This is a genomic window from Caballeronia ptereochthonis, from assembly GCF_001545075.1.
In the GTDB taxonomy this organism is placed as follows: Bacteria; Pseudomonadota; Gammaproteobacteria; order Burkholderiales; family Burkholderiaceae; genus Caballeronia; species Caballeronia ptereochthonis.
In genome coordinates this window covers 1-55,261 of the sequence record NZ_FCOB02000027.1, presented here as the reverse complement: position 1 = coordinate 55,261, position 55,261 = coordinate 1, and the positions used below count along the sequence as shown (strand labels likewise).

Sequence of the window (55,261 nt, the reverse complement as noted above, 5' to 3'; positions counted from 1 at the left end):
GCAGTTCTCGCAGGATTGGACCGATGGCGGTGGTGCCGTCGTCGCGCAAACCGGCGGTGGCGGCGGGCGGCAGCGTGCGCCAGGCCGGGTCGACGACCGCCCGGCACACGGCGAACGGCAAGCCGCGCGCGGTCGCGATCGCTCCGGCGATATGCGATTCCATGTCGACGGCGAGCGCGCCCGTCGAACCATGCAGCGAGCGCTTTTCCGCTTCGCTCTTCACCGGCGCGGTGACGCCGGCCATCTTGCCGCGCCGCGTGACACGCGCGACGGGCGTGCCCGCGAACGCATCGACGATGCGCGCCGACCACGCCGCGTCGGTCCGAAGCTCGCCGAACGGGCCGCACACGCTTTCCGCGACGATCAGCGCGCCCGGCGCGAGATCCGGCGCGAGTCCGCCCGCCGTGCCGAAGCTGATGATGCCCGAGCAGCCGCGCGCGATCGCATCGGACAGTGCGCGCTCGAGCCAGTCGGCGCGCGCCGCGAAGACGACATCGACGCCGCGACCGCGAACGATCTTCGCCTCGAACGCCATGCCGGTCACGGCGATGACCGGCGAGCGAGGCGCCGCGTTGCGCAGCGCGCGGGCAGAACGGGCGTCGGGGGCGTTCACATCGCCGCCGTCACGCGCGTGAGGCCTTCGCGCGTCAGATTGCGGTAGCGCGCCAGCGCCCACAGCGGGAAGAACTTGCGATAGCCGTGGTAGCGCAGATAGAAGACGCGCGGAAAGCCCGTGGCGGTGAAGCGCGTCTCGTCCCAGAGGCCGTGCGCCTGCTGCGTGCGCATCAGATACTCGATGCCGCGCGCGACCGCCGGATGCTCGACGAGCCCCGCCGCCATCAGCCCGAGCAACGCCCACGCGGTCTGCGACGACGTGCTCGGCGCCTGCTCGTAGCCGCGATAGTCGAGCTTGTAGCTCTCGCCGTCCTCGCCCCAGCCGCCGTCCGCGTTCTGGATGCCGACGAGCCAGTCGGCGGCGCGCTTCATGCGCGGATCCGTCGGCGCGACGCCGGCGGCGTTGAGCGCGCACATCGCCGACCAGGTGCCGTAGATGTAGTTCAGTCCCCAGCGGCCGTACCAGCTGCCGTCGCGCTCCTGCCCCTTCACGATGTAGTCGAACGCGCGGCGCGCGGGCTCGCTGTTCACGGACGTTTCGCCAAGCTGCGCGAGCATCGACAGGCAGCGCGCGGAGACATCGACGGTCGGCGGATCGAGCAGCGCGCCATGGTCCGAGAATGGGATGTTGTTCAGGTAGTACTGCGTGTTCTCGGGCTCGAACGCGCCCCAGCCGCCGTCGCTGCTCTGCATCCCGACGACCCATTCGCGCGCCCGCGCGATCGACTCGCCGTACATCGCGGTGCCGTTCTCGCGATCGGCGCGCTCCATCGCCATGGCGACGACGGCCGTGTCGTCGACGTCGGGATAATGCGGGTTCGCGAACTGGAATGCCCAGCCGCCCGGCCGCACGTTCGGGCGGCGCGAGATCCAGTCACCGCGCACGTCGAGAATCTGCAGCGGAAGCAGCCATTCGAGGCCGCGCGCAACCGCCGCGCGCGCCTTCGGCATGCCGGTCTCGAGCAGCGCGTGCGAGGCGAGCGAGGTATCCCACACCGGCGACAGGCAGGGTTGGCAATAGGCTTCGCCGTCGTCGGCTTCGTCGATGACGAGGAGCTTGTCGAGCGACTTGCGCGCGATCGCGCGGTTCGGATGCTCGGGCGGAAACCCAAGCACGTCGTACATCATGACGGAGTTGGCCATCGCCGGGAAAATCGCGCCGAGTCCGTCCTCGCCGTTCAGCCGCTCGTCGACGAAGCGCACCGCCGCCTCGATCGCGCGCTCGCGGCCGGCTTTCGGCAGAAGCGGGTCGGCCACGCGCAGCACGGCATCCACCACGCGGAAGAACGCGAACCAGCCGCGGCTCTGATGCCCCGCGCGCTCCGGCATGCCGGTATTGACCGGCGGATTCGTGAACACTTCGTCGATGCGCACGCCGCGCGGATTGCGCGCCTTCGGGCGCTTCGCGTTGAGCACGAGCATCGGCACGATCACCGTGCGCGCCCAGTACGACACCTTCGACAGATGGAACGGGAACCACATCGGCAGGCGCATGATCTCGACGGGCATCATCGGCACCGCGCGCCACGACACCACGCCGAAAAGCGCAAGCAGGATGCGCGTGAACACGTTCACCTTCTCCGCGCCGCCCGCGGCGAGAATCGCGCGGCGGGCACGCTGCATATGCTCGGCATCGGGCGAGTCGCCGATCATCTTCAGCGCGAAGTACGCCTTCACGGTCGCGGAAACGTCCATCGCGCCGCCGGTGAAGAGCGGCCAGCCGCCGTCCTCGCGCTGGATGCGCCGCAAATAGCGGCCGATCTTCGCTTCGAGCTTCTCGTCGGCCGTTTCGCCGAGATAGTGGACGAGCAGCACGTATTCAGCCGGAATGGTTGCGTCGGCTTCGAGTTCGTAAAGCCAGTAGCCTTCGGGGTGCTGCGCCGCGAGCAGCGCATCGGTAGCCAGGTTGACTGCGGTATCGAGCGCGGCGGCGGATACCTGCGCGCCCACGGCCAGGGATAAATCGTTCATCAGCGTTCCATCGATGGGTTCAACAGCGTGTCCGCGGCCTTCTGGCCGGAGCGGATCGCGCCTTCGATCGTCGCGGGCAGGCCGGTCGCCGTCCAGTCGCCCGCGAGCGTGAAATTGGGCCAGCGCGTGCGCGTGGCGGCCCGCAAGCCTTCCTGCGCGGGCACGGCGGCAAACGTCGCGTGCTCCTCGGCGACGACCTGCCAGGGCGGCGTCGGCACGGCGGGCATGCGCATCGCCTGCGCCGTTTCCCGCCACACCGCCTGCGCGAGCGCTTCGTGCGGCGTCGCGAGCCATCGGCCGGCGCTCGCGAGCGTGACCGACAAGCGCCCGTCGGCCGCGAAAATCCGGTCCGGCATGCCGTTGAGGAGGCACGTCAGCGGCGCCGAAGCGGGCGGCGCGTCCACGGCGAAATGCACGGTAACGATTGCGCGCGTTTCATCCGGCGCGCTCAGATCCGGCATCAGGCGGCGCGCCGCATCCGGCGGCACGGCGAGCACCACGCCGTCGTCCGGCCCGAGCGCGACCGGTTCGATCGCGCCCTCGAAAGCCAGCGAGCTTACACGCTCCTTCGAATCCGTGCCCGAAATGCCGATGCCCGCCACGCGCGAGCCGAGCCGGATGTCCGCGCCGCCGTATTGCAGAAGACGCAGCGCGGGCTCGACGAACGAGTGCGACAGCCCGCTTTTCGCGAGGAGCGGACGGCACGCCTGACCGCCCGCCGCGACCGTCTCGCGCAGCAGGCTGCCGGCGAGCTCCGCGCTCGCCTCGGACGGATCGGCGTTGAGCATCGCGCGCAGAAGCGGGCGCACGAGCAGGCTCCAGACGCGATCCTTGCGCCGCACCGATTCCTCCACCGTGCGGCCCGGCCTCGCCCAGAAGAGCGGCAGGAACGACAGATAATCGGCGGGCCGCGTGCCGGGCACGCGCGCATCGGCGTCGAAGATCCAGCGCGGCAATCGTCCCGGCGACATGCGGATCGTCCACGCGTCGCCGCTCGCCACATCGAAGAACGGATACTCGGCCTGCGTCGGGCCGGTCAGCGTATCCGCCGCGCCGATCGCGCGCAGATATGACATCGTCGATTGATTGCCCGATAGCAGCAGATGATTGCCGTTATCGATGGTGATGCCGAGTTTGGAATCGAAGTAGGAGCGGCAGCGGCCGCCCGCGTGAGCCGCCGCCTCGTGAAGCACGACGCGCGCGCCGCGCCGCTGCGCCTGCACCGCGGCCGCGAGGCCGGCCATGCCCGCGCCGACGACGAAGACCCGCCGGGACATCAGATCAGGTTACGCGCCACGATCCACAGCAGGCGCGAACGCGGCGTGCGCACGCGCGTGCGCGGCAGGTCGAAGCCGCGTTTCAGATTGGCGTCGAGCACGGTGCGATATGCCGCCGACATGATGCGCGGGGCGCGCACCTGCGAACGCGGCGACGCCGCCATGATCGCGTCGGACTGGGCGTAGTGGCCTTTCGCGCGCTCGGCCAGTACGGCACAGACGCGCGGCAGCCGCGCATCGCCGACGATGCTCGCCGGGTCGGTCGTCGAGATGCCTTCGCGCGCGAGCAGCTCGCGCGGCAGATACACGCGGCCGATCTCCGCGTCTTCGTCGATGTCGCGCAGGACGTTGGTCAGTTGCAGCGCGCGCCCGAGATGGTGCGCGAGACGCCGCCCGGCGTCCTCGTGCATCCCGAAAATCCTCACCGACAGCCGGCCCACCGCGCTCGCCACGCGATCGCAATAGAGATCGAGCGTGGCTTCGTCGGGCGCGACGATATCGCCGGCGGCGTCCATCGCCATGCCGTCGATCACGGCCTGGAAGTCGTCGCGGGAAAGCTGGAAAGCCTGGATGTAGTGCGTGAGCGCCTCGAGCGATTTCTTCGGCGTGCCGGCATAGCACGCGTCGATGTCCTCGCGCCAGCGGTCGAGCGCGAGCGCGCGCTCGCGGCGCGGCAGGGTGCCTTCGTCGGCGATGTCGTCGACCGCGCGACAGAACGCGTAAATCTGGTACATCGCGTCCCGCTGGGCGGCGGGAAGGATGCGCATCGCGAGATAGAACGAGCTTCCCGACGACGTTTTCGCGGCGTCGGGAGCAGGATCGTCAGCGATGATGTTGGAAACGGCCAAGACGGACTCCGCTGTGGCGCCCCCACGGGCAAAAATTAAGAGATCAGGCGACGGTTTCGAAGCGACCCGATGCGCGCGGAACACCCTGGCGCTTGCGTGATACTCGGGGCCGATCGAAGGAGGAAGCCGGCGCGAGCCGGCTGCGACTGCGCCGGAAGCGGCAAAGAGTATATCAATACTTTGCCCGATTGCGCCCGAGCCGCGCCGTGCAAGGCACAGCGGCCGATGCGGGAGGCGGGCCGGGCAGGCTCAGGCGAACCCGACTGCCCGATTCCGCCCTTCGCGCTTGGCCGTGTAAAGCGCCGCATCGGCCTCGTTGATGAGCGCCTCATACGACGAGGTGACGCCGGTCCGGGCACGCGCCGCGCCGACGCTCGCGGTGACCGGCACGCGCGCGCCCTGCACGTCGAAGGGCGTCTCGCCGATTGCGCGACGCACCTTCTCCGCGACGACCATCGCGTCGTCGAAAGTCGTACACGGCAGAAGCAGCGCGAATTCCTCGCCGCCGAAGCGTCCGAACACGTCCTGCACGCGCACGCTCCTCGCGACGCGCTCGGCCATCACGCGCAGCACGGTGTCGCCGACGAGATGGCCCAGGTCGTCGTTGATGCGCTTGAAGTGGTCGAGATCGAACAGCAGCATCGACAGTTCGCCGCCGTAGCGCTGCCAGCGCGAGAACTCGTCGCGCAGGCGCAACTCGAAATAGCGCCGGTTCGCAATGCCGGTCAGGCCGTCGCGATCGGCGAATTCCTGCAGCTTCGCCACGGCTTCGTCGCGGGCACGCTGCATCATGCTCGCGTGCGTCACGTCGGAAATCGTCACGCAGACCGCGCGCACCTCGCGCTCGTGCGTGAGCGGCATGAAGGTGCAGTCCTGCTGCATGAAGTCCACGCCGCCGGTGATTGGCCGGTCATGGTCGAACTTGAAGAGATACGGCCGCTGCTCCCACGAGCTGAAAGTGAAGCTGCCGAGCTGGAAGACGCTTTCGACCTTGCGCGTGAACCATACGCGCGGCAGTTCGGGAAAGCTCGAAAAAATGGACTTGCCGATCACCTGCTCGGCCGTCCTGCCGCTGTGGTCCGCCATGAAACGGTTCCACATCAGCACGTTCAGGTCGCGGTCGAGCACGAAGATGCCGAAGCCCACGCGCTCGATCACCAGTTCGCTCAGCACGTGGCGCAGTTCGTCCATGCTCACGATCGCATCCCGCTCAGAGACTCGAGAGAAGCGCGTCGAGCGCCTCGTTCAGATGCGCGATGGCATCCTCCGCCATCAGCATCACGAGATGAGCCCGGAAGCTGTGGTCCTCCAGCGCGAAATTCACTTCGAGCAGGAGCGCCGTCTTCCACGCGAGCATGGCGGGCTGGAAGACCTCGTCGAGGCCGATGTCCGAGCCGAGCATGCCCGGCGGCGAGAAGATCGGCGAGCGGCCGAGGCGGTCGAGTATGCACGACACGCACGCGCCCATCAGCACGGTGGCGACGTCGAAGACGAGCTCGGTGCGCGTCGTCGCCTCGTAGGTGGATTTGGTGTACGGATCGTCGACGAGCGCGCACAGCTGATCGACGCTGCCGCTCTTGCACAGCACGATCGCCTCGCCCTTGATGTCCGAGCGAAAGCCCTGGCGCACGGCCGTGACGGTATCGGTGATGCCGGTCATCTCGCGCAACGCGGCGGACGCGTCGGCCACGCTCACCACGCGCACGCGCGGCACCGACAGCTCGATGAACGTGCCGAGCAGCTTCGAGAGGCGCGTCGCGGCCTGCCCCATCGCCATGTTGGCGACTTCCTGGAGCGCATCGCGCTGGTCTTCGTTCAAGGCGGCTTCAACCATGGAGACCGTACTCCTTCAAAACGGGACGCAGCGCTTCGGGCGTCACCGGCTTCGGCAGGAACGCCATCGCGCCGAGCGCGCGCACCCGCTCCTGGGCCATCGGCTGCACGTCCGCGGACACGACGATCACGAAAGTGTTCAGATCCTCGTGCTGCAAGGCGTCGAGCACCTGATAGCCGGTCATGTCGGGCATCGTCAGATCGAGGAACATCACCGAGGCGCGGCCCGCCCGATAGTGCTCCAGCGCCTCCCGCCCATTGGTCGCGTAGGAAATCTCGACGTCCCAGTCCTTGGGCAGCGCGCGCGTCAGCACCTTGCGTGCGAGCAGGGAATCATCGGCAATGACAATCGGCAACGGCATGGTCGGCGAAATCGTTAAGCGGTTTTCGGGCTGAGGACAGTCATGTCAGCGCACACGGCATGCTCTCGCATTTGATTACGGCGTTCCGGCAGCGAACTTTACGGCGAGTGTCACGGATGAACCGGGGGCCGGCCTTTCGCACGGCGGGACTGCGGGCGCTGTCGGCCGTGCAATTCGTCGGCGACGAGCCATGCGCGGCGCATGTGGGCGTAGGCGCGCCATGCGGCGGGCGGGCGGGCGGGCGCGGCGCGGTGGGCATTCGCATCGCACACATTGCGGACTGGGTCTCGAACGGCGTCATGTTGCCTGCCCCGTGCATGATCCGGACGGTGTACGGACCTTGGCCTTTTTCTCCTCGCCTGGTCGCGCGGCTCGCCGGCTTGCGCCGCTCGAGCTGACTGTTTCCCCGGTACGCGCCGCGAGGCTGCTTTCGTCTGCGACGCACGCTCTGGCGGCGTATACGTCGGAGGATTGCATTGTCTGACTAACAGAATGTCAAAGCAACTCGTCAGAACGCCAAGCGCGAATTGATCCATCGAAATAATGTAAAAAACGGGATATTCTTACTCTTACAAACATGATGTGATACGTTTTCATACTTTTGTGTACGTTTGCGCTTCCGATAATCTCGCTAACTGTGCGGCGCGCCCGAGGTTTTATTCGACAGCCAAACCCGGCGTGCCCGGCCGATCGGCATGTTTCGTGCGTCCTTGGTGTGGTTGCATCGCTCGAACTCGATGAACGGCATCCGCCCCCGCGCCGGCATGGACGGGCCGTTTCGCCCGAGTAAAGTTTTCCAATTCGCTGCCAAAAATGACGCTGCAACGTGAGGAGTCCGACGCCGAGCCTGTGGCGGAACTGCGGCAGGAAGAACCGCCCTTCCCGGTGGTTCCCGAGCGCAACTTCGCGGCGCAGCGCATGACGCTCTACGCGCTGCTGGTCGCCGCGATCGTGCTGCCGTGCGTCTATGTGGCGGTCATCGCCTGGACCGACTATCACGCCCGCGTCGCCGACGCCTCCGATCTGGTCGCCCGCAATGCCCGCGTCGCGGAGGAGCATGCGCTCAAGGTCTTCGATCTGAACGTCACGCTCAACGAGCGCATCGTCGATCTGCTCGACGGTCTCGACGCCGACGCGATCCGCCGCGACGGCGCCGTCATCCACCAGCGCCTCAAGACGATCAGCGGCACCTATCAGCAGGTCGCGGCGGCGTCGGTGTTCGGCCCCGACGGCAGGCTGCTCGCGACGAGCCGCACGTATCCGACGCCCGATGTCTCCGTTGCGAACCGCGAGGACTTCGGCGGCATGCGCGCGGGCCGGCAGATGGAGCAGATTTCGCGCGTGATGACCAGCCGCGTCGCGGGCGACCAGGTCTTCAACACGGCGGTCGCGCGGCGCACGCCCGCGGGCAAGTTCGACGGCATGGTGTCGATCGCGCTGCGCCCGTCGTATTTCGCCGATTTCTACCGCGAACTGATCGGCGACAACCCGAGCGTCTCGCTCGGCCTCTCGCGCGAGGACGGCGAAGTGCTCGCGTGGTATCCGCCGCGTCCGCCCGGGCGCATGTCGCTCGCGGCCAGCTCGCCGCTGCGCGACATGTATCGCGCGGGCCGCAGGAGCGGGGTCGTGAAGATGGTGTCGGGACTGGACGATCAGGTGAAGATCGTCGCGTTTCGCCGCGTCGGCACGTACCCGATCTACGTCTCGAGCGGCTATCCGATCGCGACGATCTGGTCCGCCTGGTACGAGCATCTGAGCGTGCTCGCGCTGTCCATCTTCGCACCGTGCATCGTGCTGTGGGGCGTAATCGGCCAATCGCTGCGGCGCCTCGCGACCGAGGAAGAAGCGTGGGAACGCTGGCAGGCGGAAGCGTCGATGCGCCGCTCGATCGAATCCGCCTACCGCCAGGCGCGCAAGATGGAAGCGCTCGGCAATCTGGTCGGCAGCGTCGCGCACGACTTCAACAATCTCCTGATGATCGTCTCGACCAACGTGCAGATCGCCCGGCGGCGCGGCGCGCCCGGACTCGACCGCGAGCTCTCGGCGATGGAGCGCGCCTTGAAGAGCGGCCAGTCGCTCACTCGGCAGCTGCTCGGCGTCGCGCGCAAGCAGCCGTTGCGCAGCGAGACGATTGCCATCGGCAAATGGGTGCCGGCCGGGCGCGAACTGCTGCGCGCGTCGCTCGGGGCGAAAGTCGCGCTGAACGTCGAGGTCGCGCCGGACGTGTGGACGATCCGCGTCGATCCGGCGGAACTGGAGCTCGCGCTCATCAACGTCGCGGTGAACGCGCGCGACGCGATGCCCAACGGCGGCACCTTCACCGTGCGCGCCGACAACGTGCGCTTCCGTCACGAGGACGGCTTTCCGATCACCGGCGATTTCGTGCAGATCTCGCTGGAAGACACCGGCTTCGGCATGAATTCGGAAATCCTCGGCCGCGCGTTCGAGCCGCTCTTCACCACCAAGCCGAAGGGCATGGGCACGGGCCTCGGCCTGCCGCAGGTGTTTGCGTTCTGCGAGCGCGCGGGCGGCCTTGCGACCATCGACAGCGCGATCGGCGCGGGCACCGCCGTGCGCCTGTATCTGCCGCGCGCGGCGGCAGCGGGTACGCCGGGCGCGGTGGTCAGGGAAGAACACACCGCGGGGAAGGAAGCCGAAGGCCTGCGCGTGCTGCTCGTGGAGGACAACGAGGAAGTCGCCGCGGGCACCGAGGCGCTCCTCACGATGATGGGCCACCAGGTCACCTATGCCTTCAACGCCGATACCGCCGTCACCCTGCTCGAGGCGGCGCGCGCGGGCGCCCCGGCCGATTTCCCCTTCGATGTCGTGCTCTCGGACATCCATATGCCGGGGCAGTTGAACGGCATCGATCTGGCCGAGATGCTGCAGCGCTTCGAGCCGCGCATCCCGGTGATCCTCGTCACCGGCTACGCGGAGGAGCTCGACCGCGCGCGGCAAGTCGGCGCGCGCGTGCTGTCGAAGCCGTTCGATATCGCGCTGCTCGATTCGCTGCTGCGCGCGATCCGCGAACGCGTGCAGGATGCGAACGCCACGGCGCCCGACGAACGCGCCGCGCGCTCCGCCGACCGATAGCCCTGCGCTGCCGACTTTTGCACGCGCTTTTGTAAAAGCGCCGCCCGCCTGCCTGCCTTTTCGATCCGCAACGGCCCGCGCGCATCCGGCACGCGAGTTGCGTGATCGAAAGCATGTGCGGCGACCTTTTCGTTGCCGATCCCGGAATGACGCCCACCCGCAGGAGGCGCAAATGCGACACACCGTCATCGGAGTATTCGACACTTATGCACAAGCCGAGGACGCGCGCGCGGCCCTGATCTCCGCGGGCTTCCCACGCGCCGACATCGAGCTCCAGGCCAATCCCAAGCGCGACGACGCTGCCGCACCCTCGGACATGCCCGACGCCGAGACGCATCCGCAGCCCGGCATGCTCGCCAGCATCGAGCGCTTCTTCAGCATGCTGTTCGGCGGACGCGATCAGCCGCCGGAAGTCGCGCACTACTCGGAGGCCGTGCGGCGCGGCGCGGTGCTCGTCGCGGTGGATACGCCGAGCGCCGAGCAGGCCGACATCGCACGCGCGACGCTGACCGACAAGGGCGCGATCGACATCGACGAGCGCGCCGCCAGCTGGACGGCGCTCGAGCATGGCAGCCCGGCGATGCCCGCGGCGGCCGAGGACGACCGCGATCATTCGGTGCTGGACGAACTGGGGCTCGGGCGCGGCAGCGGCGTGCCGGGCCGCGAGCCCGTGAACGCCCCGAACGTGACTTCACCGCGTGCCCGGGCCTATCCGCGCGCCGATGTCGGCGACCCGGCGGCCGAGCCGCTGGACGACCCGCTGATGCGCCACGATGCCGCCTCGCTGACGCCGCGCGATTACATCAGCGACCCCGCCGATGATCCATTGCTCGGACGCAGCATGCAGTCACAATCGCAATCGCAGTCGATGGGGGGCGAAACCGAGCGCGCGGCCCGCGATCCGCTCTCCGGACGCGATCCGGTGACGGGCCGCGACCCGGGCGCGACGACGGGCATCGATCCGCTCGCCGGCACGCCGGCCGATCCGCTGGCCGCGCGCACCGAACTCGCGGGCGAATCGCTCTCCGAGCGCGACGCGCTGGCGGGCCTCGATCCGCTGCGCACGACGGGCGCCGTCCCGCCCGAACGCGCCGCCATGAACGAACCGGCACAGCAACGCGAGCCGCTGCCGGGCGCGCGCACGGACACGGCGTCCGAGTGGCGCTCCGTCGAGCCGCTCAGCCCGCTCGACGAACCGGCCGCGCCCTATCAATCAGGCACGGCGGGATCGGTGACCGCTTCGGCCGGAACGCAGGCGGCGGGGCCAGCCGGCGCCACCGGTCCGCAAACCGTGCCGAACGAGTACATGGAGTACGAGGAAGACTTCCGCACCGACTACGAATCGAAGTATTCGGCGACGGGCGCGCCGTACGAGGACTATCAGGGCGCGTATCGATACGGCGCGATGCTCGGCAACGACGACCGCTTCCGCAGCCGCGCATGGGATGATCAGATGGAATACGAGATGCGGCGCGACTGGGAAGCCAGGCACCCGGAAGGCGATACCTGGGAGCGCTTCAAGGCGGCGATCCGGCATGGCTGGGATCGCGTGACGGGGCATCATCACGTGTGACCGGCAGTGCGATACGCCGCTGACAGCGATCGGCCCGCGCGAGCGGGCCGATTTTTTATCGGCAAGGAAGCCGGATCACACGGCCCGATCGCGCACCCACGCCGCGTACCTGTCCATGAAAGTCTGCAGATACTTGCGCGTGTCCTCGGTCAGGATGTGGCCGTTCGCGTCGATGCGCTTCTCGTCGTGCTTGATGTACATCTCGGGGTGGTTCATCAGCATGATGTCGAGATACGCGCACACGCCGCGCAGATGCGACTGCGCGATCGCCGTGCCGATCGCGCCGACCGACGTGCCGATGATCGCGCCCGGCTTGCCGCCCCACGCGCTCTTCCCCCACGGCCGCGAGCCCCAGTCGAGCGCGTTTTTCAGCACGCCGGGAATCGAGCGGTTGTATTCCGGCGTCACGATCAGCAAGCCGTTCGCGTCCGCGATCTTCTGCTTGAACGCACGCGCGGACTCGGGAAAATCGCTGTCGTAATCCTGGCTATAGAGCGGCAGGCTGCCGATGTCGAGAAAGTCGAAGGAAAAATCGCTCGGCGCGAGCGAAACCAGCGCGTGCGCGAGCTGCTTGTTGAACGAATCTCGTCGCAGGCTTCCGACGACCACCGCGATCTTCAAGGCCATGACATCTCCCGGTTAGAGGATGAAAAGGTGGATGACCCGGACGATGAACCCGGTCCGGTTACGCCGCCAGCAGGAAGGCGCGCGTGCACATGATAGACACAACGCCGGAGAGTCGTCTTCGATCTCCGCGGTATCATCGCGGACTATTCTTGCGAAGAATTGAGCAATCCAGCTCCTGCCGCGTCGCGGCGCGGTTCAAGACCGACTATCCCCACCGTTATCCACAGAAAGTGTGGATAAGTCGGGGTAAGCGCTTCGCTGTTTAGTTTTTGATACGTAAACGAAACGAGGCGCCCATAAAGAGCGCCTCCTGCACCGTTTTTCGGCGAAAACCCCCTGCTTACTGACCGAAGAACACGTTGCATTGCGAAGCCGGACCTTGGCAGGTCGAAGGCTGCGAATCGGCCGCCTGAGCCGCGCCAGCGGCGGCGAACAGGGCGAGCGATGCAACCAATACGGTAAGAATGCGCTTCATGTGACACCTCCAGATCGATTCATTTGTCCGATCGCGTTCGATCGATGAGTCAACTTTAGCTATGAAGGGCTCACATAAAAACCGCACGGAGCGGAAATCGCTCTTACCGATCCGGTAACAATCCGCAGCTTTGAATCGGGCATCGCCTGCGAATCGTGGGCCAGCATTCAACCACTCTCGACAACAATGTGTTGGTTCAATCGGTATTTTTGTCCAATAGCTTTCCTCCTAGACTTTTCCCAAGCGTCACCCCGACGCAAGACGCATCCAGGAGGTTTCCAAATGAAGAACACACTGATCGGCGGTCTGGTTCTGTCGGCGCTTCTCGCTACCGCGCCCGCATTCGCGCAATCGACGTATGGCGGCAAGACCCGCGCGGAAGTCAAGGCGGAACTCGCGAGCGCCCGTCGCGCGGGCGATCTCGATGCGGTGAATGCGTTGAGCTATCCGCAACTGCGCCCGTATCAGGAACGGCACGCGCAACTTCGCGCGGACGCGCGCGACGCCGGCAACGTGCGCTAAGCACCGGTTTCAGAAAGATTCAGAGGACGCCGTCTGAGCCATCCCTCCTCCACCGTCGAACAGAAGGTGGTTTCGCCCGACGCTCCCGCGCCGGGCGTTTTTTTGCGCGCGATCTCCGCGGCGCTCAGAGCACAGCGGCGGCAGGCCGAACAGATGAAACGCGAGCCACCACGTCAGCCGCGGCTGTGCGAGAAGCTTGAGGCTCACGAGCGCGCCCGTCGCCCGCTTCGCCCTTTGCGCCGGGAAACAACCCGAGCGCAACCAGCACGGACTCTTCGCGAGCGACTTCGCCACGTGCCCGAGCGTCGCGGCAATGCGCTTTTCGGTTTGGAACGCGGGCTGATCGAGCATGCTCCAGGGCGTCTTTGCCATGATGTCGAAGAGCAGCGCGGGCAGCGCGAGATACACGACGAAACGATTGAGCTCCGACGCGGCGGCCGGTCCCAGCTTGTTCAGCTTGCGGCACGCATAGCCCGCGAAGATGAGACCGAAGACCGGCAGGATGATCTGAAGAGCGGAGTGAGCAGCGAGGAAATTGCGACGGACGGGGAAACCGGCGAAGGCATGAGGAAACAGCGTCGAGCGTGAGAGGAAAGGGCGAGAGGCTACTCCTTGCCGAAAAGGTGAGGCGATTCGGGATGCGTGCGACGGTGAGCCGGCCGACACGCTTGCGACTCACTGTTGGACGGACCTTATGGATCACGAAGTATTCCGCCATCTCAGTTCCGTGTTTAAGGGAATGATGCAAGCCCTTGTTCCATAAAGCATTCGATTCCGGCAGTCCGGCGGCGCCGGTACGCGGCCAACGCATGACGGCCGGCGCTGCCGCCGACCATCAACGAACGAAGATCCCCGCTGCGCGACTCAAGGTGAGGCGATACGGGAGCCCGACGAAAGTCACGGCAATTGCATTGAGCGATGCGGCAGCCGCCGCGTGCGCCCAAAGCAAAACCCAATGCCGACAAGCACTTGCGCCCTTCCGCGCTGCCGGAGGAAGTCACGCCCGCACCGTCGCGGCAGCTCGAAGGTGAGAGAGTTCGGGACCCGCCTCCGACGGAACGAAGCTTGCTGCACGCTCAGCCTTCGTACACTCTCACGCATTCGCGCGACATGAAAATCAAAAGATTCTGGGCCTGGGGCGCCGCGGCGCTGGTGGCGATCGGCGGAATCGGCACGCTCGTCGCCTGGGTATCGAACGGGGCGCGCAAGCCGGGCAACGAGCATGTTCCGGAACCGTCGAAAGCCGTCGATCTCGATCGTTATCTCGGTCATTGGCACGAATTCGCCCGCTACGAGAACCGTTTCGAGCGTAACTGCGAAGCGGTGACCGCAAACTATGCGCGTCGGGAGGACGGGCTCGTGTCGGTCATCAACGGATACCGGCAAGGCGGGCTCGGCGGACCGTACCGGTCGGCGGAGGGACGCGCGAAGATCGTTCCGGGATCGAACGGCACGAAGCTGAAGGTGTCGTTCTTCGGTCCGTTCTACGTCGGCGACTACTGGATTCTCGATCACGCCGACGATTACTCGTGGTCCATCGTCGGCGAGCCCAGCGGGCGCTATCTATGGATCCTGACGCGCGAGCCTAAGCCCTCGTCGGAGTTGCGCCGCTCGCTGATCGAGCGCACGCGCGCGCTCGGCTACGACGTCACGATGCTGCGCGAGACGCAGCACGGCTGACCGGTCAATCGTCGATGGCGGCGTAGATCAGCCGCTCGTATTCCTTCGCGAGCGGAAACGGCTCGGCCGCGCGCCGCTGGATCAGCATGATGCCGATCATGTTCTCCACCGGATCAGCGAACCAGCTCGTGCCGAGCGCGCCGGGCCACGCGAACGAGCCCGTCGAGCGATAACCGGCGGGCAGTTGCTGCGCGGGATCGTCGATGACCGATACGCCGAGGCCGAAGCCCTGCGCGCGCCAGATCGGATAGCCGAACGCGGGAATCGCGCGCTGTTCGGGCGTGAGAAAGTTCGAGCGCATCAGGTCGACCGACTTGTGCGAAAGCAGGCGCGGCCCGCGTGCGCGCTCCGCCGCGTCGCCTTGCAGACGGCCGCGGCCGAGCAGCACGCGCGCGAACTGCAGATAGTCGTCGGCGCTCGAGACCAGGCCGCCCCCGCCGCTTTGAAAGCGCTTCGGATTCAGCCAGCGGCTCGTCGACGGATGATCCTCGGCGGAGCGCTTGCCGTTCGCATCCACGGCATAGGAGGTCGACAGCCGCGCCGCCTGCTCCGATGAAACCGAAAAACCCGTATCGCTCATGCCGAGCGGCTCGAAGATGCGCGTGCGGAAAAACTCGCCGAGCGGCATGTCGGCGACGCGCTGCACGAGCGCGCCGAGCACGTCGGTGGAAATGCCGTAATGCCAGCGCTGGCCCGGCGGGTACATCAGCGGCAGCTCGGCGACATGTTCGAGCCAGCGCGCCGGATCGACCATCGAGTCGAAGCCGTTGAAGACGCTTTCGTATGCGGCGGCCAGTTCGCCCGCCGCCGTGAAGTGATACGCGAAGCCCGCGCGATGCGTGAGCAGGTCGAGCAGCGTGATCGGCTGCGTCACGGGCGCGGTCTGCGTGAGCGGTCCTTCGGGATCGCGCAGCACCGTGAGCTTCGCGAGTTCCGGCAGCCAGTTCGTCACCGGCGATTCCAGCGCGATGCGACCTTCCTCGACCAGCATCAGCGCGGCGACGCTCGTGACGGGCTTGGTCATCGACGCGATGCGAAACAGCGTGTCGCGCGACATCGGCGTGCGGCTTTCGATGTCGCGAAAGCCGAGTGCATCCGCCTGTGCGATTTCGCCGTGCCGCCAGGTCAGCATGACGATGCCGGCGATATGGCCCGCATCGACGAAACGCTGCATGGCGGTGCGTGTTTGCGCAAGGCGCGCGGAATCGAAGCCGGCGTTGGCCATCGTTACTCCTTGTCGGGACAATTGCTCGCTTCGATGCCGCGGCGCGCGGCTAGTTCGCCTTGCAGGCGACGAGCAGCGCGTTCTGGTTGTTTTCGGTCGACTGGCCGAGTACGTCGTAGCCGCCCGGGCAAAGCGCCTTGGCGTTGTCCGTGCAGTTGCTCCAGCCGCCGTAGGCGGGGCACTGGATCTGCTGCGTGGGGCGTCCATCGGCGGAAAAAAGCGGCGGCGCGCTGCTGCATCCGGCAAGCGCCCAGGCGCCGCCCGCGAGCATGACTGAAAGGCCGATTGCTTTGCCGAGTTTCATGCGATACCCCTTTGATTCCTGGTCGTTATTTTCGATTTCGCGAGTATGCCACGCAAAGCTTTCGCGTCGATCTGGCGTATGCGCGAACGCGCCTCAGACGGAGATGCCGAGCGCGGCGATCTTCTTGTAAAGCGTCGCCCGTCCGATGCCGATTTTCTCCGCCGCATCCGCCACGCGGCCGCCGCTCGCGCGCAGCGCGTCCGAGAGATAGCGTCTTTCGAAATCCGCCATCGCGTCGGCGTAGGACATCCCCGGAAAGGCGGCGCCTTCCGGCGCGGGCGGCTCCGCCTGCACCGCGAGCGCGACACGCCCGGCGTCGATGAACGCGCTCAGCGCGGGGGCGTCGATGTCCTCGGACTCCGAGAGCATCAGCGCGCGCTCGAGCGTGTTGCGCAGTTCGCGCACATTGCCCGGCCAGGAGTACGCCTCGAGCAGCCGCAGGGCGTCCTTGTGCAGCACGAAATGGGCGACGCGCTCCGGCCGGACGTCGCCCGACAGGTCTTCCAGAATCGCGTAGGCAAGCGCCTCGATGTCGCCGAGCCGCTCGCGCAGCGGCGGCGCGTGGATCGTCAGCACGTTCAGGCGATAGAACAGGTCCGCGCGAAAGCGTCCCGCGGCGACGAGCGCGGGAAGATCCGCCGAAGTCGCCGCGATGATGCGCACGTCCGCGCGCACGATGCGGTTCGAGCCGAGCGGCTCGAACTCCTTGTCCTGCAGCACGCGCAGGAGCTTGCCCTGGAGCGGCAGCGGCATGTCGCCGATTTCGTCGAGAAAGAGCGTGCCGCCGTCGGCCAGCTCGAACTTGCCGACGCGGCCCTTGCGCTCCGCGCCCGTGTATGCGCCCGCCGCCGCGCCGAAGAATTCGACTTCGAGCAGCGTGTCCGGAATCGCCGCGACATTGACCGTCACGAGCGGCTTGCCGGCGCGGGTCGATGCGCCGTGGATCGCGTGCGCGAGCAGTTCCTTGCCGGTGCCGGTCTCGCCGAGCAGCAGCACGGGCGAATCGACGAGCGCCGCGCGCCGGGCCTGGCGCTTCACTTCGAGGCTGACCGGGCTCGTGCCGACGAAGCTCGAGAACGTGTACTTCGCGCGCCGCGCCTGCGCGAGCGACTGGCGCGTCGCGATCAGTTCCTGCTGCACGCGCGAGTAATGCGCGAAGAGTGGCGTGAGCGCCTTCATTTCGTCGAAGAGCGCGAAGCCGATCGCGCCGATGGTCGCGCCCGATTCGTCCTTGAGCGGCAGACGCGTGACGACGAGCGGCTCGCGGTCCGTCTCCAGGACATCGAGCAGGATCGGCTTGCCCGTCGCGACGACTTCGCGCATCAGGCTGTTGGGGATCACGGCTTCGCAGTCGAGGCCGATGGCGTCGAGCGGGTCGGCAAAGCCGAAGCGCGCCGCGTAGCGCTTGTTGATCCACACGACGCGCGCGTCCGCATCGACGATGAAGGTGCCTTCGCTCAGATTCTCGAAAGTCTTGAAAAGCGACTCCATCGCGCGCCGCATGACGTCGCTATAGTCCGCGGGGACGTTGATCCAGTCGTTGCGCATACCGCCTTCGTCTCCTTATCTCTCTTTCGAGACGAAATATCTCAATTCCGAGACGAGCGGACAATCCGCATCTGCACTAACCTTCTGGAGGCGATGACGACCGGGCGAGTTCCGCGGCTGTCTCGATCTGGAGACATCCGGCTGAAATCTTGCGATGCCATGCTTGCCCGATGCCCGTCCGGGCTGGGGTTCGGCGCGCTGGCACGAAAGCTGCGTTTGCCCGCGCGGCGTGTCACCATCGCGCTGGAAGGGGCTTCCGCGGCTTTCAGGAGAGGCTCGCGGACTACGTTCAAAGAACAAACCACTCACGGAGACTCAATGTCGTTCATCATCGTGCTCGCCGCCCTGGCGTTCCTGATGCTGGCTGCCTATCGCGGCTACAGCGTCATTCTTTTCGCGCCGATCGCAGCGCTCGCAGCCGTCCTCCTCACCGATCCCGCCGCCGTCGCGCCGGTGTTTTCCGGCATCTTCATGGAGAAGATGGTCGGCTTCGTGAAGCTCTACTTCCCGGTGTTCCTGCTCGGCGCGGTGTTCGGCAAGGTCATCGAACTGTCGGGCTTCTCCGAGTCGATCGTCGCCGCCGCGATCCGCTATATCGGCAAGTCGCGCGTGAATGCGGTGATAGTCGCGGTGTGCGCGCTGCTCACCTATGGCGGCGTGTCGCTGTTCGTCGTCGTGTTCGCGGTGTATCCCTTCGCGGCGGAGATGTATCGCCAGAGCAATATCCCGAAGCGCCTGATGCCGGGCGCGATCGCGCTGGGGGCGTTCTCGTTCACGATGGATTCGTTGCCGGGCACGCCGCAAATCCAGAACATCATCCCGACGACGTTCTTCAAGACGACCGGCTGGGCCGCGCCGTGGCTGGGCGTGATCGGCTCGGTGTTCATCATCGTGGTGGGGCTGACGTTTCTCGAGTGGCGCCGCCGTTCGGCGATGGCGAAGGGCGAAGGTTACGGCACGTCGCTCGTGAACGAGCCGGAGCGGGTCGAATCGACTTCGCTGCCGAATCCCGTGCTGGCGATCGCGCCGCTCGTGCTCGTGGGCGTCGCCAACTTCGCGCTGACCAAGTGGATTCCGACGTGGTATGGCGCGAGCTACACGGTGACGCCTGAAGTGCTGCCGGGTGTCCACGCGCCGGTGACGACGGCGGTCAAGACGGTCGTCGCGATCTGGGCGGTGGAGGGTGCGTTGCTGCTCGGCATCGTGCTGGTGGTGCTGACCGCGTTCTCGCGGGTGAAGGAGCGTTTCGCGGGCGGCACGCGCGCGGCGGTCGCCGGGGCCTTGCTTGCGGCGATGAATACGGCTTCCGAGTACGGCTTCGGCGGCGTGATCGCGGCGCTGCCGGGGTTCATCGTCGTGTCCGATGCGCTGAAGAGCATTCCGAATCCGCTCGTCAATGCGGCTATTTCGGTGAGTTCGCTTGCGGGAATTACCGGGTCGGCGTCCGGCGGTATGAGCATCGCGCTTGCTGCCATGTCGGATACGTTCATCGCGGGGGCGCAGGCGGCGCATATTCCGCTCGAAGTGCTGCACCGGGTCGTCGCGATGGCCTCGGGTGGGATGGATACGTTGCCGCACAACGGCGCTGTTATCACGCTGCTCGCGGTTACAGGACTCACTCATCGGGAGTCTTATCGCGATATCTTCGCGGTCACTGTTATTAAGACTTTGGCTGTCTTCTTTGTTATTGCTGTGTATTACTTGACTGGGATTGTTTAAGTTTTCTTTTTGGGGCGGTGCGGTTGGGCTTTCGGGGAATCCTGTATTCGCGTCGGTCTATTAGCATTGCCCCTGTGCGGCGCAACGCTAATAGACCACTAAGAATTCAGGATTCCACAGAAGCACAAAGCAACCGCAAAAAAAAAAGCAACAATGACCCCGGCCACACAAGGCCAAAACAAAACCGATTTGAAGGAGGCAAACCCCACCCATGACTCACCCCACATCGACCCCATTGCTCGCCGGCAAAACGGCTCTCGTCACCGGCTCGACGAGTGGAATCGGCCTCGGCATCGCCACAGCGCTCGCACACGCCGGCGCGAACCTCGTCCTCAACGGCTTCGGCGATGTCGAAAGCGTACTGAAGCAGATCGAGGCAACCGGCGCGAAAGCCGTACACCACCCCGCCGACATGACCAAGCCCGCCGAAATCGAAGCGATGATCGCCTTCGCGAATGAAAATTTCGGCGCAGTCGACATCCTCGTGAACAACGCAGGCATCCAGCACGTCGCGACCATCGACGAATTTCCGGTCGATCGCTGGGACGCGATCATCGCCATCAACCTCAGCTCGGCGTTCCACACGATGCGCGTCGCGTTGCCGCAGATGCGCGCGCGCAACTGGGGCCGCGTGATCAACATCGCATCCGTGCACGGGCTCGTGGGGTCGACAGGCAAGTCGGCCTACGTGGCCGCCAAGCACGGCATCGTCGGCCTGACGAAGGTCGCCGCGCTCGAGAACGCCCGCACCGGCGTGACCGTCAACGCCATCTGCCCCGGCTTCGTGCTCACCCCGCTCGTGCAGAAGCAGATCGACGACCTCGCCGCGCGCGACTCGCTCTCGCCCGACGCCGCGCGCGCCAAACTGCTCGGCGACAAGCAACCGTCCGCGCAATTCGTCACGGCCCAGCAGATCGGCGACATGGCCGTGTTTCTCTGCTCCGATGCCGCAAGCGAAATGCGCGGCGCGGCGCTGCAGATCGACGGCGGCTGGAGCGCGCAATAACGCGGGCATCACAGTTGAGCGTTTTGGTCGGATTCCCCTAAAGAATGTGAGGATAATGGCCGTTATGTCCGTGTAATTCAGAGCGCGCCGTCCGTCGTTCGGGCGGCGCGTGCATCGGGAGAAGAGCAAGGACATCATGCGCAACAACCAGCCTGTCACTCAGCAAGAGTTCGATTTTCCCGCCTCGGAGATGCTCGTCTCCGCCACCGATCTCTCCGGCAACATCCAGTACTGCAATCCCGCTTTCGTGCTGGTGTCCGGCTTCTCGCGCGAGGAACTAATCGGCAAGCCGCACAACCTGATCCGCCATCCCGACATGCCGCACGAAGCCTTCGCCGATATGTGGGCGACGATCCGCGCCGGCCGCCCGTGGACCGCGCTCGTCAAGAACCGCCGCAAGAACGGCGACCACTACTGGGTGCGCGCGAACGTCACGCCGGTGATGGAGCATGGCAAGGCGGTCGGCTACCTCTCCGTGCGCGTGAAGCCGAGCCGCGAGGAAGTGCGCGAAACGACCGCGCTGTATGCGCAGATGCGCGCAGGCAACGCGTCGCACCGGCTCGTGCGCGGCGCGCTCGTGAGGTACGGCCTCCGGGGCAAGCTCGCGGCGCTGGCGCACATGCCGGTGAGCGCGCGCCTCGGCACGGCGTTTGCCGCCGCACCCGTCGTCATGCTGATCGCGGCCCTCGCCGGCTGGCGCGGCGCGCCGCCGCTGCCGTTCTGGCTCGCGCTCGGCGCGGGCATGGCGGTGAGCTTCGCGGGCTGGCTCGCGCTGTCGCGTCAGGTGAATGCGCCCGTGCGCACGATGTCCGGCTTCGCCGCGCGCATGGCCGCGGGCGATCTGACCGTCGACATGCCCGACGCGCGACACGACGATCTCGGCGACGTGCAGCGCGCGCTCGCCCAGCTGAAAGCGAATCTCGCGGCAATCGTGTTCGACGTGCGCGGCCAGATCGGCGGCGTGCTCGACGCCGCGACCGAAATCTCGAGCGGCAACACGGACCTGTCGCGCCGCACGGAATTGCAGGCGGCATCGCTCGAGCAGACCGCCGCGACGATGGATCAGCTGACCACCACCGTGCAAGGCAACGCCGACGCCACCGTTCGCGCGCTCGAGCTCGTCAAGGAAGCGCAGGTCGCGGCGGACGACGGCGGACGCATCGCGAGCCAGGTCGAGCAGACGATGGCGGGCATCACGGCGGCGTCGCGGCGTATCGCGGACATCACCGACGTGATCGACGGCATCGCGTTCCAGACCAACATCCTCGCGTTGAATGCGGCCGTCGAGGCGGCGCGCGCAGGCGAGGCGGGCCGCTCGTTCGCCGTGGTCGCGACCGAGGTCCGCAACCTGGCGCAGCGCTGCGCGGCATCGGCGAAGGAAATCGAAGGCGTGGTGGCGACGAGCGTCGCGCAGATCGAGCAGGGCACGAGCCTCGTCTCGCGCACGACCAGCCAGATGCGCGCGATCGACGAAGCGGTGAACCGCGTCTCGACGATCATCATGGAGGTCGCGAAGGCGAGCGGCGAACAGGCCGAGGGCATCGCGCAGGTGAATCAGGCGGTCGCCCATCTCGACGATTCGACCCAGCAGAATGCCGCGCTCGTCGAGCAGGCGGCGGTCACCGCCAAGCGCCTCGCCGAGCGCGCCGTGGTGCTCGACGAAGCCGTGCGGCTCTTCACCATCGCAAAGGTCTGAAGATGCGCGCGCAGCCTCGACACGCGCGTCGCTTGGTACTATCGGAGCATTGCCAACGAGGAGTGTCTCCGATGACCGCTGAGAACAATCGCACGGAAGAAGCGCGAGCGATGGAACGTATCGTCAATGCGACGCGTCAGGTTCAATCCGCCTTTCTTGCGCTGCAGAAGCAGTTTCCGCCGGAAGGCGACGGCCGCCCGTCGCAGATGGCGCTGCAGACCTTCGACGCCGCGCTCCAGGAACTCGAAGACGCGCAAGCCGCGTTCGATACGATGCTCAACGATCTGTTCGACGGGAACCGTTAGCCGGGAGAAAGCGGCGGCGTCACCCGTCGATGGACTGGCGCCGGGTTCCCTTTTCGCGTCGCGCGCCTCGCGATCGTCGATCGCGAAGGTGACTGCGCGTGTCGGATCTTCGAGTCGCCGATGTCACGGCCGATGCGGACCTCCGTGCCGTGCGCGGATTGCTCGCCGTTCGCCCCGTTCCTCGACTAAGCATATATGTTAAAAATTGTCGATGAATTACTAAGCCATCCTAATCACGATTAGGATCGAAGCTTCATCTCGCGGTTCCGTCAACGGAAAGATCGAAAGCCACGGTCACCGCGTCTACGAGCTTCGAGCCGCGAATAGCCAAGCGACGGAGGGCATCCATATTGACCGTAACGTCAAGAGTCATCGAACCGAGAATCGCGCCGGACGGTTCGGTTCATTACTCCTCCGTCACGTCGCCTCCTGACGCCAGCACTGCGGTTTGCTACATCGTTCCAGATCGCGTCATTCCTGTGATTTTTGTGCCTGGAGTAATGGGGACGAATCTGGCCAAAGCTCCACGCCGTGAACCCGAAGAGCCGATTTGGCTGCTCGACAGCATGACCACGGTCATGTCATGGATCACAAAGCGACCGGCCGAACGAAGGCGATCACTCGATACTGAAAGAACCCGAGTGTACTCGGGCGGCAAGATCGCATCCGGCACCAATCTGCCGGAGAAAGAACTGCGCCGTCGCGGCTGGGGCGAGGTCGCCTATATGAGCTATGGCGAGTGGCTCGTCTGGCTGGAAAACGCGCTCAATGATGTGCACGCCGGAACCGATCATGGACGCAAGGGTCTGCGCGCGAGCTTGTGCGAGATGGCGACGCCGGGAATCGGAACGCTCAGCCATGACGAAGTGGCGCTTTCGTACAAATATCAGTTTCCCGTTCACGCAGTGGGCTACAACTGGCTCAAGTCCAATGCGGACTCAGCCAATCGTCTCGCGGAAAAAATCAAGGAGTTCACGGCCTATTACCGAGACACATACCATTACCAGTGCGACAAGGTGATTCTCGTCACCCATTCGATGGGAGGCTTGGTCGCCCGCCACTGTTCAGAAGTGCTGGGCCTGCGCGACAGCGTGCTGGGCGTCGTTCACGGCGTGATGCCGGCCACGGGCGCTGCCGCGACGTACAAACGCATGAAGAACGGAACGGAAGGCGTCGCAGGTCTCGTGCTCGGTCCCAACGCCGCCGCCATGACAGCGGTGGCGGGCAGCGCGCCGGGACCACTGCAGTTGCTGCCGAGCCGCGATTACGGCATGGGCTGGCTGCGCATTCGCGATGGCAAGCAGTTGGTCGCCCTACCCGTTTCCAACCCGTATAGCGAAATCTATGCGGTGCGCGGCACGTGGTGGGGACTCTGCGACGACACCCTGCTCAATCCGCTCGATCCCGATAAGAAAACCATAGATCAGGACTGGACGCAGTTCACAGATCTGATCCGACGGTATGTGGAGCCATTTCATACGGGCATCAGCGGCAGGTATCACCTCAATACCTACGCGTTTTACGGCGACGATGTCGCGCACGCCGCGTTCGGCAATGTGACATGGGCGCAGCAAGCGCCGTCTCTGCTGCGCGGCCATATTCCACCGCTGCAGCACTTGCTTGGCGAGCGTGGAACGGATGATCCCGGCTGCGGAGGCGTGCTTCTCAAGGTCACCCAGGAAGGCAAAACCGCCGTCGCCAGCTTTTCCTTGCAAGATCCGGACGAGAACGGCGACGGCACCGTGCCGGTGCGTTCGGGGCGTGCCCCAGGCAATCGTGCGAAGGCTTGCATCGCGTTCAGCGGAATCGACCACGAAGGTGCCTACAAGCTCGACGCCACCCGGCGTTTCACGCTTGCGGCCATCACTCGCATCGCCCAAGGTGTCAAGGGCACCGCGCTCGAATACAAGACATGAATCTGCGCAAAACAATCTTTGTCGTTTGCCTTGCCGTGGCGGCAGCGGCATGCAATCGCACGCCACCGCTCACTGATTCGGAAAAGAACATCGTGAATGAGCTGACTGGAAACCTGAAAACGCGCTGTGTGGGACGCTACCTCATCGACATGCCCGTCGACGCGCCGGAATACGGTGACGCAAAAGTGCAGGGGGTCATCGTACAAGCCGACCCTCTGTCACTGGATGACTACCATGCCAAAGTGGCAAAACGCGAAACAGAATTGCGGGCAATCAAAAGCGTCGATGCTTATCCGTTCCTTTACGAGTCCGGCGAGGCGCGCGGAAAGAACACCTGGTATTTCGTTCATCGCGACATTCCCCACAACGATCCAGCAACACGCGTCATCGAAGCCTACAAGTGGGAAAGCGGCTTTGTCTTCGAATTAAGGATTGAAACCTTCGACTACGAGCACCCGGATCGCACCGATGACCCGATCGTCAAGCAATTCGACGTCAAGAACAGATTGCCTCAGCAGAAGGAACTGGTATTCGGCACGCTCGACAAAATTCGCGCCCGCCCGAGCGACGAGATTCCAAAGGAATCCGGTTTCTGCTTCTCGGGTGGCTTTCTGGCAAACAAGAACTGGCGAGACGACGACGTCTACACGCATTACGCGCTGAACGATCGAACGGGTGTGGGCTTCACGCTGATGACCAACGGGAATACCTATGAGGAAGCGACGCTTCTTGAGCGTGGCCTGGAGGCCCAAATGCTATTTCATGGTGAGGCAGGCAAAGTCATCCGTAAGGGATCGGTAGATCTGGCAGGAATGAAGGCAGAAGAATGGCTAACCGAAACCGTCTCCGATGCTGGCGTTCCAGAGCAAAGATTTTCTCTCGAGCTCAATCCGACACGCAGCGGGACGAACGCCCCGTTTCTCTCACTGGACATGATCAATGGGGCGCCGCGTCGAGGCGGAGACGCTGAGCTTCAACATGCACCATTAACGCGGGGTGAGGCTCTCGCGTTGTGGGATGCGGTATCAAGAACCTTGCGTCTGCGCCCTGGCGCATTGTGATGCCTGTGGCATCCGCGGGAAGGAAAATCCCTCCGGTCTGATCCAGCCGGGATCTTCAAAGCGATTCGGTCGATCGCTCATGCGTCGCGCAGTTCCGCGACACCCTCGCGCGCGTCGCCGGGCGGCCCGTTCAGCGCCGCCTCTCCGCCCGAATCATTCAAGCCGGCCCACGGCACGCCGTCCGTGGACTGACGGCGCGCGGCGGCCACGCATGCGTCGACGAGCTCTCGGAACGACACCGCCGCCGAACTCGTGCGCACCAGCACTTCGCCTTGCAGCGGACTTTCGGGAAACACCAGCCCGACGATCAGTTCAGCCGAGGGCGCGCGCTGATGCAGCCGCCTCAGCAGATTGCGCAGATACGGCGGCGATTCGGCCGCATCGAACGACACCACGCAGATGATCGTCACGTCCGAAAGATCGACTTCGCCGAAGCGTCCGCGCGAGAAGCGCTCATAGCCCGCGAGGTCCGCGTGAAGCCCGTGCTTGCGGAACAGCTGCACGGCGATGGTCGCCGCGAGATCGTCCAGTTCGCTTCGGCCCGCGATGCACAGCACGGACGCCGTGTGCCCTTCCTTCTCCGCATCGAAGCGCGCGGGCGGAGTCTCGGGCGACAGCCTCGGCTCGTCTTCCGCGGATTCCAGGCTCACGGGCGGCTCTGCCCGGCGCTCGACGTTCACCGTCGTGTCGTCCGCATCTTCCAGCCCTTCGATGATGTCGAGCGCCGACTCGTTGATGCGTCGCAGCTGGTCCGCCGTCACCACCCCGCGCAGCACGTCGCTGTGCGCGTAGCGCAGCCCTTCGAGCGCGACTTCGTCGTAATAGGCAATGAGCGAGCGCTCCTTGAGCAGCGTCTCGGCCTGCACGAGCGCCTCATCCGGATCGTTCGCGAGCAGGCGTTGGTAGAAGTTCTCCGCGGGCGTGAGCGCCGGCCGGTCGCCGAACAGCACGTCGAGGAATTCGAGGCGATCGACGTGACGGCCGAGAATCACGAGGCACAGCGTGAGCGGCGTCGAGAGCACGAGACCGATCGGCCCCCAGATCCAGCTCCAGAAGATCGCCGCGACGATCACCGCGAACGGCGAGAGGCCCGTGCTGTGCCCGTAAAGCAGCGGTTCGACGACCTGCCCCGCCACGATGTCCGTGACGCCGAAGAGCACGATGGTCCACACGAGCATCGCCCAGCCCGGCCCGACTGCGGCAGCGAACACGACCGCGACGATCGCCGCGATCCACGTCCCGACATAGGGCACGAAGCGCAGGAGCGCGGTCATCACCCCGAAAAGCAGCGCGCCCGGCACGCCGATGATCGCAAGTCCGATCGAAATGACGATGCCCGCACCCACGTTGATGCCGAGCTGCGCGAGGAAATAGCGCGACAGGCGCCGCGCGGCCTCGTCCATCGCCGTGGTCGCGCGATGCAGGTCGCGCGAGCCGAAGAGGCGGATCAGGCGATCGCGCAAATCCTCGCGCTGCAGGAGGATGAACACCGCGACCACGAGCACGATGCCGGTGGTCTCCAGCGGACTGACGATCGGCGAGAGAAAGCGCTGCGCCAGCTCCAGCGGCGACGGCGACGGCTCGTGCACTTCGACCGGCATCGGCTGATCGATCGGCGAGGCGGCGGGGTTGTCCTCGTTCTTCGGTTCCTGCTCGCGCGCGGGCGAAAGCCGCTTCAGCGCGCGCGACGCGCGGCCGAGAAACTCGTCGGCGCGCCCAACCGTCATGCGCTGCACGGAGTCGATCTTGCGCTCCACCGCGACCTGATACTTCGGCAGGTCGCCGGCGAGCTGCGCCACCTGGGCGCCGATCAGCGCGCCGACCGCCGTCAGCACGGAAAGCGCGATCACCACCGCGACGATCACCGACGGCACCTGGCCGAAGCGCAGCCGCCGCAGGAAGTCGACGAAGGGGGCGAGCAGAAAGCTCAGCAGAATCGCGAGGATGATCGGGATCATCACGGCGCGCCCGAAATACAGCGCGCATATGATGATGACGCCCGCCACCAGCGACGCCAGCGCGCGCACGCCGGGCGCCTCGGGCGGCAGGATCTTCGCGGGTGGCCGGCGCGGCCCGGGTGCTTGCGGCATGGAAACGGCTCGCTATAAGAGTGAAAGGCACACGGCGCACGGCATGCCGGGGCGCGACCGGCTTTCGGGGGCGGTCAAGGGACCCTCAAGCAAGGCATGTGCCGTCGCTGAGGTGCCCGTGTGCCCTTGAGGTGAGGCAGTTCGGGAGCCGAATTCTACTGCAATCGCTTCAAGGTGAGGAAATACGGGAACCGAAGCCCTCGTCAGCAGTGAGCTTGGCCGCCAGATCTTCCTTCACTGTTCTTGTTTCGAGAATGGTGATTTGAAAATCGCCCGTATTCTGCTTCCGGGCGCAAGAACCCATACTTGATTCGCAGGACGGGGAGATCTCCCGGCCATCAATCAAACAAGGGAACGTGCCATGAAGCTCTATCATCATCCACTGTCCGGCCATGCGCACCGCGCGCGTCTTTTCCTGAATCTGCTGGCGATCGATCACGAGGAAGTCTTCGTCGATCTCGCCAAGGGCGCGCACAAGACGCCCGAATACCTCAAATTGAACGTCTTCGGCCAGATTCCCGTGCTCGTCGACGGCGAGCATGTGATTTCCGATTCGAACGCGATCCTCGTCTATCTCGCCAAGAAGTCCGGCGATACCCAATGGCTGCCCGAAACGCCCGCCGGAGCCGCCGCCGTGCAGCGCTGGCTCTCGGTCGCAGCGGGCCAGATCGCGTTCGGCCCCGCCGCCGCGCGTCTCATCACCGTGTTCGGCAGAAAGTTCGACGCCGAGGAAGTCATCGCCCGCGCGCACGCCATCCTCGAGGTGATCGACGGACAACTCGCCGGCCGCCAATGGATCGCGGACGTCGCCAGCGCGCATCCGACCATCGCGGATATCGCCCTCTACAGCTACATCTCGAGCGCGCCGGAAGGCAACGTCGATCTGTCGGCTTATGCGAACGTGAACGCATGGCTGCGCCGCATCGAGGCGCTGCCCGGGTTCGTGCCGTTTCAAAAGACAGCCGCCGGTCTCGCGGCGTAAACCGACGCGGCGGCATCGCGGTGACGCGTGGCCGCCGCGCCCGGTGTGTGGAGGCATACGATCATGTCCACTTCCGCGGTCATCCCTGTCGTGCCGGCTGTCACGCAGTCGCCATGGCATCGCGGCGAAATCGCGCTGCAAAAGGCCGCCGGTGCTTACGAGCGCATGGAAAGCGTCGGGCGGCGCGTCGTGCGCGATTACATGCCCGACCAGCATCGGCGGTTCTTCGCGCAACTGCCGTTCACGGTGGCGGGCGCCGTCGACGAGCGCGGCGATCCGTGGGCGACGCTCATCGCCGGACAGCCCGGCTTCATGCAGACGCCCGATGCGACGACGCTTTCCATCGGCCGCGCGCGCGATCCGCTCGATCCCGCCGATGCTGGCATGAGCGACGGCGCGTCGATCGGCCTGCTCGGCATCGAGCTGCACACGCGCCGCCGCAACCGCGTGAACGGCGTGATTCATCGCCACGACGCGGGCGCCAGCTTCGACGTAACCGTCGAACAGAGCTTCGGCAATTGCCCGCAGTACATCCGGTTTCGCGATTTCGAGTTCGTGCGCGATCCGGCCGTGCCGTCGCCCGTGCAGCCGGTGATGCTCGACGCCCTCTCGCCGCGCGCCAGGGAGATGATCGCGGGCGCGGATACGTTCTTCGTCGCGTCGTTTTTCGATCGCGAGGACGGGCATCGGCAAGTGGACGTGTCGCATCGCGGCGGCAAGCCGGGCTTCGTGCGCCTCTCGGACGATGGCGCGCTCACCATTCCCGACTTCGCGGGCAATCTCTTCTTCAACACGCTCGGCAATATTCTGGAGAACGGCCGCGCGGGCCTCGTGTTCGCGGACTTCGAAAGCGGCGCGCTGCTGCAGCTTTCCGGCGACGCCGAAGTACTGCTCGACTCGCCGGAAACCGCCGCATTTCAGGGCGCCGAGCGGCTGTGGCGCTTCACGCCGCGCCGCATCGTGTATCGCGAGGACGCGCTGCCCTTGCGGTGGACGTCCCGCAGCGAAGGGGCTTCGCCGAATTCGCTGATGACCGGCGACTGGCGGCAAGTGGCCGAGCGCATGAAAGCGGCCGCGCTCGCGAACGTGTGGCGGACGTTTCGCGTGAGCAGGATCGTCGATGAGAGCGATGCGATCCGCTCGTTCCTTCTCGAACCGACCGATGACGCGGGCCTCATCCCGCACCAGGCCGGACAGCATCTGCCGATTCGTGTCACGCTGCCGGGCGAAGCGAGGCCGCAAATCCGCACGTACACGCTGTCGGTCGCGCCGTCGGATGGCGTGTATCGGATCAGCGTGAAGCGCGACGGGCGCGTGTCGGCGTATCTGCACGAGACGCTGAAAACCGGCGGCACGATCGAAGCGCGCGCGCCCGCCGGCGATTTCACGATCGATCCGTTCGAACAGCGCCCCGCCGTGCTGATGGCGGCGGGCGTCGGCATCACGCCGATGCTCGCGATGCTGCGGCACGTGGTCTTCGAAGGCCTGAGAAAGCGTCGCATTCGTCCCGTGTGGATGATCGCGTCGGCGCATTCGCTCGCGAGCCGCGCATTCGCTAAGGAAATCGACGCTCTCGCGCAAGGCGCGGGCGGCGCGGTGCATGTGATCCGCGTCTTGAGCGACACGCGGGGCGCGGAGCTGGAGCGCGATTACGAGATGTCGGGCCGCATCGACATCGATCTGCTGACGAGCCGCCTGCCCTTCAACGACTACGACTTCTATCTGTGCGGGCCGGGCGCGTTCATGCAGACGATCTACGATGGCCTGCGCGCGCTCAATGTATCCGATGCGCGCATTCACGCGGAGGCATTCGGCCCTTCGGCGCTGAAGCGCACAGCGGATCGCGGCGCGGACGTGAAGCCGATGCGCCCCGCCGCGACCGGGCCCGTGACGGTCGGCTTCGTGAAGTCCGGCACGGATGCGCACTGGAAGCCGAACGGCGGCACGTTGCTGGAGCTCGCGGAAGCGAGCGGTCTTGCGCCGGAATTCAACTGCCGCGGCGGCACGTGCGGAACGTGCAGGACGCGCATCGTGAAAGGCGCGGTGTCGTATGAGAGCGAGCCGGCGTTTCATGTGAGCGACGACGAAGCGTTGATCTGCTGCGCGGTGCCGGCGGCGGATGGAAGCGACAGACTGGAACTCGATCTTTGAAGCGCCCCGAAGCGATGACGGATTGTGCCCCGCGCCCATATCCCCGAGAATGCACGGCATCCTTCAGGCCAGCATGCCGCGCGCATTCTCATGGACCGTTTTCAGGCAATGGCGACCTTCGTCACGGTGGTCGAGACCGGCGGCTTCGCATCGGCCGCGCGCAAGCTCGACATCTCGCCGTCAGTCGTGAGCCGCGTCGTGACCGAACTCGAAGAACACCTCGGCGTGCGCCTGCTCACGCGCACGACGCGCGTCGTGCGCCTCACCGACGCCGGCAGCGGCTATTTCGAGGACTGCCGCCGCATTCTGGGTGAAATCGACACCGCCGAGCTCTCCGCGACGGGCACGCACTCGTCGCCGCGCGGCGTGCTGTCGATCACCGCGCCGGTGATGTTCGGCAGGCTGCATGTCACGCCGATCGTGCTCGACTACCTGCGCCGCTATCCCGAAGCCGATGCCAACTGCTGGTTCGTCGACCGCGTCGTGAATCTCGTCGACGAAGGCATCGACGTCGCGGTGCGCATCGCGCAATTGCCGGACTCGTCGTTGCAGGCGATCAATGTCGGCCGCGTGCGGCGCGTGCTGTGCGCGTCGCCCGGGTATCTGGCGAAGCACGGCACGCCGCGACATCCGGACGATCTCGCGGAGCACGTGATCATCGCGTCGACCGGCTCTTCGACGCCGCCCGAATGGCGCCTGCGCGACGGCGAGCGGCAGATTCTGGTGCGCGCGCATCCGCGCTTCACGACGACCACCAACGATTCCGCCATCAGCGCCGCGCTCGCGGATTTCGGCATCGCGCGGCTACTCTCGTATCAGGTCGCGCAATACGTGAACGAGGGCAGTCTCGTCGTCGTGCTGCCGGAATTCGAGTCGCCGGCCATTCCGATTCATCTCGTGCATCGCGAGGGACGTCACGTCACGCAAAAGGTGCGCGCCTTCCTGGATCTCGCCGTCGCGACGCTGCGCGCGGACGCATCGTTGAGCTGGCCGGACTAAACACGCGCTGCCTCCGTGATATTTCGTATGCGCCGGACCGAATCGAACGGCCGTTAGCACGCTCGCCGTGCAAAAAGCCGGCAAAACATGCAACATAGCTGTCTCGAACGATCGCGACCGGTCGCCACGCTTTCGGCTTTCCTGAACCTTTGACGGCTCACGCACCATGACGAATCCAACTTCTCCCTCGAACGAACGCCCGCTCGACATGATCATCTTCGGCGGCGGCGGAGACCTGGCGGCGCGCAAGCTGCTGCCGGCGCTCTATATGGCGCACACGCACTGCAACCTGCCCGCCGACACGCGCATTCTCGCGATCGGCCGCAAGGACTGGACACGCGAGGATTATCTGAAGAACTTCATGGAAGAGCAGTCGCGTCAGTTCATCGACGCGAAGGCCTTCGATGCGCAGTCGTGGGACAAATTCCTCGCGCTCTTCGATTACGTGCGCGTCGACGTTGAAAATCCCGGCGACTTCCAGCGTCTCGCCCAGGCCGTGCGTCCGGGCTCGCAGCGCGTGCTCTATCTGTCGACGTCGCCCGAGCTCTTCGTGACCATCTGCGAAAACCTCGACGCGGCCGGCATCCTCGACAGCAATTCCCGCGTCGTGCTGGAAAAGCCGCTCGGCCACGATCTGGCCTCGGCGCGCGCGATCAACAATGCGGTCGGCAAGCACTTCAAGGAAGAGCAGATCTATCGCATCGACCACTATCTCGGCAAGGAAACGGTGCAGAACCTGATGGTGCTGCGCTTCGGCAACGCGATCTTCGGACCGCTCTGGCAGGCGCCGTACATCAAGAGCGTGCAGATCACGGTATCGGAGACGGTGGGCGTCGGCAGCCGCGCGGGCTTCTACGACCACACCGGCGCCCTGCGCGACATGGTGCAGAACCACTTGCTGCAGCTTCTGTGCATCGTGGCGATGGAGCCGCCCGTGTCGCTCGATCCGGACGCCGTGCGCGACGAGAAACTGAAGGTGCTGAAGTCGCTGCGCCCGATGACCGTCGCGGATATCGCGCGCGACACGGTGCGCGGCCAGTACACGGCGGGCGCCGTGGGCGGCGAGGCCGTGAAGGGTTATCTCGAGGAAGCCAACGTGCCCGCCGACAGCCGCGCGGAGACCTTCGTCGCATTGCGCGCGCATATCAACAACTGGCGCTGGGCCAACGTGCCGTTCTTCCTGCGCACGGGCAAGCGCATGCAGAATCGTCGTTCGGAGATCGTCATCGATTTCGCGGACCTGCCGTTCTCGATCATTCCCGAGGGTCCGCGTCACTATGGCAACCGGCTCACCATCACGCTGCAGCCGGAAGAGTCCATCCAGCTCCAGATGATGGCGAAGGAGCCCGGCAGCGGCATGCACATGCAGCCCGTGACGCTCAACCTCGACTTGCAGCAGGCAATGACCCAGCGGCGCGCGGAAGCGTATGAGCGTTTGCTGATCGATGTGATTCGCGGACGGCTCACGCACTTCATGCGCCGCGACGAACTGGAAGCGGCATGGACATGGGTCGAGCCGATTCTCAACGGATGGAAGGAGCTGGGCGATCGGCCGCGTGGATATACGGCGGGGACGTTCGGGCCGGCGGCGTCCAGTGCGTTGATGGCGCGAGAGAATCTGGCCTGGGCGGAAGAGGCCTGATTCCCCGAATCATCGAAAGCGCGATGCGGTGGCCCGACGGCACACGTCACCGCATCGCCGCACGCGGCGCCCTCCGCTCCCCCCAAGCCGTGCTCACGGCGATCACTCCCGACAACACCGCGATCCCGCACAGGATGCCCGCGAGCCTCGTGAGCGCGGGCAGCGGATCCGACGACCAATGGTGGTCCTGCACGAACACCATGATGAACGCGATGCTGAACTGCCGCCCCACGTAGCTCGCGCCTTGCGCTCCCGTCTGCACATGACAGCCGATCCACACGCCGGCGCACAGCGCGATCATGCAGGCGAACGCGTTGTCGCCGAGTAACGGCAGAAGCGCGAGACTCGCCGCGCCCGCGAGCAGGCAGCCCAGGAAACGCTGAATCATGCGCTCCGCGATGGGCTTGCGCGTCGCCTTGCCGAGCGCCGATGCGGGCAGGATCAGCACGGCGATCGCCGTCACCATCGCCTGCGCGAAGCCGGGCAGATTCCACGCATACGCGAGCGACGCCAGGATCATGACCGACCACGCGCTCTGCCAGGCGAGACGCCTGCGCATCGCGAGCGCGGTCTGTTCGGCGCGCGCGACGTGCGAGGCCTCCACCGCCTGCACCGCCTGAGCCGCGTCGGAAGGCATGACGTTGGTGGTTTGCGCATTGGCGCCATCGACGCGATCGACCGTCGATGCCGCCTGCGCGCGCGGCACCGGCGCCGCGCCGCGCGACTTGCGATAGTGCTGCAGGCCCGCATGAAACAGCGCGGACACGGCCACGCACGCGAACGTCCCGACGACCACTTCGGCCACGCGCAAGAGCGCGAACGAGGCCGTCGCCGATGCGGACGCCAGCCGATGCGCCTCGAACGTCACCATCAGCGACGTCACCGCGCCCAGCACCCACGCGTAGCCCGCGTCGGAGACGAGCGCGCGATACACCGACACGCCCGCGATCAACCCGAGCAGTGGCACGAAGATCCACGGCAGGTCGCCGATCACCGGCCCCGCGACCGCGCCGATGATCGCGCCCGCCACCGTGCCGACGACGCGGTGCACGCCACGCTGCGCGCACGCGGAGAATTTCGATTGCATCACGGCGAAGCCGCTGATTGCCGCCCACCAGATGTTGGTCAGATGGAACGCATAGGCGAGCGCGACGGCGAGCCCGACTGACAGCATCGCCTGCGTCGCGAAGAGCGCGCGCGGCGCCGTCGGCCTGATCGCGATCAGTTCGCGGCCGAGCGAGACGCAGGCGTCGCGCACGATGCGCGCAAGCTCGCTCACGGGCGCGGCGCCTTCGGGCCGGATCGGCTGGGCGCTTTGGGAAGAATCGTCGGTCGGCATCGTACTGGAAATTGTTCTGACGTCCAGTTTGAGACTAGACCTCGATCGTCCGGAAGCAAAGCCGAAGTGCGAAAAGGCGCGGCAAATCCGCTACACGAGTTGCGAAAGCGCGAATACCGCGATGAGGTTGTAGAACGAATGCACCGCCGTCACGACCCAGAAGGGCGAGCCGCGCTTCTCCTGCTCGACGACGAACACCGTGCCCAGCACGAGGCCGCCCGCCGCCGCGCGCAACATGTATTGCGGGCTGTATGTATGCGCGAGCCCGAACGCCGCCGCCGACAGCGCCACGGCCCAGACCGCGCGCCAGCGCAGCTTCCGGCGCAGAAAGACGATGATCGCCCACTGGAACACGAACGTCTCGAAGGGCGGCATGATCACGCACGCGACGATGAGCGCCGCCACGAACCGCAAGCCGTGCAGCGTCATGTGCCGCCCGCCGAGCGGCGCATCGGGCGCGACGAGCATGACGAGCTCCATCACGACGATACTGGCCGCATATCCGGCGATCACGGCCGCGACGATGAGAATGGGCGTCGGCAGCCGCATGAGAAAGGCGAACGCGGATCCGGGCGAAAGGCACGAGCCGCGCGCGGGCTGGCTCATGCGTTACACGCGCGAAGTCAGCAAGCGCAGGCCCGCCGCGCCGAACACGAGCGCGAGGCACGCATCGAGACCGCGCTGGATGCGCTTGTAGATGCGCCGCGCGCGCGCCATCGAAAAGAGCGCGGCATAGCCGCCGAACACGCATGCGCCGATGCACAGACACCCCGCGACCACCACCAGCATGTGCCCCGGCCCTTCACCCGCCGACGATCCGAGCGCCGCGACCGACATCCACACGAGAATCGCCTTCGGGTTGGTGAGATGCAGAAGCGCGCCGCGCGCGTATAGCTTCCTGCCGCTTTGCCCGTGTGCGTCCGCCGCCGACGTCCGCGCCGGCGGCTTCAACGCCGCGCGCCCCGACTTGAACGCGAGCCACAGCAGATACAGCCCGCCGCAGATCTTCACGCCGATGAGAAAGCCCGAGTACGCGGTGAGCGCGGCGGAAAGGCCGAGCGCGGCGAGCATCGCCCAGAAGAACGAGCCGGACATGACGCCGGCCGCGAAGGCGAACGCCGCGCGCCGGCCGGAGGTGCTGGCAATCGACATGATCGCGAGATTGCTCGGCCCGGGGCTCGCGGTGCCGACGAAATACGCCGAGTAAGCGATCAGCAGATTCGCGCTGAGAAAGGCGTGGCCGTTCATGGCGGTTGCGTCTCCATTTCGATTTTCGACATTGTCCCTGAAGGAAGGCGCGCGCATCCATGAACGCTTCGCATTTGCGCGAGCAGGCCAGTTCCTTGCGAATCGGCCGGCCACGCATCCGGCATGTTCGGAACGCCGGTGCTATCTTTGACTGCGCGCAAGGAACCGCGCGTCTCCATCCGATGCACCCCTCACACAAGGACACATCATGGCGAAAGTACTGGTTCTCTACTATTCGATGTACGGCCACGTCGAAACGATGGCGCACGCGATCGCCGAAGGCGCGCGCGGCGTCGCGGGCACGGAGGTGACGCTCAAGCGCGTGCCCGAGACGATTCCCGCCGACGTCGCCGCGCAGATCGGCGTGAAGCTCGATCAGCAGGCGCCCGTCGCGACCGTCGACGAACTCGCCGATTACGACGCGATCATCTTCGGCACGCCGACGCGCTTCGGCAACATGGCCGGCCAGATGCGCACCTTTCTCGATCAGACGGGCGGACTGTGGGTGAAAGGCGCGCTCATCGGCAAGATAGGCAGCGTGTTCTCGTCCACCGCTTCGCAACACGGCGGGCAGGAAACCACCATCACGTCGTTCCATACCACGCTGTTGCACCATGGGATGGTGATCGTCGGCGTGCCGTATGCGTGCGCGGGACTCACGAACATGAGCGAGATCACAGGCGGCACGCCCTACGGCGCGACCACGCTCGCCTCCACCGACGGCAGCCGGCAGCCCTCGCAGAACGAGCTCGACATCGCGCGCTATCAGGGCAAGCACGTCGCCGAACTGGCGAACAAGCTCGCCGGGTAGGCGGCGCTAGCGCGCGTAGCGTTCGAGGCCGTCGGCGAGCGCATCGAAGGTTGCGCGGCAGCGCGGGCTGGCGCGCAAGTCCTCGTGCATCGTCACCCAGGTTTCGAGCTGCAGCGCGAATGCCTTCGGCAGCACACGCACGAGCGAATCGCGGCGCGCGAGCGCGACCTGACACCCGCCGATGCCCGCGCCCGCGCGGATCAACGCCAGTTGCGCGAGGTCGCTGTCGGCGCGCAGCGCGAATGCTTCGCGCCTGAAGCCGGGCAGCGCCTTGCTCGCGCCGCGCAGAAACGCGGTGGGCTTGTCGTAGCCGATGACCGTGTGCTCCCACAGCGCTTTCATGTTGCGCGGCGTGCCGTGCTTCTCCAGATAGTCGCGGCGGGCATGCAGGCCCACTTCTATTCGGCCGACGCGCCGCGCGACCAGTTGCGCCTGGCTCGGCCGCACCATGCGCACGGCGATATCGGCTTCGCGCAGCAGCAGGTCCTGCACGCGGTTGGTCAGCACGAGCTCGATCGTGAGCCGCGGATGCCGCTCGCGCAGCGCCGCGATGATCGGCGGCAGCACTTCGACGCCTACGACCTCGCTCGCCGAAACGCGCACGACGCCCTGCACGCCCGCGCCAACGCCGTGGCCGCTCGCGGCGCGTTCGAGCGATGCGGCGGTGCTCTGCATCGCTTCGGCGTGAGAGCGCAGCGCGAGCGCGACATCGGTCGGTTGCAGGCCGAGTTGCGAGCGCGTGAAGAGACTCACGTCGAGGGCGCGCTCGAGCGCCTCGACATGACGCCCCGCCGTCGGCTGGGTGATGCCGAGCGAGCGCGCGGCGCCGGAAAGCGAGCCTTCCTGAAGCACCGCGAGAAACGTGCGATAAAGCTCCCAGCCGATATTTTCCGCCATACGAATTTGTATATCTGATCAACACGCTTCGGCAATTCTATTGCAACGGGAAAGCGCGGAGAATCGATCCATCGACATAGGGATCGGAGTACGGCATGGCACAGGAAGAATCGGTTCTGGTACTGGGCGCGACGGTCGGCATCGGCGGCGAGCTCGCGCGGCAGTTGCGCGACGCGGGCTGGCACGTGCGCGGCCTGCGTCGCGGCGCGCCGAAGTCGAATGCAGACGAAGACCGCATCGAATGGATCCAGGGTGACGCAATGAATCGCGAAGAGGTGGCCCGCGCGGCGCGTGGCTGCGCGGTGATCGTGCACGCGGTGAATCCACCGGGCTACAGGCACTGGGCCGAGCTCGTGCTGCCGATGCTCGACAACACCATCGCAGCGGCGAAAAGCGCGCGCGCGACCATCGTGTTGCCGGGCACGATCTACAACTTCGGACCCGACGCGTTCCCGCTGCTGAGCGAGGATTCGCTGCAGCATCCGGTCACGCGCAAGGGCGCGATTCGCGTCGAGATGGAAGCGCGACTGAAGCGTGCGAGCGATGAAGGCGCGCGCGTGCTGATCGTGCGCGCCGGCGACTTCTTCGGCCCGAAGGCGGGCAACAACTGGTTCTCGCAAGGGCTGATAAAGCCGGGCAAGCCGGTCGGCACGATCAGCTATCCGGGCGCGCGCGGCGTCGGGCATCAGTGGTCGTACTTGCCGGACGTGGCGCGCGCGATGGTCGAACTGCTCGCTCGACGCGATGCGCTCGAACCGTTCGCGCACTTTCACATGGGCGGCCACTGGGACGAAGACGGCACGCGGTTCGCCGCCGCCATCCAGCGCGTGGTCGAGCGCCGCGCGGGATACGCGCCGCGCGTCGGGGCGTTTCCGTGGTGGCTGCTCACGCTCTCGTCACCGTTCAACGCGACGTTCCGCGAAATGCGCGAGATGCGCTATCTATGGCGCACGCCGATCCGCATGGACAACGCTCGGCTCGTCGCGACGCTCGGCCACGAACCGCATACGCCGCTCGACGAAGCCATCGAGGCGACGCTCGCCGGCCTGCGCTGCATCGACCGCGCCGAGCCTCAGGCTTCGGCGTCGAGCGTGACTTCGTAGAGCGAGCGGCCGTTCAGGTCGTGCAGCGAGACGGTCATCGCGCGGCTCGCGGGATCGATCTTCGCGCGGCCATAGAACTGTTGCAGCGCCGCGGGCGAGCGGTTCTGCGGATTGTCCTTCGGCACGCTCAAGTAGCGCAGCTCCGGACCGAAGGTCGTGTCGAGATCGTTGGGACCGAAGGTGCCCGCGTTGATCGGTCCGCCCACGAATTCCCAGAACGGCTTGAAGTCGGTGAACTTCGCGCGCGACGGATCGTAATGCGTCGCCTGCGCGTAGTGCACGTCCGCCGTGATCCACACGACGTTCCTGATGTCTTCCTGTTTGATGAAGCCGAGAATCTCCTTCAGTTCGAGCTCGCGGCCGAGCGGCGCGCCGTTGTCCGCGTTGGCCCATGCCTCGAACGTGCCCTTCGGCACATCGGGATTCGCGTCGGGCACGACGAGCGAGATCGGCATGTCGCTCGCGATCACTTTCCAGGTCGCGCGCGAAGCCTTCAGCGACGCCTTGAGCCACGCGGTCTGCTGCGAGCCGAGAAAGGCCGAGTCCGCATCGAGACGGGTCTGTCTGTTCGGTGAATTCGGGCCGCGATACGAACGCTCGTCGAGCATGAACACATCGAGCAGCGGGCCGAACTGAAAGCCGCGATAGACCTGCTCCGGATCGAGCTGATTGATGCGATACGGGTTGTACTCGAACATCGCCTGCTTCGCGCGCGCCTCGAGCAGATTGATCGCACGCGTCTGGTAGCGCTTCTCCGCTTCGCCGATCTGTTGTCCCGGATACCAGTTGTTGCGCACTTCGTGATCGTCCCATTGCACGAGGAACGGCACTTCGGCGGCGAAGCGGCGCTTGTTCCGGTCGAGCTGGTTGTAGGCGAAGGCCGCGCGATAATCGTCGAGCGTCTGCGCGACATGCGACTTGCCCTCGGTGACGATGTTGGTCCACATCGTGCCGTCGGGCAGGCGCATTTCGGCTTCGATCGGTCCGTCCGCGTAGATCTGGTCGCCCTGGTGAATGAAGAAGTCCGGCGACTCGCGACGCATCGCCTCATAGATGCGATAGCCGCCGAAGCGCTCGTTGATGCCCCAGCCCTGCCCCGCCTCGTCGCCCGAGAAGACGAAGCAGATCGGCTTGCCCGCATCGAGCGATGCCGTGCGCAAGCGCCCCGTCACCGGCTCGCTGTACGCCTTGCCGTCGACGAGATCCTGGAAGCGCACGCGATAGAACACGTCGGCGCCGGGCGGCAGGTCGGTCAGATCGACGCGCGCCGTGAAGTCGCTGCCGTCGAGCGCCGCCGGTCCGACGCGCCGCTGAAAGGTCCTGAAACTCTCGCTCGTCGAGTATTCGACGATCATGCGCGCCGGCCGGTCCGTGCGGCTCCAGACGATGCCGCTCGTCGCGGTGACGTCGCCGCTCATGACGCCGCCGGGTAGTTGCGGACGCAACTTGTCGGAGGTGACGACGGCGGGCGCGACGCCCTGCGCGAGTGCGTCGGCGAGGCCCGCGCCCGTGAGCGCGAGCCCCGTGCCGGAAACGAGACCCTTCAATAACGTGCGTCGGGACGGTTTGACGATGCGGTCCGGCATGGCGAGCTTCCTCTCGAACTGTACGATGGGACTGGTGTGCGCTGCGTGGAATCGACGATAGTAAAACGCAACGGTGTCGCTTTTGTTTCAACGGCCGCTTCATTGCCCTCATGGTTCGATGCGATCAGCACGCGACGGTTGCTATAGCGGCTCACCGCATCGGACACGCGCTCTTCCCAGAAGCGCCAGCTCGTGCCCTTCGCGCGGCCAATCACGATGAGATCGGCGTCGAACTCGCGCGCCGCCTGCGCGATCACGCGCGCGAGCGTCGTGCCGTTCGGCAGGTCCATCGTCACGCAGGCGCCGTTCACGCTCGATGCGTGTATCGCCTGCAGTGTGCGCTTTTCGACTTCGCGCGCATGCTCCTCGACATACGCGAGCGCCGCGCCGCAGTCGTACTGCACGGACGATACCGCCCAGAACGGCATGCGATCCACCACATGAAGCGCCGTCAGACGCGTGTTGCATTCGCGGGCCCGCGCGATGCCGAGCGCGAGCGCGGCATGGCTGAAGCCCGGGCCTACCGCGACGAGAATGTGCTTTTGCATGATGTCGTCTCCTGTTGTACGCGTGATTCAGTGCATGCGCCATGCGCGCTTCACCGCATCGAGCACGGCGGCTTCGGTGCAAGTGACGATGCCGTCCGCGACGGCCGCCGTTTCGCAGAGCGCGAGCACGTCGCGCCTCATGCGCTCGTCGCGCACTTCGCCCGCGAGCAGTTGCAAGACGTGCGCATCGATGCGGCACACCTCGTCCCACGTGAGATACGACGCGCACGTGAGGTCCTCGCACACCTCGCGCACGATCTCGTGCAACTCGCCGGCAGGAAGCCCGAGCCGCGCATAGAATCCGCGCCGCTCGAGCTCCTCGATTTCGACGCTGCCGATATGTCCGTCCGCGATCAGCGACATCACGACGATGCGCGCCGCCGCGCGGGGACTGTCCGATGGATAGTGGCGCATGGCTTTTCTCCTGAATGGAATGCCTCTACGGAAAGCGGTGCGATCCTTTTGATCGGGAGCGTGCCGCCTGGATGCTTTGCATCGTAGGAGCGCAGAATGAGCGATGAATGAGCGCGCCCATACCCGTGCGGTATGGGCTCAGTCCATTTCGGTATTGGACGCGATGCGCGTTGCTCTCTTACTCTCCCACGCAGAACCCATAACGGAGACACCATGAGCACCCCTCTCGATATCGCGTCGCTGATCGACCAGGAGCGCATCCGTCCTTTTCAGTGGACGATCTTCTTGCTCTGCTTCGCGACCACGCTCTTCGACGGCTTCGATACGCAAGCCATCGCGTACACCGGTCCGGCGATCGTCGCGGCTTTCAATCTCGCTCCCGGCGATCTCGCACCGATCCTGATCGCGGGCACGCTCGGCATGACCATCGGCGCGATGACGCTCGGGCTCGTCGGCGACCGGCTGGGGCGGCGTCCCGCGCTGCTCGGCGGTGTCGCGTTGTTCAGCATCGCGTCGCTCGCGACGGCATTCGCGCACAGCACGCCGCAAATTCTCGTGTTGCGCTTCATCGCGGGACTCGGCATGGGCGGCTGCACGCCGGTGCTGCTCGCGCTCGCGGCGGAGTACGGACCGGCGCGGCATCGCGGCGCGATCATGACGGGCGTGCTGCTCGGCCTGCCCGCTGGCGCGATGGCGGGCGGCCTGCTCGCCGCGCGCATGATGCCCGCGATCGGCTGGCAGGGCGTGTTCGTCGTCGGCGGGGCCGCGCCGCTCGCATTGCTCGTGCTGCTCTGGTTCATGCTGCCCGAGTCACTGCAATACCTCGTCACGCGTTCGCGCGACGATCACCGCGCGGTGCGCGCTACGCTTGCGCGCATCGTGTCGCAGCCGCTCGCGCAGGACGCGCGCTTCGCCGTCCGGGAAGGCGCTGCGCGCGCAAGCGTCGGCGCGCTCTTTCGCGAAGGCAACGCGCGCAACACCGTCGCGATCTGGGCCGTCTATTTCTTCAACTGGATTGCATGGTTCATGTTCCTCTCGTGGCTGCCGACCGTGCTGAAGGCCGCGGGGCTGCCCGCCGCGCACGCGCCGCTCGGCACGGTGGTGGTGAACGCGGTATTCATCGTCTGCGCGATTCCGCTTTCCATCGTCCTGCCGAAGATCAGCACGCGCCGCCTGCTGATCGCGCTGCTCGCGCTCGGCATCGCGATCGCGATCGGGCTCGCGTATGCGGGCACGTCGTGGGGGCTCGTGTTCACGCTCGCGGGCGCGGCGGGGCTCGGCATCGGCGGACAGCAGATCGCGCTCAACTATCTCGTGGTCGGCGCCTATCCGACGACGCTGCGCGCGACCGCCACCGGCTGGGCCATCGGCATGGGACGCGTGGGCGCGATCGCAGGCTCGGCCGTCGGCGGCACGTTCCTCAACATGGGCGGCCCGGGCGGCTTCTATCTGATGCTCGCCGTGCCGCTCGCGGCGGCGCTGCTTGCCGTCATCGCGATTCGCACCGGCGAGCGCGAAGCCGATCCTTCTCTGGCGACTGCCGCGCACTGAGCACTGTCTGCGCCGCGCGAACAGACACGCCGCAAAGCGTCGCTCAGCGCACGACAGTTCGCTTTTCTCCCTGATCTCCTTGCGTCGCACGAGCCTTGTTCCATAAGCCTCGCGCGCGAAAACGCGCTCACTGGCACAGCCGATGCATATGTGCTTGCCGTCGCGTCATGACTGCCTGCCACTGACTTGATGCGACCGGGCCGGCCGCCTCGCGCGCCGGCCCGTTTCTTCCGGCGCCGCGATGACGAGGTTCCGGCGGCACATGCAGGCGCCAAGGAGATCACATGAACAACTTCGACGACGCCTTCGAAGCGCTCATCGGAAGCGAAGGCGGCTACTCGTTCAATCCGGCGGACCCGGGCGGCGAAACGATGTGGGGCGTGACGGCGCGCGTCGCGCGCGGCTATGGCTACGCGGGCGCAATGAAGGACCTGCCGCTCGATCTCGCGAAACGCATCGCCAAGCAGAAGTACTGGGACCCGCTGCATCTCGACGAATTCGATCCGCGCGTCGCCTTCCAGATCTTCGATGCGAACTACAACGGCGGCCTCGTCGTGCTGTGGATGCAGAAGGCATCGGGCGCGAAGGAAGACGGCAAGTTCGGCCCCGATACCGTCGACGCCGTGAAGGCCGCCGATCCGATGCGCTTCGTCATGCGCTTCGCCGCATATCGATTGCGTTATCTGAAGGGCCTGCACGCATGGCCGACGTTCAGCCGCGGCTGGACCGAGCGCATGGCGACGAATCTTCTTCTGGGAGCGGCATGATGGACTGGTCGAAAGTGGCGGCAAGCATCGGCGCGAAGGCGCCTCTTCTGGCGGGTCTCATCGGTGGGCCGGTCGGGCTCGGCGTGACGGCCGCGGCCGCGATCATTTCGCATGCGCTCGGCACGCCGAGCGATCCGGATGTGGTCGCGACGGCGCTCAACGATCCCGCCGCGCTCGAGAAAGTCAGCCAGGCGGAAAGCGCGAACGCGTTGCAGCTGCAACAGCTCGTCGTGGCGGCGGCGCAGGCGCGGCTGTCGTTCGAGGCGGACATGGCGCGCATCGCTGCGGGCGATCGCGCCGATGCGCGCGCGATGGGCATCGCGAACCGGGACTGGGTGCCGAAGGTGCTCGCGATGTGCGTGACCGGCGGCTTCTTCGGCATTCTGCTGTTGATGGCGCTCCGCGCGCTGCCCGAGGCAAACCGCGATCTGGTGAACGTCGTGGTGGGCGCGCTCGGGACGGCGTGGATCAGCATCATCGGGTATTACTTCGGCACGTCGGCGGGCTCGGTGCGCAAGACCGAGCTGCTTGCGCAGCCGAGCGTGCCGATCACCGCCGAAACAGCGGTCACGCTGCGCGATCCCGCGCCCACGCCGGCCGCGCGCGATCAGGGCGGCGCAACCGGCGACGGCGTTCATCGCGTGTTCGCGCCGGGCGGGCAAGGTCCGATCTTCACGGGCGGGTCCTGAGCCTCATCGCGTCAGAGGCCGGTGCGCGGATCGTACGGGCGCGCCGGATGATGCGCGATGTTCTCGAACTGCGGCCGGATGGCATCGCTGAATGTCTTCTTCTGCTGATCGTTCAGGCCGCCATAGAACTTGAGCCATGCTTTCGACGATTGCCCGGATAACGGTGCGTCCTGCTGCGCGGTCTTTTCGTGCATCGCATGGAGCGCGGACAGATCGAGGATCGGCTGCTGGAGCATCGTCTGCATGCGCGACTGCATCTCGTCCGCGTTCATGCGCGCGGAGGCATGGCTCTCGCGCATCGCGTCGAGCGCGGCCTGCCATTGCACTTCCTGATCGGCGGTGAGGTTCAGCCGATCGTGCAGCTCGCGCAAGTCGAGCGGCTGCACGTGGAGGGGCACGTCGTTATCGATGCGCTTGCGCGTACACGGGCGCGGAGCCGAGGCCGAGCGAGAGCGCGGTCGCGTGTTTCGTCGTTGCGACCTCGATGAGCATTCTGGGCACGGGGAATCAGGGAAAAGTGAGGACGCGCGAGTCCTCGATCTGCTGCGCAACACAGTTCCCGAAAACCCTCACCTCTGACGCCCTCGCACCCGCCGGAGCGCCTTGAAATCCGGGCCTCCGGCGCCGCTCGACGGCCCGCTCCCGAAAACCCTCACCATTGCGCTTATCCCCGCCATCGCCCGGCGCGCAAGCATCGGGCTTTTTGCCGCGCTATCCTGCCCATCCGATGCCGACATCGACATGAAGGAGACGCATCCATGCCCATCACCGCGCCCGCGCCTCAACGCGACGATCTCCCGCCACAAGGTCTCACGCCCACACGCGAACAGATCGTGCGGCATCTGCGGCATGCGAGCGCCGTCGCCGAGCGCGCAACGCTGCTCGGCCATCATCCGTTCGGCGCGATTCTCGTCGGCCCGGATCAGGAGACCGTGCTGATGGAGCAAGGCAATGTCGATACGGTGAATCACGCGGAGTCGGTGCTCGCGCGCGTCGCGGCGCTCAACTTCACGCCCGAATACCTCTGGGGCTGCACGCTCTATACGTCCGTCGAGCCGTGCTGCATGTGCGCGGGCACGGCGTACTGGGCCAACATCGGCCGCATCGTGTACGGGCTTACCGAAGCGCGCCTGCTCGAAGCCACGGGCAACCACGCCGAGAATCCGACGATGAGCGTCGCCTCGCGCTATGTCTTCGACCACTGCCAGAAGCCGGTCGACCTGATCGGTCCCGTCGCGGAAGTCGAGGACGAAGTGTTGCGCGTGCAGCGCGCGTTCTGGTCGAAACGATAGACGCTAGATCACGTTCAACATCGACAGCGCCGTTTCCTGCAACGGCTGCAGCACGCGGGCGAGCGTCGCCTCGCTCGTTTCCTTTCCGATCGGCATGTTCGCCGACAGCGCCGCCACCACCTCGCCATGCCGGTTCTTCATCGGCACGGCGACGCCTCGCACCCCCATCTGCAACTGCTGCTCGATCACGACGAAGCCATCCACGCGCGCCTGGCGAATCTTCTCGTAGAGCTTTTCCTGGTTGGTGATGGTGAGCGGCGTGAAGGGCTTGAATTCGGTCGCATCGAGCCATTGCCGCACGGATGTCTCGTCCTTGTACGCGAGCATCGCGATGCCGCCCGACATCAGCGCGGCCGGCACGCGCGCGCCGAGCACGAAGCCCGTGGTCATCACGCGCGTGGAGCCGTTGCGCGCGATGATGACGAGATCCCAGTCGTCGAGCACGCTCACGTACACTGACTCGTGTATCAACGCGCTCAGCTGCTGCAAGTAAGGCTGCACGATGCGCGGCAGCCGCGCCGACTCGAAATACGACCAGCCGACCCGCAGCACGCGTGGCGTCAGATTGAAGAGCTTGCCGTCCGTCTGCACGTAGCCGAGATGCGCGAGCGTCAGCAGATAGCGGCGCGCGGCCGTGCGCGTCAAGCCGGTGCGCATCGCGGCCTGCGTCGGGGTCATGCGCGCGTGCTGATCGTCGAAGGCTTCGAGGATCGCCAGACCCTTCTCCAGACCGGCGATCCAGTCACGTTTGTCGAGTGCAGGTTTAGTCATGCTGGCGTGCCTGTTTAGTTATGGATAAGGGCTTGTTTCGGCGGCACACCCAATCCATTTGCTAGTGCTAACCCCCAAAATGATCGATTATCGGACACGTGCGTGCGATAATCGCGCAAAATTTAACACAAGTCGTTGATCGAAAGGGGTTGCGCTTTTATTCTCCAATCACTTTCAGAGCGACGCGTATTCCGACGACCGAATGCACCGCCGCTCGGCCAGGTTTCCCTAGGCCCAACTTCATAAACCCATTGTTCGGAGACATCTCTATGGCTAGCCCCAAGGAAGACGCGCACGGCGGCCGCCAGGCGAAAAAAGCGACGGCGAGCGGCTGGATCGGCTCGGCGCTGGAGTATTACGACTTCTTCATTTACGCCCAGGCAGCAGCACTCATTTTCCCGCAATTGTTCTTCCCCTCGGGCAATCCGAAGGTGGCGATCGTCGCGTCGCTCGCGACGTACGGCGTGGGTTATGTCGCGCGCCCGATCGGCGCATTCGTGCTCGGCCACCTGGGCGACACGCACGGCCGCAAGAACGTGCTGCTCATCTGCATGTTCCTGATGGGCTTCTCGACGATGGCCGTCGGCCTCCTGCCGACGTACCACAGCGTCGGCATGCTCGCGCCCGCGCTGCTCGTGGTCCTGCGTCTGATCCAGGGCTTCGCGGTGGCCGGCGAAATCTCCGGCGCGAGCTCGATGATTCTGGAGCACGCACCGTTCGGACGGCGCGGCTATTACGCGAGCTTCACGCTGCAAGGCGTGCAGGCAGGCCAGATTCTCGCGGCCGCCGTGTTCCTGCCGCTCGCCGCGTTCATGCCGGAAGACATGTTCAACTCCTGGGGCTGGCGCGTGCCGTTCCTGCTCTCGGCGTTCGTTCTCGTCGCGGGCTACATCATCCGTCGCGAAGTGCATGAAACGCCGGCGTTCACGTCCGAAGGCGCCCACGGCGATGTGCCCAAGTCGCCGATCAAGGAAGCGTTCACCAACAGCACGCCCGACATGATCCGCGTCGTCTGCATGGCGCTGATGAACGTGATTCCCGTCGTCGCGACGATCTTCGGTGCGGCGTACGCGGTGCAGGCCTCGTATGGCATCGGCTTCCACAAGAGCGTGTATCTGTGGATTCCGGTCGTCGGCAACATCGTCGCGGTGCTGGTGATTCCGTTCGTCGGCAATCTGTCGGACAAGATCGGCCGCCGTATTCCGATGATCGTGGGTTCGCTGCTCGCAGGTCTCTTCTCATTCGTTTATCTGTATGCGATCAGCATCCACAACGTGCCGCTCGCGTTCCTGATGTCGCTGCTGATGTGGGGCATCGTGTACCAGGGCTATAACGCGATTTTCCCGAGCTTCTTCCCGGAACTGTTCCCGACCCGCTCGCGTGTCTCGGCGATGGCGATTGCGCAGAACGTCGGCACGACGATCACCGCGCTCCTGCCCGCATTGTTCGCGGCGGTTGCGCCCCCGGGATCGAACAACATCCCGCTGACGGTCGGCGCCATCGCGTTCGGCGTGACGATCATCGCTGCGATTGCGGCATACAGCGCGCGTGAGACGTATCGTGTCCGCCTGAACGATCTCGGCAAGAAGGATGCAATGCCGATGAGCGAGCAAGAGTACGAGCGCCTGCGCGCCGACTCGATGGCCGTGGACAAAGTCGCCAAGGCGCACGCATGAGATCGACCGTGTTGGAGTGATTTGCGGGGCCCTTCGGGGCCCTTTTTTTTGCCGGCGTTCGGGCTTCACACCGATTCACCCTGCGGCGCTTCGCGATAACATGAATGCCATTTCATCGATGACGCGGAGGCATGAATGGCCGGCTTCAACGAACGCATCCTCAACGGCATCAGCGTGTTCGCGGCGATCGTCGATGCAGGCACTTTCGCCGCGGCGGGCGATCGCCTCGGCATGTCGCAGCCCGGCGTGAGCCGCGCCATCGCGCGTCTCGAAGCGCGTCTGAAGATTCGTCTGTTCGACCGCACTACCCGCAGCGTATCCCTCACCGATGACGGCCGACGTTTCTTCGAACAGGTCATGCCGCATCTCGTCGGCCTCGAGGAAGCGGCCGCCACCGCGTCCGGCGGCGCGACAGCCGTGCGCGGGCGCCTGCGCGTCAACGTCGATCCGATTTTCTCGCGGCTCATGCTCGGGCCGAAGCTCGATGCGTTCCTCAAGGCGCATCCCGATGTCGAGCTTGAGCTCATCACGAGCGACAGGCTCGGCGACATGATCGCCGACGGCTTCGATCTCGCGATCCGCTTCGGCGAGCCGCGCAATTCGAGTCTCATCGGACGCAAGCTGCTCGACACGCCCGTGCGGACGGTCGCCGCGCCGTCGTATATCAGGCGATGCGGCAAGCCCGCGACGCCGCAAGCACTCGCGGACGACGCGCACAGCTGCATCGAGTTCCGCGATCCGGAGACGGGCCGGCCGTTCGTGTGGGAGTTTCATCGCAAGAAGAAGCGCATCACCGTGGCGACGCGCGGCCGCCTGACGCTCAACGATCCCGGCACGATGCTGAGCACCATACTCTCGGGTCACGGCATCGCGCAGATTCTCGAGCTCGGCCACGAGCACCTGCTTGCCGAAGGCAAGCTGATCGATCTATTCCCCGACTGGCCCGACGAGCGCTTTCCGCTCTATGCGTTTCATCCGTCGCGTCATCATCCGCCGGCCAAGACGCGCGCGTTTCTCGATCTTGTCATCGCGTTGACGGGGAAGCATTGAGATTCGACGCTGATCCGGCATACACGCGCCTGAGCGGCGCGTGAATGTTCTGCAGCGTCAAAGCGTGACAGCCGTCTCGCTGCGGGCGCTCTCGATGATCGCGGCCAGCGTCGCGGCATTGTCCAGGCTGACTTGCGCGTAATACTCGATCGCGGCGGTGTCGTGCGTGGCGATCATGCGCGCGAAGCTTTCCGCGGCGAAGAAGAAGCCGCTGCCCGTCTCCGATTCCACCGGCTCGAACGGCACCGAATTTGGAATGCCGCGCCGCACGCGCAACTGGCTCGGCAAATAGCCGTATGGATGGCCGGCCGTCTGATCACTCGTGTGATTGAGGTATTCGGTATCGATCGTGCCCTGCGTGCCGATGATCGTCGCGTGGCGGTGGTTCGCGGCATCCATCGAGCACGAGACCTGCGCGCGCCGGCCGTCGGCGTAAATGAGCGTCGCCATGAGGCTGATATCCACGTTGCTGCCGGCCCAGGTCGCCACCGCGTCGACGCGTTGCGGCGCGCTTCCCATCACGAGGCGAATGAGGCTCAGCGGATAGCTGCCCGCATCGAGCAGCGCGCCGCCGCCGAGTTCCGGCTTCATGCGGATGTTCGCGCCGGGATTGCCCACCGTGAAGCCGAAGCTCGCCTGAATGGCGCGCACCTCGCCGATGGCGCCTTCGCCGATCAACGACATCATCGCGGCGGTCTGCGGCTGAAAGTAATAAGGGAACGATTCGAGCAGCATCACGCCGTTGCGCTCGGCGGCTTCGAACATGCGCGCCGCTTCGTCGCGATCGAGCGCGAGCGGCTTCTCGCACAGGATGTGCTTGCCATGCTCGGCGGCCTTGATCGCCCACTCGGCGTGCAGGCTGTTCGGCAGCGGAATGTAGACGGCGTCGATCTCCGGGCTCGCGAGCAGCGCGTCATAGCTGCCGAACCACGATTCGATGCCATTGGCTTCGGCGAAGGCTTTCGCGTTGTCGTCGCTGCGGCTCGCGACCGCGACGACACGCACGTGCTGGCTCGGCCTGACGTCGCGCGTGAATTGCTTTGCGATATTCGCGCCGCCGAGAATGCCGAGGCGCAGAACGGAAGAGGCTTGGTTGGAAGACAAGGCGGGCTCCCTTAATTTGTACGAAATGGTTCGCCCAGGCACGGTACCACAATCGCGAGATCTTCAGTGCGCGCACGTATCGGGACGAACCTTCGTGCCGCGCCGGTCGGCGGGCACCTTGCAATTGTCTACGCGTTGGTCATCGCTGGCTTTGTCGCCGAGGCGTTCTTTCAGCGTTTTGGGCTCGGATACCGCTGCCGGAGCGGAATCGGGCGCCGCGGCGTCCGCCGCATGGGCAGCGGCATGCAGCGCGACGCACGCGCAGACCGAGAGCACAAGCGGCTTCATCATGAGAGCGATCCGTGAATGAAAGCGTGAGCTACCAGCATCGTAGTGCAGGAACGGAACGACGCCCCGCTTCTTGCGCTTTCATTCACGCATGCATTCCGCCGACGATATCCTTCGCGCGCGCCTGCGCCTTCACTGCGCGCAAGCCGCGCACCGATACGATCAGCCCGCTCGCATCCTTGCGGTTCTTCACTTCGAGCATCGCGTGATGACGTTGCGCGACGCGCAGCGCGATCGCGAGCCCGAGTCCGCTGCCCTGCCCCGCCGTGCCCACGCAGCGGTAGAAGCGGTCGCACACGCGCTCGATCTCGCTCTCGGGAATGCCCGGACCGGTATCGAGCACGGTCAGCGCGATGCCGTTCGCCTCGCGGCGCAGCGTCACGTCGACGCGGCCGCCGGGCTGCGTGTGGCGAATCGCGTTGTCGATCAGGTTGTTCACGAGCACGGCGAGCGCGTGCATGTCGCCCATCACGGTGAACGCGTCCTCTTCGCTCTGCGCTTCCTCCAGCTCCAGGCCCAGATCGATCGACTTGGCTTCGGCCAGCAAGGAGAAATCGCCCACGCGAATCTCGCAGAGCGCGCGCAGGCTCATCGGCGCAATGGCGGCTTCGCGTGCGGCGTCCTCGCGCGCCATGCTGAGCAATTGCTGCGCGAGGTGAATGAGCCGATTCAGCCGGCCGTCGATCTTCGCGAGCGTCGCGCAATCGACCTGAAGCGAGCCGTCGCCGATCGCGCCCTGAATCTGCAACTTGAGCGCGGCGAGCGGCGTGCGCAATTCGTGCGCGGCATCCGCGACGAACGTGCGTTGTGCCTGCGATGCCTCGTGCAAGCGCGCGAGCAGCCCGTTCAGTGCCTCGACGAGCGGGCGCAGTTCGTCCGGCATCGGCTTGGCGAGCGCGATCGGTTCGAGCGATTCCGGCGAGCGCGCGGCAAGCGAGTGCGACAGCCAGCGCACCGGCGAGAGGCCGCGCGCGACGACCACCAGCACGATCACGACGATCACCGGAATGAGCACGGCAAGCGGCCAGATGGTGCGCAGCGCGAGCGTGATGGCGAGATCGTCGCGAATGAAGTAAGGCTGCGCCACCTGCACGAAGCGATCCGGCTGCGCGACGCCGAACGCGCGCCAGCGATAGCCCTCGCGATCGGCCGACTGAAAGCCCTCGCCGAAGCTCGGCAACGGGGGTTCGTGCGGAGAGTGGTAGATGAGACGCCCCGTCCGATCCCAGATGTCGATGACGAGCCGGTCGTCCGCGATGCCGTGCAACTCGGGATTGCGCCCTTCGGCGACATCGTCGGCGGTGATGGTGTGCGGCAGCGAGAGCGCGACGGTGCGCAGCTCATAATCGAAGAGTTCGCCCGCCTCCAGCCGCACCGTGCTGAACATGCCGAAGCCCGCGGCCAGGCACGCGATGGCGAGTCCGCAGATGAGCCAGCCGAGCAGCCATCGGCGAATCGATGTCATCCGGTCCTCTTCAGGCGATATCCGACGCCGCGCACCGTCACGATCTCTTCCGCGCCGATCTTGCGCCGCAGGCTGTGCACGTGGACTTCGATCGCATTGCTGCCCACTTCCTCGCCCCAGCCGTAGAGCTTCTCTTCCAGCTCGGAGCGACGGAACACACGCGCCGGCTCCTCGATCAGCGCCTGCAGCAGCGCGAACTCGCGCGGCACGAGATTGAGCGCGACGCCGCCCTTCGTGGCTTCGTGCGCGGCGGGATCGAGCGTCAGTTCGCCGTGCGTGTACACGGGATGCTTGTGTCCCGTGCGGCGTCGCAACAGCGCGCGCACGCGGGCGGCGAGCTCGTCGAGATCGAACGGTTTCATCAGATAATCGTCCGCGCCGGCGTCGAGGCCGCGGATGCGATCGTCCACGGCGTCCCGGGCGGTCAGGATCATCACGGGCGCGTTGCCGCCGTTCCTGCGGTAGGTGGCGAGCACCTCGAGACCGTCGCGCTTGGGCAGGTTCAGGTCCAGCAGCACGAGGTCGTACACGTCGTTGTCGAGCGAAAGCTCCGCCGCGCGGCCGTCCTGCGCCCAGTCCACCGTATAGCCGGCGCGGCGCAACGCGGCGAGCACAGTCTCCGCGATCATCTCGTCGTCCTCCACCAATAACAGGCGCATGCGCTTTCTCCGGACTCGAACAAGGTCGCCGCCGATTCTCCGGCGAGCATGCTTAAGCGCCACTTAACGCAAAGCGCGCGACCGCACATTATGTCCCCCTTATCGGCGCGACCCGCCGGTCGCTTAAGCATCGCATAAGGTGCAACCTCGCACCATATCATCAAGCGCGTCCATCCTCGGCCGTGCGGCTTCGGAGTTGCCGATGCGAGCGTCCGTCCTCGTTTCCCTGCGCGCCCATGTGGTGCTGATCGCTTCATGCGTCGCCACGTCCGATGCCGCGTGGCTCACCGCCTGCGGCTGCGCGGGTCACGCGCAGGCGCTCGAAAGCACGGCGGTGCGCGCGGCGACGCTCGTGAGCGCGGCGGCCATCGCGCTCATCGTGCGGCGCACCGCGAAGCTCGCGTTCGATGCCGCGCGCGCCTCGCGGCGCATCGCCTGGACGGCAGACAGGCTCGTGATCGCCGGTCCTTGCCCGCGCGACTGGCTCGTGCAGCTTCATGCCGAATTGCATCCTGCCGTTTCGCGGCAAGGCGCGGCGCATTCGTGCCCGCGCTCCGCGGCGTCCTGCAGAGTGCCACGCGGTCGGGTGTGACCTCGGAACATGCCCGATCCCCTTCGCCCGGCTTTCACGCCGGGTTTTTTTTGCCCGCCACATTTTCCTGGCTTTTTTTCACCAGCCTTTCATGAGCATTTCGCACCATGCGCAGTGCTTCGGGTTTAAGCATTCCTTAAGCATGCGGGCCGCAGGCTTCGGATTCGTCACACGCCTGTCGGCTCCGTCGATGTTCATGCCAGCAACGGGGATTTCCATGCCGCCGTTTCTTTCGCCGTTTCTTCGATCCGCGCCGCACAGCCTGCGCGCAAGCCGGCCATGATCGCGCATTCGGTTCCGCTCCTGCTGTGGATCGTCATTGCGTTGTGCTGCGCGGCGACGTGCCACGCCGCGATCGCGGCGCTCGTGCATCCGGGCTCGCGCGGAGCGTCGTCTTCCCGGCGCGAGGATTCGCCCGCATGCGCTTACGAATCCGTCAGCGTGCTCAAGCCGCTGTGCGGCGCGGAGCCGCGCCTGTACGCGAATCTCGAAACGTTCTGCGTGCAGACGCATCCGTCATATCAGTTGCTGTTCGGCGTCGCGAGCGAATCCGATCCCGCCGTCAATGTCGTGCGTCGGCTCGCGCGCGCAAATCCCGAGCGCGACATCGAGCTCGTCATCGATGGAACCGCGCACGGCAGCAACCGCAAGGTCGGCAATCTCATCAATCTCGCCGCGCGCGCGAAGCACGATGTCATCGTGATCGCGGACAGCGACATCGCCGTCGAGCCGGACTATCTGGTGCGCGTGACCGCGCCGCTCGCCGATGCGGACGTCGGCGTCGTCACGTGCCTCTATCGTGGGCGCCGCGTAGGCGGTTTCTGGTCGCGCGTGGGCGCGCTGTTCATCGACGAATGGTTCGCGCCTTCCGTGCACGTGGCGAACGCGGGCGGATACGGACGCTTCGGCTTCGGCGCGACGATCGCCCTCAGACGCGATACGCTCGTGAAGAGCGGCGGCTTCGACGCCTTGCGCGACTGTCTCGCGGACGACTACTGGCTCGCCGAACACGCGCGCGAGCTCGGCTTGCGCACGGTGCTCTCGGAAGTGGTCGTCGCCACCGATGTGATCGAGCGCGATCTCGCCTCGCTATGGCGCCGCGAAACGCGCTGGCTGCGGACCATCCGCTCGATCAACCCGCTCGGCTTCGCGTTCCTGTGCCTCACGTTCACCACGCCGTGGCTCCTGACGAGCGCGCTGCTCGGGCTCGGCTTTGAGAACGGCCCGGACCTCGCGCAATCGGCGGCGGACACCCTCGTCGATCTGAGCACGTCTTTCGGCCTGAGCGCACGGCTGCTGCTGCACTTTCGCAGCGCGCGTTCATGGCGCGCGTTCTGGCGCGACCTGCCGCTCATTCCACTGCGCGACGCGCTGCTGTGCCTGCAATGGCTCGCGGCATTGTTCGGTTCGAGCGTCGTGTGGCGCGGCGTGCGCATACCGCTCGACGACGCACGCGACCGCTACGACGCCAACGCATCCGACAGCCAGTGATGCATTCAACGAGACCTCGCAACATGAAGCAGACCCTCTTTCTTCAGGCGCCGTCCTTCGACGGCTTCGACGGCGGCGCCGGCTCGCGCTATCAGGCCAAGCGCGAGATCCGCTCGTTCTGGTATCCGACTTGGCTCGCGCAGCCCGCCGCGCTGATCCCCGACAGCCGCGTGCTCGACGCGCCCGCCGACGGCCTTTCCGTCGAAGCGACGCTCGACATCGCCGCACGGTACGACCTCGTCATCATCCATACGAGCACGCCTTCGTTTCCGACCGATGCGCTCTTCGCCGAGAAGCTGAAGGCGCGGGCGCCGGGCATTTCAATCGGCATGGTCGGCGCGAAGGTGGCCGTCGATCCGCACAACTCGCTCGCCGCGAGCGAGGCGATCGACTTCGTGTG

The 55,261-nt window shown here is 65.8% G+C and carries 52 protein-coding genes and 2 pseudogenes (1 of these 54 cut by a window edge); 26 read left to right on the top strand and 28 right to left on the bottom strand.

The features are described 5' to 3' along the window. From AWB83_RS25760 to AWB83_RS25730, 7 genes are all read right to left on the bottom strand, one after another. On the bottom strand, positions 1-535 hold the 5' portion of the coding sequence (locus tag AWB83_RS25760; protein ID WP_244197888.1) for a phosphorylase. It extends 122 nt beyond the left edge of the window; the window shows 535 of its 657 coding nt (coding positions 1-535); its start codon is at positions 533-535; its stop codon lies off the left edge, out of view. Between the two features lie 74 nt (positions 536-609). Beyond that, entirely contained in the window at positions 610-2,586 is a 1,977-nt protein-coding gene (gene shc, locus AWB83_RS25755) for a squalene--hopene cyclase (RefSeq protein WP_087048450.1), read from the bottom strand. After that, entirely contained in the window at positions 2,586-3,863 is a 1,278-nt protein-coding gene (hpnE, locus tag AWB83_RS25750; protein ID WP_087048449.1) for a hydroxysqualene dehydroxylase HpnE, read from the bottom strand. The genes shc and hpnE overlap by 1 nt, the downstream gene beginning before the upstream one ends. Beyond that, positions 3,863-4,711 (bottom strand): presqualene diphosphate synthase HpnD, encoded by an 849-nt coding sequence (gene hpnD / locus AWB83_RS25745; protein WP_087048448.1) that lies wholly within the window; start codon positions 4,709-4,711, stop codon positions 3,863-3,865. Before hpnD ends, hpnE begins: the two co-directional genes overlap by 1 nt. Positions 4,712-4,960: 249 nt before the next feature. Continuing rightward, positions 4,961-5,902 carry a sensor domain-containing diguanylate cyclase gene (locus AWB83_RS25740; RefSeq protein WP_087048447.1) on the bottom strand — a complete coding sequence of 314 codons (942 nt, stop codon included), beginning with the start codon at positions 5,900-5,902 and terminating at the stop codon, positions 4,961-4,963. A gap of 19 nt (positions 5,903-5,921) precedes the next feature. Next, positions 5,922-6,545, bottom strand: a complete 624-nt coding sequence (locus tag AWB83_RS25735; RefSeq protein ID WP_087048446.1) for a chemotaxis protein CheC — start codon at positions 6,543-6,545, stop codon at positions 5,922-5,924. Beyond that, positions 6,538-6,906, bottom strand: coding sequence for a response regulator (locus AWB83_RS25730; protein WP_087048445.1), 369 nt, complete (start codon positions 6,904-6,906; stop codon positions 6,538-6,540). The genes AWB83_RS25735 and AWB83_RS25730 overlap by 8 nt, the downstream gene beginning before the upstream one ends. A 116-nt stretch (positions 6,907-7,022) precedes the next feature. Between AWB83_RS25730 and AWB83_RS25725 the strand changes: the two genes are divergently transcribed. From AWB83_RS25725 to AWB83_RS25715, 3 genes are all read left to right on the top strand, one after another. Next, positions 7,023-7,304, top strand: a complete 282-nt coding sequence (locus AWB83_RS25725) for a hypothetical protein (protein ID WP_087048444.1) — start codon at positions 7,023-7,025, stop codon at positions 7,302-7,304. Positions 7,305-7,719: 415 nt separating this feature from the next. Continuing rightward, positions 7,720-9,999: a hybrid sensor histidine kinase/response regulator family protein gene (locus AWB83_RS25720; RefSeq protein WP_087048443.1), complete on the top strand. Its 2,280-nt coding sequence runs from the start codon at positions 7,720-7,722 to the stop codon at positions 9,997-9,999. A 172-nt stretch (positions 10,000-10,171) separates the two neighbouring features. Next, on the top strand, positions 10,172-11,572 hold the full coding sequence (locus AWB83_RS25715) for a hypothetical protein (RefSeq protein ID WP_087048442.1): 1,401 nt from the start codon (positions 10,172-10,174) through the stop codon (positions 11,570-11,572). A gap of 75 nt (positions 11,573-11,647) precedes the next feature. Here the strand turns inward: AWB83_RS25715 and AWB83_RS25710 are convergent, their stop codons facing one another. Further along, positions 11,648-12,199 carry an NADPH-dependent FMN reductase gene (locus AWB83_RS25710; protein WP_087048441.1) on the bottom strand — a complete coding sequence of 184 codons (552 nt, stop codon included), beginning with the start codon at positions 12,197-12,199 and terminating at the stop codon, positions 11,648-11,650. Positions 12,200-12,539: 340 nt separating this feature from the next. Continuing rightward, complete coding sequence (locus AWB83_RS37560; protein WP_279629097.1) at positions 12,540-12,674, bottom strand: hypothetical protein; 135 nt, start codon at positions 12,672-12,674, stop codon at positions 12,540-12,542. Positions 12,675-12,956: 282 nt separating this feature from the next. Between AWB83_RS37560 and AWB83_RS25705 the strand changes: the two genes are divergently transcribed. Beyond that, positions 12,957-13,196 carry a DUF4148 domain-containing protein gene (locus AWB83_RS25705; protein ID WP_087048440.1) on the top strand — a complete coding sequence of 80 codons (240 nt, stop codon included), beginning with the start codon at positions 12,957-12,959 and terminating at the stop codon, positions 13,194-13,196. Positions 13,197-13,505: 309 nt separating this feature from the next. Here AWB83_RS25705 and AWB83_RS37350 read toward each other — a convergent pair. Next, a pseudogene (locus AWB83_RS37350) lies at positions 13,506-13,772 on the bottom strand (AEC family transporter); the annotation flags it as partial. A gap of 534 nt (positions 13,773-14,306) precedes the next feature. Here AWB83_RS37350 and AWB83_RS25695 point away from each other — a divergent pair. Beyond that, positions 14,307-14,876, top strand: a complete 570-nt coding sequence (locus tag AWB83_RS25695) for a lipocalin family protein (RefSeq protein WP_096059393.1) — start codon at positions 14,307-14,309, stop codon at positions 14,874-14,876. A 4-nt stretch (positions 14,877-14,880) separates the two neighbouring features. Here the strand turns inward: AWB83_RS25695 and AWB83_RS25690 are convergent, their stop codons facing one another. The 3 genes from AWB83_RS25690 to AWB83_RS25680 form a co-directional block, all read right to left on the bottom strand. Then, positions 14,881-16,101: a serine hydrolase domain-containing protein gene (locus AWB83_RS25690; RefSeq protein ID WP_087048439.1), complete on the bottom strand. Its 1,221-nt coding sequence runs from the start codon at positions 16,099-16,101 to the stop codon at positions 14,881-14,883. 49 nt (positions 16,102-16,150) lie between these two features. Further along, on the bottom strand, positions 16,151-16,405 hold the full coding sequence (locus AWB83_RS25685) for a hypothetical protein (protein ID WP_208636805.1): 255 nt from the start codon (positions 16,403-16,405) through the stop codon (positions 16,151-16,153). A 93-nt stretch (positions 16,406-16,498) separates the two neighbouring features. Next, a complete protein-coding gene (locus AWB83_RS25680) occupies positions 16,499-17,953 on the bottom strand; it encodes a sigma-54 interaction domain-containing protein (RefSeq protein ID WP_087048438.1) in 1,455 nt (484 codons plus the stop codon). Between the two features lie 318 nt (positions 17,954-18,271). Between AWB83_RS25680 and AWB83_RS25675 the strand changes: the two genes are divergently transcribed. The 6 genes from AWB83_RS25675 to AWB83_RS25650 all read left to right on the top strand — a co-directional run bounded on the left by AWB83_RS25675 (position 18,272) and on the right by AWB83_RS25650 (position 25,656). Continuing rightward, positions 18,272-19,672, top strand: a complete 1,401-nt coding sequence (locus AWB83_RS25675; RefSeq protein ID WP_087048437.1) for a GntP family permease — start codon at positions 18,272-18,274, stop codon at positions 19,670-19,672. Positions 19,673-19,883: 211 nt separating this feature from the next. Beyond that, positions 19,884-20,678 carry a 3-hydroxybutyrate dehydrogenase gene (locus AWB83_RS25670; protein ID WP_087048436.1) on the top strand — a complete coding sequence of 265 codons (795 nt, stop codon included), beginning with the start codon at positions 19,884-19,886 and terminating at the stop codon, positions 20,676-20,678. A 136-nt stretch (positions 20,679-20,814) separates the two neighbouring features. Further along, a complete protein-coding gene (locus AWB83_RS25665) occupies positions 20,815-22,374 on the top strand; it encodes a methyl-accepting chemotaxis protein (protein WP_087048493.1) in 1,560 nt (519 codons plus the stop codon). A 71-nt stretch (positions 22,375-22,445) separates the two neighbouring features. After that, complete coding sequence (locus AWB83_RS25660) at positions 22,446-22,679, top strand: hypothetical protein (protein ID WP_008354254.1); 234 nt, start codon at positions 22,446-22,448, stop codon at positions 22,677-22,679. Between the two features lie 500 nt (positions 22,680-23,179). Continuing rightward, positions 23,180-24,595 (top strand): Tle4 family T6SS lipase effector, encoded by a 1,416-nt coding sequence (locus AWB83_RS25655; protein WP_143750112.1) that lies wholly within the window; start codon positions 23,180-23,182, stop codon positions 24,593-24,595. Further along, complete coding sequence (locus tag AWB83_RS25650) at positions 24,592-25,656, top strand: T6SS immunity protein Tli4 family protein (protein ID WP_143750111.1); 1,065 nt, start codon at positions 24,592-24,594, stop codon at positions 25,654-25,656. The genes AWB83_RS25655 and AWB83_RS25650 overlap by 4 nt, the downstream gene beginning before the upstream one ends. Before the next feature lie 77 nt (positions 25,657-25,733). Here the strand turns inward: AWB83_RS25650 and AWB83_RS25645 are convergent, their stop codons facing one another. Then, positions 25,734-27,746, bottom strand: a complete 2,013-nt coding sequence (locus AWB83_RS25645) for an AI-2E family transporter (protein WP_087048433.1) — start codon at positions 27,744-27,746, stop codon at positions 25,734-25,736. Between the two features lie 361 nt (positions 27,747-28,107). Between AWB83_RS25645 and AWB83_RS25640 the strand changes: the two genes are divergently transcribed. From AWB83_RS25640 to zwf, 4 genes are all read left to right on the top strand, one after another. Further along, positions 28,108-28,728, top strand: coding sequence for a glutathione S-transferase family protein (locus AWB83_RS25640; protein WP_087048432.1), 621 nt, complete (start codon positions 28,108-28,110; stop codon positions 28,726-28,728). 63 nt (positions 28,729-28,791) lie between these two features. Then, positions 28,792-30,879 carry a 2Fe-2S iron-sulfur cluster-binding protein gene (locus tag AWB83_RS25635; RefSeq protein WP_087048492.1) on the top strand — a complete coding sequence of 696 codons (2,088 nt, stop codon included), beginning with the start codon at positions 28,792-28,794 and terminating at the stop codon, positions 30,877-30,879. Between the two features lie 90 nt (positions 30,880-30,969). Further along, positions 30,970-31,878 carry a LysR family transcriptional regulator gene (locus AWB83_RS25630; RefSeq protein ID WP_087048431.1) on the top strand — a complete coding sequence of 303 codons (909 nt, stop codon included), beginning with the start codon at positions 30,970-30,972 and terminating at the stop codon, positions 31,876-31,878. Between the two features lie 166 nt (positions 31,879-32,044). Then, complete coding sequence (gene zwf / locus AWB83_RS25625) at positions 32,045-33,520, top strand: glucose-6-phosphate dehydrogenase (RefSeq protein ID WP_087048430.1); 1,476 nt, start codon at positions 32,045-32,047, stop codon at positions 33,518-33,520. A gap of 46 nt (positions 33,521-33,566) precedes the next feature. On the opposite strand, the gene AWB83_RS25620 is transcribed toward zwf, so the two are convergent. The 3 genes from AWB83_RS25620 to AWB83_RS25610 form a co-directional block, all read right to left on the bottom strand. Then, complete coding sequence (locus AWB83_RS25620) at positions 33,567-34,859, bottom strand: FUSC family protein (RefSeq protein WP_087048429.1); 1,293 nt, start codon at positions 34,857-34,859, stop codon at positions 33,567-33,569. 90 nt (positions 34,860-34,949) lie between these two features. Further along, positions 34,950-35,465, bottom strand: coding sequence for a CPBP family intramembrane glutamic endopeptidase (locus AWB83_RS25615; RefSeq protein ID WP_087048428.1), 516 nt, complete (start codon positions 35,463-35,465; stop codon positions 34,950-34,952). A 3-nt stretch (positions 35,466-35,468) separates the two neighbouring features. Further along, positions 35,469-36,107 (bottom strand): LysE family translocator, encoded by a 639-nt coding sequence (locus AWB83_RS25610; protein ID WP_087048427.1) that lies wholly within the window; start codon positions 36,105-36,107, stop codon positions 35,469-35,471. 208 nt (positions 36,108-36,315) lie between these two features. Between AWB83_RS25610 and wrbA the strand changes: the two genes are divergently transcribed. After that, on the top strand, positions 36,316-36,918 hold the full coding sequence (gene wrbA, locus AWB83_RS25605) for an NAD(P)H:quinone oxidoreductase (protein WP_087048426.1): 603 nt from the start codon (positions 36,316-36,318) through the stop codon (positions 36,916-36,918). 6 nt (positions 36,919-36,924) lie between these two features. On the opposite strand, the gene AWB83_RS25600 is transcribed toward wrbA, so the two are convergent. Continuing rightward, positions 36,925-37,815, bottom strand: a complete 891-nt coding sequence (locus tag AWB83_RS25600) for a LysR family transcriptional regulator (RefSeq protein ID WP_087048425.1) — start codon at positions 37,813-37,815, stop codon at positions 36,925-36,927. A gap of 95 nt (positions 37,816-37,910) precedes the next feature. On the opposite strand from AWB83_RS25600, the gene AWB83_RS25595 reads away from it, so the two are divergent. After that, positions 37,911-38,918, top strand: a complete 1,008-nt coding sequence (locus AWB83_RS25595; protein WP_087048424.1) for an NAD-dependent epimerase/dehydratase family protein — start codon at positions 37,911-37,913, stop codon at positions 38,916-38,918. On the opposite strand, the gene AWB83_RS25590 is transcribed toward AWB83_RS25595, so the two are convergent. From AWB83_RS25590 to AWB83_RS25580, 3 genes are read right to left on the bottom strand one after another with little or no spacing between them, the layout of a single operon-like run. Continuing rightward, complete coding sequence (locus AWB83_RS25590) at positions 38,888-40,504, bottom strand: alkaline phosphatase D family protein (protein WP_087048423.1); 1,617 nt, start codon at positions 40,502-40,504, stop codon at positions 38,888-38,890. The two genes, AWB83_RS25595 and AWB83_RS25590, sit on opposite strands and share 31 nt — an antisense overlap. Continuing rightward, positions 40,462-41,052, bottom strand: a complete 591-nt coding sequence (locus tag AWB83_RS25585) for a universal stress protein (protein ID WP_087048422.1) — start codon at positions 41,050-41,052, stop codon at positions 40,462-40,464. Before AWB83_RS25585 ends, AWB83_RS25590 begins: the two co-directional genes overlap by 43 nt. Before the next feature lie 27 nt (positions 41,053-41,079). Continuing rightward, positions 41,080-41,466 carry a tellurite resistance TerB family protein gene (locus tag AWB83_RS25580; RefSeq protein WP_087048421.1) on the bottom strand — a complete coding sequence of 129 codons (387 nt, stop codon included), beginning with the start codon at positions 41,464-41,466 and terminating at the stop codon, positions 41,080-41,082. Between the two features lie 213 nt (positions 41,467-41,679). Here AWB83_RS25580 and AWB83_RS25575 point away from each other — a divergent pair, with 213 nt between their 5' ends. The 3 genes from AWB83_RS25575 to AWB83_RS25565 all read left to right on the top strand — a co-directional run bounded on the left by AWB83_RS25575 (position 41,680) and on the right by AWB83_RS25565 (position 44,473). Continuing rightward, positions 41,680-43,017 (top strand): MFS transporter, encoded by a 1,338-nt coding sequence (locus tag AWB83_RS25575; RefSeq protein WP_087048420.1) that lies wholly within the window; start codon positions 41,680-41,682, stop codon positions 43,015-43,017. Between the two features lie 284 nt (positions 43,018-43,301). After that, complete coding sequence (locus AWB83_RS25570; RefSeq protein ID WP_087048419.1) at positions 43,302-43,784, top strand: glycoside hydrolase family 108 protein; 483 nt, start codon at positions 43,302-43,304, stop codon at positions 43,782-43,784. Further along, the gene (locus tag AWB83_RS25565; protein ID WP_087048418.1) at positions 43,784-44,473 is read left to right on the top strand and encodes a hypothetical protein; all 690 of its coding nucleotides are present in this window, start codon (positions 43,784-43,786) and stop codon (positions 44,471-44,473) included. The genes AWB83_RS25570 and AWB83_RS25565 overlap by 1 nt, the downstream gene beginning before the upstream one ends. A gap of 11 nt (positions 44,474-44,484) precedes the next feature. Here AWB83_RS25565 and AWB83_RS25560 read toward each other — a convergent pair whose 3' ends face one another. Continuing rightward, positions 44,485-44,871 (bottom strand): Spy/CpxP family protein refolding chaperone, encoded by a 387-nt coding sequence (locus AWB83_RS25560; protein ID WP_159463078.1) that lies wholly within the window; start codon positions 44,869-44,871, stop codon positions 44,485-44,487. Between the two features lie 360 nt (positions 44,872-45,231). Here AWB83_RS25560 and AWB83_RS25555 point away from each other — a divergent pair, with 360 nt between their 5' ends. Continuing rightward, entirely contained in the window at positions 45,232-45,765 is a 534-nt protein-coding gene (locus AWB83_RS25555; protein ID WP_087048416.1) for a nucleoside deaminase, read from the top strand. A gap of 3 nt (positions 45,766-45,768) precedes the next feature. Here the strand turns inward: AWB83_RS25555 and AWB83_RS25550 are convergent, their stop codons facing one another. Further along, positions 45,769-46,536, bottom strand: coding sequence for an IclR family transcriptional regulator domain-containing protein (locus AWB83_RS25550; RefSeq protein WP_087048415.1), 768 nt, complete (start codon positions 46,534-46,536; stop codon positions 45,769-45,771). Between the two features lie 269 nt (positions 46,537-46,805). Here AWB83_RS25550 and AWB83_RS25545 point away from each other — a divergent pair, with 269 nt between their 5' ends. Then, positions 46,806-48,212: an MFS transporter gene (locus AWB83_RS25545; protein ID WP_087048414.1), complete on the top strand. Its 1,407-nt coding sequence runs from the start codon at positions 46,806-46,808 to the stop codon at positions 48,210-48,212. A 135-nt stretch (positions 48,213-48,347) separates the two neighbouring features. Continuing rightward, positions 48,348-49,262 (top strand): LysR family transcriptional regulator, encoded by a 915-nt coding sequence (locus tag AWB83_RS25540; RefSeq protein ID WP_087048413.1) that lies wholly within the window; start codon positions 48,348-48,350, stop codon positions 49,260-49,262. Positions 49,263-49,319: 57 nt separating this feature from the next. Here AWB83_RS25540 and AWB83_RS25535 read toward each other — a convergent pair whose 3' ends face one another. The 4 genes from AWB83_RS25535 to AWB83_RS25520 all read right to left on the bottom strand — a co-directional run bounded on the left by AWB83_RS25535 (position 49,320) and on the right by AWB83_RS25520 (position 52,778). Next, on the bottom strand, positions 49,320-50,366 hold the full coding sequence (locus tag AWB83_RS25535; RefSeq protein ID WP_087048412.1) for a Gfo/Idh/MocA family protein: 1,047 nt from the start codon (positions 50,364-50,366) through the stop codon (positions 49,320-49,322). Positions 50,367-50,429: 63 nt separating this feature from the next. Beyond that, the gene (locus tag AWB83_RS25530) at positions 50,430-50,657 is read right to left on the bottom strand and encodes a hypothetical protein (RefSeq protein ID WP_087048411.1); all 228 of its coding nucleotides are present in this window, start codon (positions 50,655-50,657) and stop codon (positions 50,430-50,432) included. 82 nt (positions 50,658-50,739) lie between these two features. Beyond that, positions 50,740-52,119 (bottom strand): ATP-binding protein, encoded by a 1,380-nt coding sequence (locus AWB83_RS25525; protein ID WP_087048410.1) that lies wholly within the window; start codon positions 52,117-52,119, stop codon positions 50,740-50,742. Beyond that, positions 52,116-52,778 (bottom strand): response regulator, encoded by a 663-nt coding sequence (locus AWB83_RS25520; protein WP_087048409.1) that lies wholly within the window; start codon positions 52,776-52,778, stop codon positions 52,116-52,118. Before AWB83_RS25520 ends, AWB83_RS25525 begins: the two co-directional genes overlap by 4 nt. A 202-nt stretch (positions 52,779-52,980) precedes the next feature. Here AWB83_RS25520 and AWB83_RS25515 point away from each other — a divergent pair, with 202 nt between their 5' ends. Continuing rightward, positions 52,981-53,370 (top strand): hypothetical protein, encoded by a 390-nt coding sequence (locus AWB83_RS25515; protein WP_143750109.1) that lies wholly within the window; start codon positions 52,981-52,983, stop codon positions 53,368-53,370. Positions 53,371-53,448: 78 nt separating this feature from the next. On the opposite strand, the gene AWB83_RS36230 is transcribed toward AWB83_RS25515, so the two are convergent. Next, positions 53,449-53,661 (bottom strand): hypothetical protein, encoded by a 213-nt coding sequence (locus AWB83_RS36230; protein WP_143750108.1) that lies wholly within the window; start codon positions 53,659-53,661, stop codon positions 53,449-53,451. Here AWB83_RS36230 and hpnI point away from each other — a divergent pair. Then, positions 53,650-54,861, top strand: a complete 1,212-nt coding sequence (gene hpnI / locus AWB83_RS25510) for a bacteriohopanetetrol glucosamine biosynthesis glycosyltransferase HpnI (RefSeq protein WP_087048407.1) — start codon at positions 53,650-53,652, stop codon at positions 54,859-54,861. The genes AWB83_RS36230 and hpnI overlap by 12 nt on opposite strands. A gap of 23 nt (positions 54,862-54,884) precedes the next feature. After that, a pseudogene (locus AWB83_RS25505) lies at positions 54,885-55,261 on the top strand (hopanoid biosynthesis associated radical SAM protein HpnJ); the annotation flags it as partial.

Excerpts from the sequence above, each read along its gene's own strand:
- AWB83_RS25705 (WP_087048440.1), top strand. The coding sequence starts at position 12,957 with ATGAAGAACACACTGATCGGCGGTCTGGTTCTGTCGGCGCTTCTCGCT.
- AWB83_RS25575 (WP_087048420.1), top strand. The coding sequence starts at position 41,680 with ATGAGCACCCCTCTCGATATCGCGTCGCTGATCGACCAGGAGCGCATC.
- AWB83_RS25695 (WP_096059393.1), top strand. The coding sequence starts at position 14,307 with ATGAAAATCAAAAGATTCTGGGCCTGGGGCGCCGCGGCGCTGGTGGCG.
- AWB83_RS25715 (WP_087048442.1), top strand. The coding sequence starts at position 10,172 with ATGCGACACACCGTCATCGGAGTATTCGACACTTATGCACAAGCCGAG.
- AWB83_RS25630 (WP_087048431.1), top strand. The coding sequence starts at position 30,970 with ATGGACCGTTTTCAGGCAATGGCGACCTTCGTCACGGTGGTCGAGACC.
- AWB83_RS25650 (WP_143750111.1), top strand. The coding sequence starts at position 24,592 with ATGAATCTGCGCAAAACAATCTTTGTCGTTTGCCTTGCCGTGGCGGCA.
- AWB83_RS25530 (WP_087048411.1), bottom strand. The coding sequence starts at position 50,657 with ATGATGAAGCCGCTTGTGCTCTCGGTCTGCGCGTGCGTCGCGCTGCAT.
- AWB83_RS25645 (WP_087048433.1), bottom strand. The coding sequence starts at position 27,746 with ATGCCGCAAGCACCCGGGCCGCGCCGGCCACCCGCGAAGATCCTGCCG.
- AWB83_RS25545 (WP_087048414.1), top strand. The coding sequence starts at position 46,806 with ATGGCTAGCCCCAAGGAAGACGCGCACGGCGGCCGCCAGGCGAAAAAA.
- AWB83_RS25525 (WP_087048410.1), bottom strand. The coding sequence starts at position 52,119 with ATGACATCGATTCGCCGATGGCTGCTCGGCTGGCTCATCTGCGGACTC.
- AWB83_RS25565 (WP_087048418.1), top strand. The coding sequence starts at position 43,784 with ATGGACTGGTCGAAAGTGGCGGCAAGCATCGGCGCGAAGGCGCCTCTT.
- hpnE (WP_087048449.1), bottom strand. The coding sequence starts at position 3,863 with ATGTCCCGGCGGGTCTTCGTCGTCGGCGCGGGCATGGCCGGCCTCGCG.
- AWB83_RS37560 (WP_279629097.1), bottom strand. The coding sequence starts at position 12,674 with ATGAAGCGCATTCTTACCGTATTGGTTGCATCGCTCGCCCTGTTCGCC.
- AWB83_RS25620 (WP_087048429.1), bottom strand. The coding sequence starts at position 34,859 with ATGCCGACCGACGATTCTTCCCAAAGCGCCCAGCCGATCCGGCCCGAA.
- AWB83_RS25590 (WP_087048423.1), bottom strand. The coding sequence starts at position 40,504 with ATGCCGGACCGCATCGTCAAACCGTCCCGACGCACGTTATTGAAGGGT.
- AWB83_RS25550 (WP_087048415.1), bottom strand. The coding sequence starts at position 46,536 with ATGACTAAACCTGCACTCGACAAACGTGACTGGATCGCCGGTCTGGAG.
- AWB83_RS25725 (WP_087048444.1), top strand. The coding sequence starts at position 7,023 with ATGAACCGGGGGCCGGCCTTTCGCACGGCGGGACTGCGGGCGCTGTCG.
- AWB83_RS25585 (WP_087048422.1), bottom strand. The coding sequence starts at position 41,052 with ATGCAAAAGCACATTCTCGTCGCGGTAGGCCCGGGCTTCAGCCATGCC.
- AWB83_RS25710 (WP_087048441.1), bottom strand. The coding sequence starts at position 12,199 with ATGGCCTTGAAGATCGCGGTGGTCGTCGGAAGCCTGCGACGAGATTCG.
- AWB83_RS25655 (WP_143750112.1), top strand. The coding sequence starts at position 23,180 with ATGGGGACGAATCTGGCCAAAGCTCCACGCCGTGAACCCGAAGAGCCG.
- AWB83_RS25740 (WP_087048447.1), bottom strand. The coding sequence starts at position 5,902 with ATGGACGAACTGCGCCACGTGCTGAGCGAACTGGTGATCGAGCGCGTG.
- AWB83_RS25660 (WP_008354254.1), top strand. The coding sequence starts at position 22,446 with ATGACCGCTGAGAACAATCGCACGGAAGAAGCGCGAGCGATGGAACGT.
- AWB83_RS25570 (WP_087048419.1), top strand. The coding sequence starts at position 43,302 with ATGAACAACTTCGACGACGCCTTCGAAGCGCTCATCGGAAGCGAAGGC.
- AWB83_RS25580 (WP_087048421.1), bottom strand. The coding sequence starts at position 41,466 with ATGCGCCACTATCCATCGGACAGTCCCCGCGCGGCGGCGCGCATCGTC.
- AWB83_RS25555 (WP_087048416.1), top strand. The coding sequence starts at position 45,232 with ATGCCCATCACCGCGCCCGCGCCTCAACGCGACGATCTCCCGCCACAA.
- AWB83_RS25635 (WP_087048492.1), top strand. The coding sequence starts at position 28,792 with ATGTCCACTTCCGCGGTCATCCCTGTCGTGCCGGCTGTCACGCAGTCG.
- AWB83_RS25720 (WP_087048443.1), top strand. The coding sequence starts at position 7,720 with ATGACGCTGCAACGTGAGGAGTCCGACGCCGAGCCTGTGGCGGAACTG.
- AWB83_RS36230 (WP_143750108.1), bottom strand. The coding sequence starts at position 53,661 with ATGCGCGATCATGGCCGGCTTGCGCGCAGGCTGTGCGGCGCGGATCGA.
- AWB83_RS25665 (WP_087048493.1), top strand. The coding sequence starts at position 20,815 with ATGCGCAACAACCAGCCTGTCACTCAGCAAGAGTTCGATTTTCCCGCC.
- AWB83_RS25730 (WP_087048445.1), bottom strand. The coding sequence starts at position 6,906 with ATGCCGTTGCCGATTGTCATTGCCGATGATTCCCTGCTCGCACGCAAG.
- zwf (WP_087048430.1), top strand. The coding sequence starts at position 32,045 with ATGACGAATCCAACTTCTCCCTCGAACGAACGCCCGCTCGACATGATC.
- shc (WP_087048450.1), bottom strand. The coding sequence starts at position 2,586 with ATGAACGATTTATCCCTGGCCGTGGGCGCGCAGGTATCCGCCGCCGCG.
- AWB83_RS25735 (WP_087048446.1), bottom strand. The coding sequence starts at position 6,545 with ATGGTTGAAGCCGCCTTGAACGAAGACCAGCGCGATGCGCTCCAGGAA.
- AWB83_RS25680 (WP_087048438.1), bottom strand. The coding sequence starts at position 17,953 with ATGCGCAACGACTGGATCAACGTCCCCGCGGACTATAGCGACGTCATG.
- wrbA (WP_087048426.1), top strand. The coding sequence starts at position 36,316 with ATGGCGAAAGTACTGGTTCTCTACTATTCGATGTACGGCCACGTCGAA.
- AWB83_RS25595 (WP_087048424.1), top strand. The coding sequence starts at position 37,911 with ATGGCACAGGAAGAATCGGTTCTGGTACTGGGCGCGACGGTCGGCATC.
- AWB83_RS25690 (WP_087048439.1), bottom strand. The coding sequence starts at position 16,101 with ATGGCCAACGCCGGCTTCGATTCCGCGCGCCTTGCGCAAACACGCACC.
- AWB83_RS25600 (WP_087048425.1), bottom strand. The coding sequence starts at position 37,815 with ATGGCGGAAAATATCGGCTGGGAGCTTTATCGCACGTTTCTCGCGGTG.
- AWB83_RS25685 (WP_208636805.1), bottom strand. The coding sequence starts at position 16,405 with ATGAAACTCGGCAAAGCAATCGGCCTTTCAGTCATGCTCGCGGGCGGC.
- hpnI (WP_087048407.1), top strand. The coding sequence starts at position 53,650 with ATGATCGCGCATTCGGTTCCGCTCCTGCTGTGGATCGTCATTGCGTTG.
- AWB83_RS25640 (WP_087048432.1), top strand. The coding sequence starts at position 28,108 with ATGAAGCTCTATCATCATCCACTGTCCGGCCATGCGCACCGCGCGCGT.
- AWB83_RS25610 (WP_087048427.1), bottom strand. The coding sequence starts at position 36,107 with ATGAACGGCCACGCCTTTCTCAGCGCGAATCTGCTGATCGCTTACTCG.
- AWB83_RS25670 (WP_087048436.1), top strand. The coding sequence starts at position 19,884 with ATGACTCACCCCACATCGACCCCATTGCTCGCCGGCAAAACGGCTCTC.
- AWB83_RS25515 (WP_143750109.1), top strand. The coding sequence starts at position 52,981 with ATGCGAGCGTCCGTCCTCGTTTCCCTGCGCGCCCATGTGGTGCTGATC.
- AWB83_RS25615 (WP_087048428.1), bottom strand. The coding sequence starts at position 35,465 with ATGAGCCAGCCCGCGCGCGGCTCGTGCCTTTCGCCCGGATCCGCGTTC.
- AWB83_RS25540 (WP_087048413.1), top strand. The coding sequence starts at position 48,348 with ATGGCCGGCTTCAACGAACGCATCCTCAACGGCATCAGCGTGTTCGCG.
- AWB83_RS25675 (WP_087048437.1), top strand. The coding sequence starts at position 18,272 with ATGTCGTTCATCATCGTGCTCGCCGCCCTGGCGTTCCTGATGCTGGCT.
- AWB83_RS25520 (WP_087048409.1), bottom strand. The coding sequence starts at position 52,778 with ATGCGCCTGTTATTGGTGGAGGACGACGAGATGATCGCGGAGACTGTG.